Source organism: Streptomyces flaveolus, assembly GCF_000716535.1.
Lineage (GTDB): Bacteria > Actinomycetota > Actinomycetes > Streptomycetales > Streptomycetaceae > Streptomyces > Streptomyces flaveolus_A.
In genome coordinates this window covers 168,465-225,033 of sequence record NZ_JNWV01000005.1, presented here as the reverse complement: position 1 = coordinate 225,033, position 56,569 = coordinate 168,465, and the positions used below count along the sequence as shown (strand labels likewise).

The window sequence follows — 56,569 nt, the reverse complement described above, 5'->3', positions numbered from 1 at the left end:
CGCCTCCACCACGTCCACGTCCGCCGCCGACAACCGGGCGGACGCCAGCGCCTGCCGGATCACCCGCTGCTGCGACGGACCGTTCGGCGCGGTCAGACCGTTGGACGCCCCGTCCTGATTCACCGCGGAGCCACGCACCACCGCCAGCACCGGATGCCCGTTGCGCCGCGCGTCCGACAGCCGTTCCAGGACCAGGACGCCCAGGCCCTCGGAGAAACCGGTACCGGCCGCGTCGTCGGCGAAGGAGCGGCAGCGGCCGTCCGGGGAGAGGGCGCCCTGCCGGCTGAACTCCACGTAGGTGCCCGGCGAGGCCATCACCGTCACTCCCCCGGCCAGCGCCAGGGTGCACTCGCCCTGCCGCAGCGCCTGCGCGGCCAGGTGCAGCGTGACGAGCGACGAGGAGCAGGCGGTGTCCACGCTGAGCGTCGGTCCCTCCAGGCCGAGGGTGTACGCGACCCGGCCGGAGACGATGCTGCCCGAGCCGAAGCTGCCGAAGTAGTCGTGGTACATGACGCCCGCGAACACACCGGTGCGGCTGCCGCGCAGCGTGACGGGGTCGATGCCGGCGTTCTCCAGCGCCTCCCAGGAGCCTTCGAGCAGCAGCCGCTGCTGCGGGTCCATGACGAGGGCCTCGTTCGGGCTGATGCCGAAGAACGCGGCGTCGAAGTCCCCCGCGTCGTGCAGGAACCCGCCCTCCCGGGTGTAGGAGCGGCCCGGCACGCCCGGCGTCGGGTCGTACAGGTCCGGGTCCCAGCCGCGGTCGTCGGGGAACGGGGTGATGCCCTCCGCGCCGTCCGCGACCAGCCGCCACAGGTCCTCCGGGGACCGGACCCCGCCCGGGTAGCGGCAGGCCATGCCGACGATCGCGATCGGTTCCCGGGCCGCCGCGGTCAGCGAGCGGTTGCGTTCCCGCAACCGCTCGATCTCCTTCAGCGAGGCGCGCAGCGCCTCGACCATCCTGGTGTCCGGCTTCTCGGACTCGGCCATGGTCCTCTTCCTTGTCGCGGGCGTCGTCACAGCACGTCGTCTCGGCGCGGCTTCACAGCACGTCGTCTCGGCGCGGCTTCACAGCACGTGGTCACAGCGCGTCGTCGTCGCCGACGAGGTCGTCGAGCGCCATGCTGATGAGGCTCTCGGCGTCCATCGCGTCGATCGACGCGCGGCCGGGGCCGCCGTCCTCCGCCGGTTCCGGCGCGGGCCGCAGCCCGGCGAGTTCGAGCAGGGTGTCCAGCAGGCCGGCCTCGCGCAGCCGTCCCACCGGGATGGCGGCGAGCGCGGCCCGCACGGTGTCCTCCTCGGCGCGCGGCCCGTCGCCGGTGCGAGGGGCCAGCTCGCCGGCCAGGTGGTCGCTGAGCGCGGCCGGCGTGGGGTGGTCGAAGACGAGCGTGGCGGTCAGCCTGAGACCGGTGGCCTCGTTGAGCCGGTTGCGGAATTCGACGGCGGTCAGCGAGTCGAAGCCGAGGTCCTTGAAGGGCAGGCCGGCCTCGAACTCCTCGACGCCCAGCACCGCCCGGGCCTCGTCCCGCACCAGCCGCAGCAGCCGTTCGGTCCGCTCCTCGGGCGCGAGCGCGGCCAGTTCGCGGCGCAGCGCCGACGCGGCGGCCGACGCCCCGGGCCCGGTCCGGCGCGGCGTTCGCACCAGGTCGCGCAGCAGCGGGGCGACCCGGGCTGCCTCGCGCGGGGCGAGGTCCAGGCGGGCCGGCAGCAGCACCGGTTCCGTGCGGCCCACACCCGTGTCGAACAGGGCGAGCCCGGTCTCCGCGTCGAGGGCGAGCACCCCGCCGGAGGCCATGCGGCGGGTGTCGGTGCCGCCGAGCCGGTCGGCCATGCCGCCGCTGCCCGCCCAGGCGCCCCAGGCCAGCGAGACCGCGGGCAGACCGAGCGACCTGCGGTGCGCGGCGAGGGCGTCGAGGAAGGTGTTGCCGGCGGCGTAACCGGCCTGGCCGGGGCTGCCGAGCAGGCCCGCCGCGGAGGAGAACAGCACGAACGCGGTCAGGGGCCGCTCGCGGGTCAGTTCGTGCAGGTGCCAGGCGGCGTCCAGCTTCGGCCGCAGCACCGCGTCCAGCCGCTCGGGGGTGAGCGAGGTCAGGACGGCGTCGGCGAGGACACCCGCGGTGTGCACGACGGCGGAGACCGGGTGCTCGTCCAGGACGCGGGCGAGGGCGGCACGGTCGGCGGCGTCACAGGCGACGACGGTCACCTGGGCGCCGAGCGCGGTGAGTTCGTCCCGCAGACCGGCCGCGCCGGGCGCGTCGGGGCCACCGCGGCTGAGCAGCACCAGCCGCTCGGCGCCGTGGGCGGTGACCAGGTGCCGGGCGACCAGTCCGCCCAGGGCGCCGGTGCCGCCGGTGACGAGGACCCCGCCGGAGAAGCCGGCCGGGGCGGGCTCGGCCAGGCGCGGCGCGCGCACCAGCCGGGGAACACTCAACGCACCGTCGCGCACCGCCAGTTGGGGCTCCCCGGAGGCGACGGCGGAGGGCAGCAGGCGGCGGGAGGCGTCCGTGTCGTCCAGGTCGGCCAGGACCAGCCGGTCGGGGTGCTCGGACTGGGCGGAGCGGATCAGGCCCCACGCGGCGGCGGCACCGGGGTCGGTGACGTCCCCGGGACCGGTCGCCCCGTGCGTCGCCACCACCAGGGTGGTGTCGGCGAACCGGGTGTCTTCCAACCAGTCCTGCACCAGGGTCAGCACCTGCCGGACACCTGCCCGGACCGTGTCCGCCCCGTCGCCGCCGGTGTGGACGACGACCAGGGTGTCGGGGGCCTGGGCGGCGGCCTGGGCGAGGTCGTCGGCGACGGCCACCTCGGCGACCTCGCCGGCCAGGGCGTCGGCCAGCCCCTGGTGTCCGGGGCCTAGGACGGTCCACCGCCCGGCCTGTGGGGCCGCGGGCACCGAGACGGGCACCCAGTGAAGGGCGAAGAGGTCGTCGTGTCCGCCGGCGGCGGCCGCGGCGATCCGCTCCGGGTCCACCTCCCGCAGCGACAGGGACGCCACCCTGAGCACCGGCCGGCCGGTCTCGTCGGCGGCCTCGACGCGCACCGCGCCGGTGCCGGCCGGGGCGATGCGCACCCGCAGGGCGGTGGCGCCCGGCGCGTACAGCTCCACGCCGTTCCAGGCGAAGGGCAGCGTCATGCGCTCCTCGGCTCCGGCGCGCAGCCCGATGGCGTGCAGGGCCGCGTCGAACAGCGCCGGGTGCAGGCCGAACGCGGCACCGCCGGTGGGGACGGCGACCTCGGCGTAGGCCTCGTCGCCGTGCCGCCAGGCCGCGCGCAGGCCCTGGAAGCGGGGCCCGTACTCGGCGCCCAGTTCGGCCAGGCGGTCGTAGACGCCGTCCAGGCCGACCGGTTCGGCACCGGGCGGCGGCCAGGCGGTCGGATCGGCGCCGGGCGCGCCCTCGGCGGGCCCAAGCGTGCCGGTGGCGTGGGTGGTCCACGGGTCGCCGTCGGCCGCGGCGGCGTACACGCGGAAGGCCCGGGCACCGGTCGCGTCGGGGTCGCCGACCGTGCACTGGAGGCGGACGGCGCCGTCCTCGGGCAGCGGCAGCGGTTCGGTGACGGTCAGGTCCTCCACCGCGGCGCAGCCGACGCGCGCGCCGGCGGCGAGGGCCATCTCGACGAAGGCGGTGCCCGGCAGCAGCGGCACCCCGCCGACGCTGTGGTCGGCGAGCCACGGGTGGTCGGCGAGGGAGAGCCGGCCGGTGTACAGGGTGCCGTCGGCGCCGGCGAGTTCGACGGCGGTGCCGAGCAGCGGGTGGTCGTCGGCCGGGCGGGGCAGGCCGACGTCGCCGGTCATCCAGTAACGGCCGCGCTGGAAGGCGTAGGTGGGCAGGTCCGAGCCGTCCCAGTGGGGCAGCAGCGGCGCCCAGTCGACGGCGCGGCCGTGCGCGTGCAGGGCGGCGAGCCCGGTGAGCAGGGCTTCGGTCTCCTCACGGTCCTTGCGCAGCAGCGGTACGACGGCCGTCCCGTCGGGCAGGCACTCGCCGGCCGCGGCGGTCAGCGCGCTGCCCGGCCCGACCTCCGCGAAGTGCCGTGCGCCGGCCGCGTGCAGGGCGGTGACGGCGTCGGCGAAGCGGACGGCCTCACGGGCGTGCCGTACCCAGTACTCGGGCGTGGACAGCTCGTCGGGGGCGGCCGGGGCGCCGGTGAGGGTGGACACCAGCGGGATGCGCGGCGTGCCGTACGACAGGGACGCGGCGACCTCGCGGAACTCGGCCAGCATGGGCTCCATCAGCTCCGAGTGGAAGGCGTGGCTGACGGCCAGTTCCCTGGTGCGCTCGAAGCGGGCGGCCAGGGCGCGGGCGGGGCCGGCGGGGCCGGAGACGACGACGGACGCGGGCCCGTTGACGGCCGCGATCCCCACGCCGTCGCCCAGCAGCGGCGTGATCTCGTCCTCGGTGGCGCGTACGGCGATCATCGCGCCGCCCTCGGGCAGCGCCTGCATGAGGCGGCCCCGGGCGGCGACCAGGGCGCAGGCGTCGTCCAGGTCGAGGACTCCGGCGACGTGGGCGGCGGCGAACTCGCCGACGGAGTGTCCGGCGAGCAGGTCGGGCCGGACGCCGAACGACTCCAGCAGCCGGTACAGGGCGACCTCGACGGCGAACAGAGCGGGCTGGGTGTACTCGGTGCGCTCCAGCAGTTCGGCGAAGTCCAGGACGTCGGCGAGCGGCCGGTCCAGCAGCGGGTCGAGCCGGTCCCGGACCTCCTCCAAGGCGGCGGCGAAGGCGGGGAACGCCGCCGCGAGGCGGGTGCCCATGCCCGGCAGTTGCGAGCCCTGGCCGGAGAAGAGGAAGGCGAGCCGGCCGTCGGTGGCGGTGCCGAGGACCCCGGTCTGCGGGCTGCGGCCCTCCGCCAGGGCCCGGACGCCCGCGGTGAGTTCGTCCCGGGTGCGGCCGAGGACGGCGGCCCGGTGGCCGAGCGGGGTGCGGGTGTGGGCGAGCGCGCCGGCGAGGCGGTGCGGGTCGGCGTCCGGGGCGGCGGCCAGGTGCTCCAGCAGCCGGGCGGCCTGGGCGCGCAGGGCCTGTGGGGTGTGGCCGGACAGCAGCCACGGCACGACGTCGGTCGGCGGCGCCGGGGGCTCCTCGGCCGGTTCCTCTGCGGGCGGTGCGGCTTCGATGATCACGTGGGCGTTGGTGCCGGAGATGCCGAAGGAGGAGACGCCGGCGCGGCGCGGGCGGCCGGGGTCGGGCCAGGGGCGGTTCTCGGTGAGCAGACGGACGTTGCCGCCCTCCCACTCCACGTGCCGGGAGGGCCGGTCGATGCCGAGGCTGGCCGGCAGGGTCTCGGCGCGCAGGGCCTCGACCATCTTGATGACACCGGCGACACCGGCGGCGGCCTGGGTGTGGCCGAGGTTGGACTTGACCGAGCCGAGCCAGAGCGGGCGGTCCTCGGTGTGCTCGGCGCCGTAGGTGGCGATCAGTGCCTGGGCCTCGATGGGGTCACCGAGGGTGGTGCCGGTGCCGTGCGCCTCGACCACGTCGACCTCGGCCGCCGGGACGCCGGCCGCCCGCAGGGCACGGCGGATGACGCGCTGCTGGGCGGGGCCGCTCGGGGCACTGATCCCGTTGGAGGCGCCGTCCTGGTTGACGGCGGTGCCGCGCAGCACGGCGAGGATCTTCCGGCCGTTGCGGCGGGCGTCGGAGAGCCGTTCCAGCAGCAGGACGCCGACGCCCTCGCCGAAGCCGGTGCCGTCGGCGGCGTCCGCGAACGGCTTGCAGCGGCCGTCCCGGGACAGGCCCCGGTGCCGGCTGAACTCCACGAAGGTGCCCGGGGTGGCCATGACGGTCACGCCGCCGGCCAGCGCCAGGGAGCAGTCGCCCTGCCGCAGCGACTGCGCGGCCAGGTGCAGCGCCACCAGCGAGGAGGAGCAGGCCGTGTCGACGGACAGGGTCGGTCCCTCCAGGCCGAGGGTGTAGGCGACGCGGCCGGAGACCACGCTGCCGGAGCCGAAGCTGCCGAAGTAGTCGTGGTACATGACGCCCGCGAACACGCCGGTGTCGGAGCCGCGCAGGGTGGCGGGGTCGATGGAGGCACGCTCCAGCGCTTCCCAGGAGGTCTCCAGCAGCAGCCGTTGCTGGGGGTCGGTGACCAGGGCCTCCTCGTCGTCCATGGCGAAGAACGCCGGGTCGAAGTCGGCGGCGTCGTACAGGAAGGCGCCGTGCCGGGTGTAGCTGGTGCCGGGCCGGTCCAGGGTCGGGTCGTGGAGTTTGTCGACGTCCCAGCCGCGGTCGGCCGGGAACTCGCCGATGGCGTCCCGGCCTTCGGCCACCAGCCGCCACAGCTCCGCCGGGGAGGTGACGCCGCCGGGGAAGCGGCAGGCCATGGCGATGACGGCGATCGGCTCGTCGGCGGCGATGTCCCGGGCGGTGGTGGGGGCTGCGGTCTCGGCGAGGGTGCCGGTGAGTTCGCCGAGCAGATGGCGGGCGAGTTCGCCGGGGGTGGGGTGGTCGAACACGAGGGTGGCGGGCAGCCGGAGGCCGGTGGCCGCGGAGAGCCGGTTGCGCAGTTCGACGGCGGCCAGCGAGTCGAAGCCGAGTTCCCGGAAGGCCAGGGTGCGGCCGACGTCCTGGGCGGAGCGGTAGCCGAGGATGGTCGCGACATGGCTCTGCACGAGCTCGGTGAGGAACGGTTCGCGTTCCGCCTCCAGCAGCCCGGCGAGCCGCTCCCGCAGACCGTCGGCGCCGCCGGTCGCGCCCGGCCCGGTGGCCGCACCGGACCGGCGTACGGGCACCAGGGCGCGGAACAGCGGGGCCAGGCCCTCGCCCTGGGCGCGCAGGGAGGCCATGTCCAGCTTCACCGGCAGCACGGCGGGTTCGGCGCCGCGCAGGGCCGCGTCGAAGAGGGCGACGCCCTCCTCGGTCTCCAGCGGGGCGACACCGCCCCGGGCGATGCGCGTGAGGTCCGTCTCGTCGAGGGTGCCGGTCATGCCGCCGGCCTGCGCCCACAGACCCCAGGCGAGGGAGTGCGCGGGCAGCCCGAGCGCGCGGCGGTGCACGGCGAGGGCGTCGAGGTAGGCGTTGGCGGCGGCGTAGTTCGCCTGGCCCGGCGAGCCCAGCGTGGCGGCGGACGAGGAGAACAGCACGAACGCCGCGAGGTCCAGGCCGGCGGTGAGCTCGTGCAGGTTCCAGGCGGCGTCGGCCTTGGGCCGGAACACCGTGTCGATCCGCTCCGGTGTCAGGGAGGTGAGCACGCCGTCGGCCAGGACGCCGGCCGCGTGGATCACGGCGGTCAGCGGCCGCTCGGCCGGTACGGCGTCCAGCACGGCGGCGAGCGCGGCCCGGTCGGCGACGTCGCAGGCGGCACTCGTCACCTCGGCGCCCAGCGCGGTGAGTTCGGCGACGAGGTCGTCGGGGGCGCCGCCGCGGCTGACGAGCAGCAGGTGCCGTACGCCCCGCTCGCCGACCAGGTGCCGGGCGAGGATCCGGCCGAGGGCACCGGTGGCACCGGTGAGCAGAACGGTGCCCGCGCCCAGGTCGGGGGTGTGACCGGCGTCGGAGACCGGCCCGGAACCCTCCCCGGCGTCGGAGACCGGGTCCGGGCCGTCGAGGGCCGGGCCGGGACCGGCCTGGGCGCCGCCGTCCCCGGCCCGCCCGCCGTCGGCGTCGGCGTCGGCGTCGGCGGTGACGCGGACCAGCCGGGGCACCTGCCAGGCGCCGTCACGGAAGGCGAGGTGCGGCTCACCGGTGGCCACTGCCTCGGCGAGGCGTTCCGCGTCGGGCTCCCCCTCGGCCTCGACGAGCACGATCCGGCCGGGGTTCTCCGACTGGGCGGAGCGGACCAGGCCGCCGGCCGCGGCTCCCGCCGGGTCGGTGCCGGTGACCACGACCAGGGTGGCGTCGTCGGCGGCGAGCCGGGTGCGGAGCCGGTCGAGGACCACGTCCACGGCGGCCCGCGCCTCGGCGGCGCTCGTTCCGGCCGGGGCGCGCACCACCTCCGGTGCCGCGTCGGCGGGCGCGGCCGGCGGGGCCGGTGCCCAGGTGACCCGGTACAGCGCGCCCGCGCGGGCCGAACGGGCCGCGGCGGCCAGGGCCTCAGTCCGCAGGGGCCGCAGGGTGAGCGCGTCGACGGTGGCGACCGGCGCGCCGGTGGGGTCGGCGAGGGTGAGCGAGACGGTGCCCTCGCCGGTGGGCCGGACGTGGACGCGCAGCGCGGTCGCGCCGGTGGCGTGGAGCCGTACCCCGGACCAGGCGAACGGCAGCAGGGCCTCGTCACCGGCGGCGTCGGTGAGGCCGACGGTGTGCAGGGCCGCGTCCGACAGGGCCGGGTGCAGGGCGAAGCCGTCGGGGGCGGCGTCGGTCGCGACCTCGGCGTACAGGCCGTCCGGGGTGCGCCAGGCGGCGCGCAGGCCCTGGAAGAGGGGTCCGTAACCGAGGCCGAGGGCGGCGAGTTCGTCGTACAGGCCGTCGAGCGGTACCGGTTCGGCGCCCCGCGGGGGCCAGACGGTGAGCGGGCCGGGGTCGGCGGGGAGGGTGCCGATGGGGGCGAGCAGGCCGTCGGCGTGCCGGGTCCACGGCAGGTCCTCGTCGGGGTTCTCCGGCCGCGACCAGATGGCGACCGGGCGGGTCTCACCCTCCGGCGGGCCGACGGTGACCTGGAGCTGGACGGCGCCGTGGTCGGGCAGGACCAGCGGTGCGTGCAGGGTGAGTTCGGCGATGTCGCCGCAGCCGACCTGGTCGCCGGCGCGCAGCGCGAGTTCCAGGTGCCCGGTGCCGGGGAAGAGCAGCCGGCCGCCGACCCGGTGGTCCTCCAGCCAGGGCTGGGTGCCCGGGGAGAGCCGGCCGGTGAGGACGACGCCCTCGCTGTCGGCCCGTACCATCGCGGCGCCGAGCAGGGCGTGGTCGGTGGGGGCGAGGCCGGCGGAGGTGACGTCGGCGCCGCTCGCGGTGGAGTCGAGCCAGTACCACTCGCGCTGGAAGGCGTAGCCGGGCAGTGGGACGCGGCGCGGCCGGCGGCCCTCGGCGACGGCGGTCCAGTCGACGCCGGCGCCGTGGGTGAACGCCTCGCCCAGGGCGGTCAGCAGCCGGTCCCGGCCGCCTTCGTCGCGGCGCAGGGAGCCCACGGCGGCCACGGCGTCGTCGGTCTCCTGGATGCCTACGGTGAGCACCGGGTGCGGGCTGGACTCGATGAACAGGTGGTGCCCGTCGGCGACGGCGGCGCGCACGGCCTGTTCGAACAGCACGGTGCCGCGCAGGTTGGTGTACCAGTACCCGGCGCCGAGTCCGGTGGTGTCGAGCGGGCCGCCGGTGACGGTCGAGTAGAAGGGCACCTGGGTGGCGCGTGGTTCGATGCCGTCGAGGACCTCGGCGAGGCGCTCGCGCAGGGTCTCGACGTGCGCGCTGTGGGAGGCGTAGTCCACGGGCAGCCGCTTGGCGCGGATCTTCTCCTCCCTGAGCCGCGCGAGGAGTTCGTCCAGGGCGTCGGCGTCGCCGGACACCACCGTGGAGGCGGTGCCGTTGACGGCGGCGACGGACAGCCGGCCGTTCCAGGCGGCGAGCCGGGCGCGGACCGCGTCGGCGCCCTCGCCGACGGACATCATGCCGCCCGAGCCGGACAGCAGCTCGGCGATGGCCTGGGAGCGCAGGGCGACGACGCGGGCGCCGTCCGCCAGGGACAGCGCGCCGACCGCGCAGGCGGCGGCGATCTCGCCCTGGGAGTGGCCGATGACCGCGGCGGGGGTGACGCCGTAGGCGCTCCAGGTGTGCGCGAGGGACACCATCACGGCCCACAGCAGCGGCTGGACGACGTCCACCCGGTCCAGGTCGCCGCGCAGCTCGGTGGCGAAGTCCCAGTCGGTGTACGGCGCGAGCGCGGCGGCGCACTCGGCCATGCGGGCGGCGAACACCGGTGATTCTTCGAGGAGTTCGGTGGCCATGCCGGACCACTGGGAGCCCTGGCCGGGGAAGACGAACACGGGCCGGGCGCGGCCGGGCGCGGTGCCCTCGGCGAGGGTGCGGGCGGTGCCGCCGTCGGCCAGCGCGGCGAGGGCGCCGCGCAGTTCGGCCGTGTCGGTGCCGGTGATCGAGGCCCGGTACGGGAAGCGGGCGCGGGTGGTGGCGAGGGTCCAGCCGACGTCGGACGGGTCGAGCCCGGGGTGCGTGTCGAGGTGGCCGAGGAGGGCGGCTGCCTGGCCGGCGAGCGCGGCGGGCGTCTTGGCGGTGAGCAGCCACGGCACGGCGAGGCCCTGCGGTCCGGTGCGGTCGGGCTCGGCGGGGGCGGGCGGGGCCTGTTCGAGGATGACGTGGGCGTTGGTGCCGCTGATGCCGAAGGAGGACACACCGGCCCGGCGCGGGCGGCCGTGCCGCGGCCAGTCCCGCGCCTCGGTGAGCAGGCGGACCTGTCCGGCGTCCCAGTCGACCTTCGTGGACGGCCGGTCCACGTGCAGGGTCCTGGGAAGGACGCCGTTGCGCATCGCCATGACCATCTTGATGACACCGGCCACACCGGCCGCGGCCTGGGTGTGCCCGATGTTGGACTTCACCGACCCCAGCCACAGCGGCTCGGCGCGGTCCTGGCCGTAGGTGGCCAGCAGCGCCTGCGCCTCGATCGGGTCGCCCAGCGTCGTACCCGTACCGTGCGCCTCCACCACGTCCACGTCGGCGGTGGTGAGGCGGGCGTTCTCCAGGGCTTCGAGGATGACGCGTTCCTGGGAGGGGCCGTTGGGGGCGGTGAGGCCGTTGGAGGCGCCGTCCTGGTTGACGGCGGTGCCACGGACGACGGCCAGCACCTCGTGGCCGTTGCGGCGGGCGTCGGAGAGGCGTTCGACGACGAGGACGCCGACGCCCTCGCCCCACACGGTCCCGGCCGCCGCGTCGGCGAAGGCGCGGGTGCGGGCGTCGGGGGCGAGCGCGCCCTGCCTGCTGAACTCGACGAAGGTCTCCGGGGTGGCCATGACGGCGACGCCGCCTACCAGGGCGAGTCCGGACTCGCCCTGCCGGAGTGACTGGGCGGCCAGGTGCAGTGCCACCAGCGAGGAGGAGCAGGCGGTGTCGACGGACAGCGACGGGCCCTCCAGGCCGAGGGTGTAGGCGACGCGGCCGGAGATGATGCTGCCGGAGCCGAAGCTGCCGAAGTAGTCGTGGTACTGGACACCGGCGAACACACCGGTGCGGCTGCCCTTGAGGCTGTGCGGGTCGATGCCCGCGCTCTCCAGCGCCTCCCAGGACGCCTCCAGCAGCAGCCGCTGCTGCGGGTCCATGACGAGGGCTTCCTTGGGGCTGATGCCGAAGAACGCGGCGTCGAACGCGCCGGCGTCGTGCAGGAAGCCGCCCTCCGCGACGTAGGAGGTGTCGGGGCGCCGCCGGGTGGGGTCGACGACGCGGTCCACGTCCCAGCCCCGGTTGGCGGGGAACGCGGTGACGGCGTCGGTGCCGTCGGCGACCAGCCGCCACAGGTCCTCCGGGGTGCGGACGTCACCCGGGTAGCGGCAGGCCATGCCCACGATCGCCAGCGGCTCGTCCGCGCGGGCCTTGACGGTACGAAGGCCGCGGCGGGCCCCGGTCCGGGCACCGCCGTCGACCAGGGTGCCGAGGTGGGCGGCGAGCGCTTCGGGTGAGGGGTGGTCGAAGACGAGGGTGGCGGCGAGCCGCCGGTCCAGCTCGGCGGAGAGGGAGTTGCGCAGTTCGATGGCGGCGAGCGAGTCGAAGCCGAGGTCCTTGAAGGCCCGGTCGGTCTCCACGCTCTCCGGGTTCGCGTGCCCGAGCACGGCGGCGACATGGGTGCGGACCGTGTGCAGCAGCGCCTCGGCGCGTTCCTCGTCGCCGAGGGCGGCCATGCGCTCGGCGAAGCCGAGGTCGGTGCCCTGGGCCACGGCTTCCCGGCGCACCGGGCGGCCCGCCAGCGCGCGGAAGACGGGCGCGAGCCCGCTGCCCTGGGCACGCAGCGCGGGCATCCCGAGCCGCACCGGCGCCAGGGCGGGACGGCCGGCGCGCAGTGACCGGTCGAACAGGGCGGTGCCCTCCTCGGCCGACAGGGCCGTCATGCCGCCGCGCGCCATCCGGGCGCGGTCGGCCTCGTCCAGGGAGCTGGTCATGCCGCCCGTCGGGGCCCACGGTCCCCACGCCAGGGACAGCGCGGGCAGGCCCTGGGCGTGGCGGTGCGCGGCGAGGGCGTCCAGGAGGGCGTTGGCGGCGGCGTAGTTGCCCTGGCCGGGGGCGCCGACGGTGCCGGCGACGGACGAGAACAGCACGAACGCCCGGACATCACCGGCGAGTTCGTGGAGGTGGAGGGCGCCGAGCGCCTTCGGCGCGAGGACCGTGTCGATCCGCTCGGGGGTGAGCGAGGAGACGACACCGTCGTCCAGGACGCCGGCGGCGTGGACGACCGCGGTGAGCGGGTGCTCGGCCGGAAGGCCGGCGAGGACGGCGGCGAGGCCGTCGCGGTCGGCGACGTCACAGGCGTGGGCGGTCGCGGTGGCGCCGAGGGCGGCCAGTTCGGCGATCAGGTCGTCGGCGCGGCCCGACCGGCTGAGCAGGGCGAGGTGCCGTACCCCGTGGGCGGTGACCAGGTGGCGGGCGATCACCGGGCCGAGGCCGCCGGTGGCGCCGGTGAGCAGGACGGTGCCCTCGGGGTCGAGGGCCGGACCGGCCGGCTCCGCAGGCGCTTCGGCGCGCACCAGCCGGGCGACGTGGGCCGTGCCGGCACGCACGGTGATCTGCGGTTCGCCGGAGGCGAGGACGGCGGGCAGGACCGCGTCGGCGTCCGCGCCGGGTTCGAGGTCGAGCAGGACGAACCGGTCCGGGTTTTCCGACTGCGCGGACCGCACCAGGCCCCAGACGGCCGCGCCGGCCAGGTCGGGCACGTCCTCGCCCGCGACGCCGACCGCGCCGCGGGTGACGACGGCCAGCGGGCGGGGGTCGTCGTCCTGGAGGGCCGCGAGCGCGGTGTGCAGCGCCTGACGTACGGCGGCGGCGTCCGTGCCGGGCGCGCTGTGCAGCACCCGGTGGGCGGTCTCGGGGGCGTCGGCGTCCAGGGGCAGCGGTTGCCAGTCGAGGGTGAACAGGGCGTCGGCGGCCGTGTCGCGGGCGGCGCGCAGGTTCGTCAGCGGGCGGGAGGCGAGCGAGGTGACCGTGGCGACGGGGGCGCCGGTGGCGTCGGCCAGGTCGACGGCGAAGGCGTGGTTCCCGGTGGGCACCAGCCGGGCCCGCAGCACGGAGGCGCCGACGGCGTGCAGGGTGACACCGGCGAACATGAACGGCAGCCGGGCGGTGTCGTCGGCGGTACCGTCGCCGAGCAGGGCCAGGGCGTGCAGGGCGGCGTCGAAGGCGGCCGGGTGCAGGCCGAAGCGGGGCGCGTCGGCGGCGGGCCGCTCGGGCAGCCGTACCTCGGCGTACAGCTCCTCGCCGCGCCGCCATGCGGCCGTCAGCGCCTGGAAGGCGGGCCCGTACGCGAGTCCTGCGGCGGCGTGCCGCTCGTACAGGCCGTCCGTGTCGAGGGGTTCGGCGTCCTCGGGGGGCCAGACGTCCAGGCGGCTGCCCGGGGTGTTGGTGTCCGCGGCGAGGAGGCCGGAGGCGTGCAGGGTCCACGGCTCGTCGGCGGGCAGGCTCTCGGCGCGGGCGTACACCTGGACCGTGCGGGCGCCGGACGGGTCGGGCGTGCCGACGGCGACCTGGACGCGCACGCCGTCGTCCGGGGGCAGCACCAGCGGTACCTCGAGGGCGAGTTCCTCCAGGCGCCCGCAGCCGACCTGGTCGCCGGCGCGGACGGCGAGTTCGACCATGGCGGTGCCGGGGACGACGACCGAGCCGCCGACGACGTGGTCGGCGAGCCAGGCGTGGGTGCGTACCGACAGCCGGCCGGTGAGCACGGCGCCGTCGGAGTCGGCGAGCACGGTGGCCGCGCCGAGCAGCGGGTGGTCGGCGGGGTCCAGTCCGGCGGAGCCGACGTCGCCGACCGGTGCGGCGGTCTCGGGCCAGAACCGCTCGCGCTGGAAGGCGGTGGTGGGCAGATCGACGGTGCGGGCGCCGGTGAACAGCGCGGTCCAGTCCACGGCGGCCCCGCCGGTGTACAGCTGGGCCACGGCGGTGAGCAGGGTCTCGGTCTCGTCGCGCTCGCGGCGGGTGGCGGCGGCGAGTACGGCGTCGGTGTCCGTGCCGTCGGCGGTCAGGCACTCGCGGGCCATGGCCGTGAGCACGGCGTCGGGACCGAGTTCCAGGAAGCGGGTGACGCCCTCGGCGGCGAGGGCGCGTATCCCGTCGTGGAAGCGGACCACTTCGCGCACGTGCCGCACCCAGTAGTCGGGGCCGGCGATGTCCTGGGTGGCGAGGGCGCCGGTGACGTTGGAGACGACCGGGACGGTGGCCCGGTGGTAGGTCAGGGACTCGGCGACCGCCCGGAACCCGTCCAGCATCGGTTCCATGAGCGGTGAGTGGAAGGCGTGCGAGACCGTCAGCCGGCGGCTCTTGGCGAAACGGGCGGCCACCGCCCCGGCCTCGGCGGCGTCCCCGGAGATCACCACGGAGCCGGGGCCGTTGACGGCGGCGATGCCGACCCGCTCGGTGAGCAGCGGGCGGACCTCCTCCTCGGAGGCGCGTACGGCGATCATGGCGCCGCCCTCGGGCAGCGCCTGCATGAGCCGGCCGCGCGCGGCCACCAGCGTGGTCGCGTCCTTCAGGTCCAGGACGCCGGCCACGTGGGCGGCGGCGATCTCGCCGATGGAGTGCCCGGCCAGGTAGTCCGGTGTGAGCCCCCAGGACTCCAGGAGCCGGTACAGCGCGACCTCGAAGGCGAACAGCGCGGTCTGGGTGCGGGCGGTGCGGTTCAGCGGCTCGGGGTCGTCGCCGAGGACGAGGTCGCGCAGCTCGTCGTCGCCGAAGTGCGCGCAGATCTCGTCGAAGGCGCGGGCGAAGACGGGGAAGTGCGCATGCAGCTCCCGGCCCATGCCGGCGCGCTGGGCGCCCTGACCGGTGAACAGGAAGGCGGTCTGTCCCTTGCGGACCCGGCCCGAGGCGGCACCCGGACCGCCGTCGGCGACCCGGGCCATGCCCGTCAGGAGCGCGTCCCGGTCCGGGCCGAGGACCACGGCCCGGTACGGGTGGGCGGTGCGGGTGGCGGCCAGGGAGTGCGCCACGTCCACCGGGTCCTGCTCACCGGCGCCGGCCACCAGGCGGGCGGCCTGCTCGCGCAGGGCGCGCTCGGTCCGGCCGGAGACCACCCACGGCACCAGCGGCGGCGCCGTACGCGGCTCGGTGTGCGCCGGTTCCTCGGCGGGGGCCTCCTCCAGGATGGTGTGCGCGTTGGTGCCGCTGGCCCCGAAGGAGGAGACGGCGGCGCGGCGCGGGCGGCCCGGGTCGGGCCAGGGCCGGTTCTCCGTCAGCAGCCGGACCTGCCCCTGGCCCCAGTCGACCTTGGTGGACGGCTCGTCGGCGTGCAGCGTCCTCGGCAGGACGCGGTGCCGCATCGCCATGACGGCCTTGATGATGCCGGCGACGCCGGCCGCGGCCTGGGTGTGCCCGATGTTGGACTTCACCGACCCGAGCCACAGCGGGCTGTCGTCGGGCCGGTCCTGTCCGTAGGTGGCGAGCAGCGCCTGGGCCTCGATGGGGTCGCCGAGCGTGGTGCCGGTGCCGTGCGCCTCCAGCAGGTCCACGTCGGCGGCGGTGAGCCGTGCCCCGGCGAGCGCGGCGCGGATGACGCGTTGCTGGGACGGCCCGTTGGGGGCGGTCAGGCCGTTGGAGGCGCCGTCCTGGTTGACGGCGGAGCCGCGGACGACGGCCAGCACCTCGTGGCCGTTGCGGCGGGCGTCGCTGAGCCGTTCCAGCACCAGCATGCCGGCGCCCTCGCTCCAGCCGGTGCCGTCCGCCGCGTCCGCGAAGGACTTGCAGCGGCCGTCGAGTGCGAGGCCGCGCTGCCGGCTGAAGGAGATGAAGTTGCCCGGCGTGGCCATCACGGTGGCGCCGCCCGCGAGGGCGAGGGTGCACTCCTTGCCGCGCAGCGCCTGGACGGCCAGGTGCACGGCGACGAGGGCCGAGGAGCAGGCGGTGTCGATGGTGACGGCCGGGCCCTCCAGGCCCAGGGTGTAGGAGATGCGGCCGGATATGACGGCGGCCAGCACGCCGGTGCCGAGCGCGGCCTCGCTGTCCTCCGGCATCCTCGCCAGCAGGTCCTTGTAGTCCTGGCCGTTGGTGCCGGCGAACACTCCGATCCGGGCGCCGTGCGCGGAGTCGGGGGCGATGCGGGCGCGTTCCAGGGCCTCCCACGACACCTCCAGCAGCAGCCGCTGCTGGGGGTCCATCGCGACCGCCTCACGGGGGCTGATGCCGAAGAAGTCCGGCTCGAACCCGGCCGCGTCGGCGAGGAACCCGCCGCGTGTGACGTAGCTCTTGCCGGTGGCGTCCGGGTCGGGGTCGTACAGGGCGTCGAGGTCCCAGCCCCGGTCGTCGGGGAAGTCGCCGATGGCGTCGGTGCCGTCGTGGACGAGCCGCCAGAACTCCTCCGGGGTGGTCACGCCGCCGGGGAAGCGGCAGCTCATCCCGACGATGGCGATGGGCTCCCGGTCCTGGGTCTCCACCTCGCGCAGCCGCTGCCGGGTCTGGGCCAGGTCGGCGGAGACCCGCTTGAGGTAGGAGAGCAGCTTTTCGTCGTTGGTCATCGGGTGTCGCCACTCCTGTGCGAAGAGGTGGACTGCGGTGGGGCCGGGGTGTCGTGGGAGGGTGGGGTCACGCCGAGCCGAGTTCGTTGTCGATGAAGGCGAAGACGTCGTCGGCGGAGGCCTCCTCCAGCCGTCCGGCGAGGGCGGCGGCGTCCTGGCCGAGGGTCTTGTTCAGGTCGCCCAGCAGCGACTGGAGGCGGGCGGTGATCCGTCCCTGCTCGATGTCCTCGGCAGTGAGGTCGCCGAGCCGGGCCGCGACCCGTTCGAGGTCGGCGAGGACGGAGTCCACGGAGGTGTCGGCGCCCGCGAGTTCGGTGCCCAGGTACTTGGCGAGGGCGGCGGGGGTGGCGTAGTCGAAGATGAGCGTCGCCGGCAGCGGCACCCCGGCGGCGCCGCTGATCCGGTTGCGCAGGTCGACGGAGGTGAGGGAGTCGAAGCCGAGGTCACGGAAGGCGGTGGTGGGCTCGACGGCGTCGGCGCCGCCGTAGCCGAGGACCGCGGCGGCCTGACCGCACACCAGCTCCTGGAGGGCGCGCTCGCGTTCGCCGCCGGTGAGGCCGGCCAGCTTCTCGGCGAAGCCGTCGACCGTGCCCGCGTCGGCGGGGCCGGCCGGGCCGCGCCGCGCCTCGGGCAGCGCGGACAGCAGGGGGCTGGGCCGGGTCGCGGTGAACGCGGGCGCGAACGCCGACCAGTCGACGTCGGCGACGGTGACGGTGGTGTCGCCGCCGTCCAGGGCGCGGCGCAGCGCGGTCAGCGCACGGCCGGGGTCCAGGAGGGACATGCCCATGGCGCGGGCGGCCGAGCGGACGGTGTCGTGCGCGGCCATGCCGTCGCCGCCCCACGGTCCCCAGGCGATCGAGGTGGCGGGCAGTCCGGCGGCGCGCCGGTGCTCGGCGAGCGCGTCGAGGAAGGCGTTGGCGGCGGCGTAGTTGGCCTGCCCCGCGCCGCCGACGGTGGCGGTCAGCGAGGAGAACAGCACGAACGCCGACAGGTCCCGGTCCGCGGTGAGTTCGTGCAGGTGGCGGGCGGCGTCGGCCTTGGGGGCGAGGACACCGGCGAACCGGTCGGGGGTGAGCGCGTCCAGGACGCCGTCGTCGAGGACGCCGGCCAGGTGGAGCACGGCGGTCAGGGGGTGCTCCGCCGGTACGGAGTCCAGCAGCGCGGTCAGCGCCTTCCGGTCGGCGACGTCGCAGGCGGCGAGGGTCACCCGGGTGCCGGCGTCGGTCAGTTCGCGGACGAGGTCGGCCGCGCCGGGCGCGTCCGTGCCGCGGCGGGAGGTCAGCAGCAGGTGGTCGGCGCCCTCGGCGGCGAGCCACCGGGCGACGGCCGCGCCGACGGCGCCGGTGGCCCCGGTGACCAGCACCGTGCCGGACGGCTTCCAGGGGGCGCCGGCGCGGACCGGGGCGTGCTCCAGCCGGCGGCCGTAGGCGCCGGACTCGCGGACGACGACCTGGTCCTCGCCGCCGGCGTCACGGAGCAGCGCGGCCAGCCGGGCCGCGGTCCGCGGGCCGATCTCGGCGGGCAGGTCGACCAGGCCGCCCCAGCGGTCGGGGTGTTCCAGCGCGGCGACCCGGCCGAGGCCCCACACCGGGGCCTGGGCGAAGCCGGTGACGGTGGCGGCCGTGCCGTGGGCGACGGCGTCGCGGGTGACGCACCACAGCGGGGCGGTGATCCCGGCATCGCCGAGGGCCTGCACGAGGGCGGCGGTCGCGGTGAGCGAGGTGGCCGGTGCCAGCAGGGACAGCACGCCGTCGACGCCGCCCCGGCCGGCGAGCAGCCCGGCCAGCTCCGCCCGGCCGGCCGTCTCCGGTGCCGTGAGGGTGTCGACGCGCAGCCCCTGATCGGCGAGCCCGGTCAGGACGGCCGTGGTCCACGGGTCGTCGGCGGCCGGGACGACGGCCAGCCAGTGGCCGCCGAGCGCGGGGGTCGCGGCGGGAGCCAACGGCTCCCAGGCGACGCGGTGACGCCAGCCGTCGGCGGCGGCGTTGGCTTGCCGCTGCTCGTGCCAGGCGGCCAGTGCCGGTACGACGGCGGCGACGGACGTCTCGTCGGCGACGCCGAGAGTGGCGGCGACGGCGGGGACGTCCTGGTCCCGGACCAGCTCCCAGAACGGGTCGGCGGCGTCCCCGCCGGCGCGGGCCGCACCGGCGCGCTCGGCCTGGAGGATGGGGGCGTCCTCCCAGTGCCGGTCGCGGCGGAACGGGTAGGTGGGCAGGTCGACCTTGCGGCCCCCGGCGAACACGGCCCTCCAGTCGGGGCCGGTGCCGGTCAGGTGCAGCCGGCACAGGGCGTCGACGAGGGCGGCGTCCTCGGCGCGGTCGCGGCGCTGGGTGGCGATGACGTGCGGTACGACGTCCTGCGCCATGGTGGAGAGCACCGCGTCGGGGCCGACCTCCAGGAAGCGGGTGGCGCCCTCGGCTGCCAGCGCGGTGACGCCGTCGTGGAAGCGGACGGCCTCGCGGACGTGTCGCACCCAGTAGTCGGGCGAGGTCAGCTCGTCGGCCGGGCGGCCGGTGACGTTGGAGACGACCGGGAGGCGGGGCTCGTGGAAGGTGAGGCCCGTCAGTACCTCGCGGAACGCGTCGAGCATGGGGTCCATGCGGTGGGAGTGGAAGGCGTGCGACACCGTCAGCCGCCTGGTCTTGTCGAAGCGGGCGGCCACGGCGGCCACGGCCTCCTCGTCACCCGAGACCACCACCGCGCGCGGGCCGTTGACGGCCGCGATGTCGACGCCGTCGGTGAGCAGCGGGGTGACCTCGGCCTCGGCGGCCAGCAGGGACACCATCGCGCCGCCGGCCGGGAGTTCCTGCATCAGCCGGCCACGGGCGGCGACCAGGGCGACCGCGTCGGTCAGGTCCAGGACGCCGGCGACGTGCGCGGCGACGACCTCGCCGATGGAGTGCCCGGCGAGCAGGTCCGGGCGGATGCCCCAGTGTTCCAGCAGCCGGTACAGGGCGGTCTCGAAGGTGAACAGGGCGGCCTGCGTGTAGACGGTCTGGTGCAGCGGGGCGGGATCGGTGTCCTGGTCGTACATCACCTCGCGCAGCGGCCGGTCCAGGTGGGTGTCGAAGGCGGCGCAGATCTCGTCGAAGGCGGCGGCGAACACCGGGAAAGCGGCGTACAGGGTGCGGCCCATGCCGGGCCGCTGGGAGCCCTGCCCGGAGAACAGCACGCCGAGCCGGCCGGGTTCGGGGGCCACGACGGCGGCCTGGCCGCCGTCGGCGACGGCGCGCAGACCGGCCAGCAGCTCGTCCCGGTCGCGGCCGGTGACGGCGGCCCGGTGGGTGAACACGGTGCGCGTGGTGGCCAGCGAGTACCCGACGTCGTACGGGTCGAGGTCACCGGCGGCGGAGAGCAGCCGCTCCGCCTGCCGCTGGACGGCGTCGGCGCCCTTGCCGGACAGCACCCACGGCACGACGGGCAGCGCGGCCCGCTCCGCCGGCGCCCCGTCCGCCTCCACGGGCGGCGCCTCCTCCAGGATGGTGTGGGCGTTGGTGCCGGAGATGCCGAAGGAGGAGACACCGGCGCGGCGCGGGCGGCCGTCGGGGGTGTCCCAGGGGCGGGGTTCGGTGAGCAGGCGGACGTCGCCCGCGCTCCAGTCGACGGCGGTGGACGGCTTCTCCACGTGCAGGGTGCGGGGCAGGGTGCCGTGGCGCATCGCCATGACCATCTTGATGACGGCGCCGACACCCGCGGCGGCCTGCGGGTGACCCATGTTGGACTTGATGGAGCCGAGCCAGACCGGCCGGCCCTCCGGCCGGTCCTGCCCGTAGGCGGCGATGACGGCCTGCGCCTCGATGGGGTCGCCGAGCGTGGTGCCGGTGCCGTGCGCCTCGACCGCGTCGATGTGGTGCGGGGCGAGCTGGGCGTCGGCGAGGGCCTGCCGGATGACGCGGATCTGGGCGGGACCGCTGGGCGCGGTCAGGCCGTTGGAGGCGCCGTCCTGGTTGACGGCGGAGCCGCGGACGACGGCCAGCACCTCGTGGCCGTTGCGCAGGGCGTCCGACAGGCGCTCCACGAGCAGCATGCCGGCACCCTCGGCCCAGGCGGCGCCGGCGGCGTCGTCGGAGAAGGAGTGGCAGCGGCCGTCGGGGGACAGCGCGCGGCGCTCGCTGAACTCGATGAACATCTCGGGGCTGGCCATGACGGCGGCGCCGCCGGCCAGCGCCAGGGAGCACTCCCCCTTGCGCAGCGACTGGATCGCCGAGTGCAGCGCGACGAGGGAGGAGGAGCAGGCGGTGTCCATGGTGACCGCGGGCCCCTCCAGGCCGAGGGTGTAGGCGATGCGGCCGGAGACGATGCTGCCGGAGATGGTGCCGCCGATGTAGTCGTGGTGCATCAGGCCGACGAACACGCCGGTCGGGGTGCCCTTCACCGTGGTGGGGTCGATACCGGCCCGCTCGAAGGCCTCCCAGGTGACCTCCAGCAGCAGCCGCTGCTGCGGGTCGGTGCCGGGCGCGTCCTTGGGGCTGATGCCGAAGAAGGCGGGGTCGCACTCGGCGGCGTCGTGCAGGAACCCGCCGTGGCGGACGTAGCTCTTGCCGGGGGCGCCGGGCTCGGGGTCGTAGATCGCCTCGACGTCCCAGCCGCGGTCGGTGGGGAACTCGGTGACGACGTCGATGCCCTCGTCGACGACGCGCCACAGATCCTCGGGGGTGCGCACGCCGCCGGGGTAGCGGCAGCCCATGCCGATGATGGCGACGGGCTCGTGGTCCTGCTCCTCCAGCTCCCGTACGCGGCGGCGGCTGCGCTCCAGCTCGGTCGTGGCCCGCTTGAGGTAGTCGCGGAGCTTGCCGGCCGTGGCCGAGTCTTCCATCACAGGGCTCCCAGTTCGTTGTCGATCCTGGCGAAGAGTTCTTCGTCGCTGGCGTCGCGGACGTCGGCCGGCGACCCGGGCTCGGTGGGGTGCGCGTGGCTGTCCTGCCAGCCCCGCAGCAGCGCTTCGAGGCGCGCGGTGACGCGGGCGTGGCTGCCGTCCTGGTCGGGCAGGGCGTGCAGGGCGGCTTCGAGACGGTCCAGTTCGGCCAGCGCGGAGCGGGCCTGGTCGGCCGGTCCGGGCACGAGCGCGGTCTTGAGGTGGGCGGCGAGGGCGCGGGGCGTGGGCTGGTCGAACACCAGCGTCGCCGGGAGGGTCAGGCCGGTGGCGCCGGCGAGGAGGTTGCGCAGTTCGACGGCGGCGAGCGAGTCGAAGCCCATCTCCTGGAAGGCGCGCCCCGGGTCGACCGACTCCGGCGAGGGGTGCCCGAGGACGCCGGCGACATGGGTGCGGACCAGCTCCAGCAGGGCGCGGTCCCGGTCGGCGTCCGGCAGCGGCGCCAGCCGCTCGCGCCAGGAGCCGGCGGGGGCGCCCGCGGCGGGCTCGGCGCCGCGCCGCCGGGCCGGCCGCACCAGGCCGCGCAGCAGGGCGGGCACGCCGTCCGGCCGGGCACGCACCGCGGCGGCGTCCAGGCGTACGGGCACCACGACGGCGTCCTCACCGCCGAGGCCGGCGTCGAAGGTGCGCAGTCCCTGGGCCGGGGTGAGCGGCGGCAGGCCGAGCCGGCGCAGCCGTTCCAGGTCGGCGGCGTCGATGCCGGCGCTCATGCCGCCGGAGCCGGACCACAGGCCGTAGGCGAGGGAGACGGCGGGCAGGCCGAGCGAACGGCGGTGGGCGGCGAGGCCGTCGAGGAAGGTGTTGGCGGCGGCGTAGTTGGCCTGGCCGCCGCCGACCAGCAGGCCGGCCGTGGAGGACAGCAGGACGAAGGCCGACAGGTCGGTGTCGCGGGTCAGTTCGTGCAGGTTCCAGGCGGCGTCCACCTTGGGCCGCAGCACCCGGTCGACCTTGTCGGCGTCCAGGGTGGCCAGCACGCCGTTGTCGACGACACCGGCGGCGTGCACCACCGCCCGCACCTCGTGCGCGGCGAGCAGCGCGGCCAGGTCGGCGCGGTCGGCGGCGTCACAGCGGGCGAGGGTCACCTCGGCGCCCGATTCGGCCAGTTCGTCGCGGAGTCCGGCCGCGCCGGGGGCGTCCGCCCCGCGCCGTCCGGCCAGCAGCAGGCGCCGTACGCCGTGCTCGGTGACCAGGTGACGGGCGATCAGGGCGCCGAGGCCACCGGTGCCGCCGGTGATCAGGACGGTGCCGTCCGGGTCCCAGGCGAGCGGCTCGCCGGCCTTGGCGCGGGCCAGCCGGGGCACCCGCACCTCGCCGTCCCGCACCGCGACCTCCGGTTCACCGGCCGAGAGCGCGGCGGCGAGGGCGGGCCCCGGGGCGGCGCTGCCGTCACTGTCGACCAGCAGGAACCGGCCGGGGTTCTCGGCCTGGGCGGCGCGTACGAGTCCGTACAGCGGGGCGTGGGTGAGGTCGCCGGTCCGCAGGAGCACCGCCAGCCGGCTGCCGGCCCAGCGGTCGTCGGCCGGCCAGGCGCGGAGGGTGCCCAGGGTGGCGTTGACACGCTCGCGGATCAGGGCGGGCAGGTCCGGCACGGGGGCGGGGGCCGGCGGTACGGCCAGGAGGACCAGGTCGGGGAGGGGGTCGGCGGTGGTGAGGGAGGCCCGGCCGGGGTGGCGGGCGGCGTCCAGGGCGGTGTCGTCGCAGGTGGTGTCCCCGAGGCCGGCGGCGCCGGCACCGATGCCGGCCACCTCGGTACCGCCCGAGCCGGCGCCGCCGAAGCCGCACACGGCCAGGGCGGGGACGTCGGCGGTCGCCGGGACCGGTGCCGGGACGAGGTCGACCCGGTACAGCGGGTCGTCGCCGTCCCCGGCGAGCTGGTCGGCGGAGACGGGGCGGGCCACGAGGCTGCGCACGGTCGCGACGGGCGTTCCGGCGGCGTCGGCGAGGGTGAGGGTGACGGCCTCGGGGCCGGACGGGGCGAGGTGCAGGCGCAGGGTGTCGGTGCCCGCCGCGTGCAGGGTGACACCGCCCCAGGCGAACGGCAGCACCGCCTGGCCGCCGGGCAGGTCCAGCAGGTTGACGTGCAGCACGGCGTCGAGCAGCGCCGGGTGGACGGCGAACGCGGCGGCGGTGGCGCGGGCGCCCTCGGGCAGTGCCGCCTCGGCGAACAGCTCGTCCCCGCGGCGCCACATGGCGCGCAGGCCCTGGAAGACCTCGCCGTAGCCGTAACCGGTGCGCGCCAGGCCCGGGTAGAGGCCGTCCAGGTCGACGGGTTCGGCGTCCCGGGGCGGCCAGTCGGTGAGTTCGGCCGGGGGCGGGGGGTCGGCGGGTGCGGTGGTGAGGACGCCGGCGGCGTTGCGGGTCCACGGGGTGTCGGGGTGGTCGGCGCGGCGGGACCACACGGTCAGCTCCCGCCGCCCGTCCCGCTCGGGGCCGACGGCGGCCTGTACGGCGAGGGCGCCCTGCTCGGGCAGGATCAGCGGGGCGTGCAGGGTGAGTTCCTCGACGGTGTCGCAGCCGGTGCGCTCCGCGGCCTGGAGGGCCATCTCCACGAAGCCGGTGCCGGGCAGCAGCACGGTTCCGTGGACGGCGTGGTCGGCCAGCCAGGGGTGGGAGGCGAGGGAGAGCCGGCCGGTGAGGACCGCTCCCCCGGTGTCGGGCAGGTCGGTCGCGGCGGTCAGCAGCGGGTGCCCGGTGGCGCTCTGCCCGAGGCCGTCGGCGTCGCCGCTGCCGCCGGGGGCGGCCTCGAGCCAGAGGCGTTCGCGCTGGAAGGCGTAGGTGGGCAGCTCGGTGCGGCGGGCGCCGTGCGGGGCGAAGAACGCCGCCCAGTCCACGGTGGTGCCGGCCGCGTGCAGCCGGGCCATGGCCGTGACCAGGTCGCGTTCCTCGTCGCCGTCGCGGCGCAGCCCGGCGACGGTCACGCTGTCCTCGGGCAGGCAGTCCGCGGCCAGGGCGGTGAGGGCCGCGTCGGGGCCGACTTCGAGGAACGCCCGCACGCCCAGCTCGTGCAGGGTGGTCAGGGCGGGGGCGAAGCGGACGGTCCGACGGACGTGGTCCACCCAGTAATCCGGGGTGGTCAGCCGGCCCGGTTCGGCGAGGGCGCCGGTGAGCGTGGAGACGACCGGGATGCGCGGTTCCGAGTAGGAGCATGTGGCGGCGGCCTCGGCGAAGTCGGCGAGCATCGGCTCCATCAGCGGTGAGTGGAACGCGTGCGACACCGTCAGCCGCTTGCTCTTCCCGAAGCGGGCGGCGAGGGCGTCGACGGCCTCCTCGGTGCCCGAGACGACGACGGAGCGGGGGCCGTTGACGGCGGCGAGGCCGACCCGGTCGTCCAGGTGGGGGGCGACCTCGTCCTCACCGGCGCGCAGCGCGGCCATGGCGCCGCCCGCGGGCAGGGCGGCCATCAGGGTGCCCCGCGCGAGCACGAGCCGGACGGCATCGGGCAGGGGCAGCACCCCGGCGACATGGGCGGCGGCGAGTTCGCCGACGGAGTGCCCGGCCACGAGGTCCGGGGTCACGCCCCAGGACTCCAGCAGGCGGTACAGGGCCACTTCGGTGGCGAACAGGGCGGTCTGCGCGTAGTCGGTCCGGGTCAGCAACTCGGCGTCGGTGTCGATCACTTCGGCGAGCGGCCGGTCCAGGCCCGGGTCGGCGAGCGCGCACACCGCGTCGAAGGCCTCGGCGTACACCGGGAAGGCCCGGCGCAGGGCCCCGCCCATGCCGGGCCGCTGCGCCCCCTGACCGGTGAACAGGAACGCCGTCTTGCCGCCGACGGGGGTGAGCGGGGTCGCGGCGGCGAGCCCGGCGAGCAGTTCGCCGGTGTCCCGGCCGACCGCGACGGCGCGGTGCTCGAAGTGGGCGCGGGTGGTGGCCAGGGACAGCCCGAGGTCGGCCGGGCGTACGCCGGGGTGCGCGTCGACGTGGTCCCGCAGGCGCGCGATCTGGTCGGTGAGGGCCTGCCGGGTGCGGCCGGTGAGGATCCAGGGAATCCAACCCCCCTCCCGCGCCGCCGACTTGACCCCGCGCTCGGCAAGAGCCGCATCTCCCGAAGTCTGCTCGCTGGACGCCGCATCGGCGGGTGCCTGCTCCAGCACGACGTGCGCGTTGGTGCCGCTGATGCCGAAGGAGGAGACGGCGGCGCGGCGGGGGCGTCCGGTGGCGGGCCACGGGCGCCGCTCCAGGGCCAGTTCGACGGCGCCGGCGCTCCAGTCCACCTGGTCCGTGGGGGCGTCGACGTGGAGGGTGGGCGGCACCTCGCCGTGCCGCATGGCCAGCACCATCTTGATGACGCCCGCGACACCGGCGGCGGCCTGGGTGTGCCCGAGGTTGGACTTGACCGAGCCGAGCAGCAGCGGCCGGTCGGCGGGGTGTTCGCGGCCGTACGTCGCGAGCAGCGCCTGCGCCTCGATGGGGTCGCCGAGGGAGGTGCCGGTGCCGTGCGCCTCGACCACGTCGACGTCGGCGGCGGTGAGCCCGGCACCGGCCAGCGCCTGCCGGATGACCCGCTGCTGGGACGGGCCGTTGGGCGCGGTCAGCCGGCTGCTGGCGCCGTCGGAGTTGACCGCGCTGCCCCGGATCACGGCGAGCACCGGGTGCCCGTTGCGCTGGGCGTCGGCGAGCCGTTCCAGCAGCAGCATGCCGGCGCCCTCGCCCCAGCCGGTGCCGTCGGCCGCCGCCGCGAACGCCTTGCAGCGGCCGTCCGGCGCGAGTCCGCGCTGCCGGCTGAAGTCGACGAAGGTCTCCGGCGTGGACATCACGGTGACGCCGCCGGCCAGGGCGAGCGAGCACTCCCCCGACCGCAGCGCCCGCACCGCCCAGTGCAGGGCGACCAGGGAGGAGGAGCAGGCGGTGTCGACGGTGACCACCGGGCCTTCGAGACCGAAGGTGTAGGCGACGCGCCCGGAGGCGATGCTGGCGGCGCTTCCGTTGGCGAGGTAACCGTCGAGGTCGTCGGGGACGGAGGTGAGGCGGGTGGCGTAGTCGTTGTACATCACGCCGGCGAACACGCCGGTTCGGCTGCCGCGCAGGGAGGCCGGGACGATGCCGGCCCGCTCGAAGGCCTCGTAGGAGGTCTCCAGCAGCAGCCGCTGCTGCGGGTCCATGGCGAGGGCTTCGCGCGGGCTGATGCCGAAGAAGTCGTGGTCGAAGTCGGCGGCGTCGTACAGGAATCCGCCGGTGCGGGCGTAGGTCCTGCCGGGCCGCGCCGGGTCGGGGTCGTACAGGGCGTCCACGTCCCAGCCGCGGTCGGCGGGGAAGTCCGACACCGCGTCGGTGCCCGTAGCGACCAGCTCCCACAGCTCCTCGGGGGTGGTGACGCCGCCCGGGTAGCGGCAGCCGATGCCGACGACGGCGATGGGGCCGTGTGCGCGTTGCTCGTTCTCGCGCAGCCGTCGCCGCGCCTCCCGCAGGTCCGCGGTCGTCCGCCTGAGATAGTCGAGCAGTTGCTCTTCGTTGTTCACCAGCGCGCCATCCGATCGAGATCGAAGTGAGGGCCTCGGCCGTGCGGATCGCCTCCGGACGGTTTCCGGTCCGCTTCCCCTCCGCTGTCGGAGGCTAGGCAGGCGCCGATGACGCAGGACACCCCTACGGCCCCCAGGGACCCCCACGGTGGTTAAGGGGTCCCACGGGGCCGCTGGGCACGGCGAACGGCGGGTCTCTTCCTCGGATCTCCTACGGCGGGACTGCCCCGGTGCGGTGTTCGGCGCAGGGCGGTGAACGTGATGGCGGCGGCCGCGCACGAACGTGCCCCCCACGCCCGTCCCGAACCCGTTCACGCAGCGGAGCGGGAAGGCCGGCGCCAGTCGGAACGATGAACGGCGGGTCTGCGGGCGATGCCCGAGCGGACGTCGTCGAACTGCTCGGCGGGGTCGTGGTGGTGGTCGCCGTGTTCCTCGTCAACCGTGCCCGGGCCGACCCTCACCGGGCCCGGCCGCGCGGTCTTGCGCCGACGGGACGCTCACCGGCACCGTTGCCCGGTCGGGGGTTCGCGGCTCACCCGGGGACGGTCGTACGGAAGCGGGCCCGGTGGACCGTCGGTGAGACGCCCAGGGTGTTCTGGAAGGCCCGCATGGCCTCCGCCGAGCCGAAGCCGGCGCGTGCCGCGACGGTGTCGACGGGCTCGCCGCTCGCCTCCAGGAGCGGACAGCTGTCCAGACACGGCCGGTCCCCCCGGTCCCGCCCAGCACACCGACCGGCCGGGGCCAACGCTCTCCTGTCATGTTTCAGACAAGGTGTCCCGGCCCCCCTCGGAGGCGCGGACCGCACCGGAGGCGCACCCGTGCGGGTGGCGGAGCGGGGGTGGAGCGGCGGCGGAGGCTCCCCCGGCCCGCGCGCCGATCGCCGTCGCTGCCTGCGGGAACGGCACTCCGCCCGCCCCTTCCGCCCGTCCGGGCCCCGGCGCCGTACGCCGCCCCGCCGCGCGCGGCGAAACATCGTCGCAATGGTTCCTCAAGATCTGTCCGCCGGCTCCGGTGGCAGAATTTCGGCGACCAATGTTCGCGGCTCCCACCACCGGATTGACGTGGCCTGGACCTGGTTTTAGTCTTGCCCCTCGTGCGACCAGCAGGTAGCTGAAGGAACGGTCCTATCGCGCCCGGAGGAGCGGTCAGTATGCCCGCAATATCGTCGCCGTCACCCCCTACTCTCGTGCATATACTTCGGGACAGAGCAGCAGAAAATCCCGACGCCACCGCATACGTATTTCTCGCCGACGGCGAGGACGACGAACGCGGGATCAGCTACCGACGGCTGTACGCGTCGGCCGCCGAGGTGGCCGACGCGCTGGGCGCACGGCACGAGCGGGGCGAGCGGGCGCTGCTCCTGTTCGCTCCGGGCCTCGACTACATCACCGCGTTCTTCGGATGTCTGCTCGCGGGCGTCGTGCCCGTGCCGGCCTATCCGCCGCAGGACGCGCGCGGCCTCGGCCGACTGGACGCCATCATCGCCGACGCGGGCGCGAGCATCGCCCTGACCACGAAGGATCTGCTGCCCATCGCCCGCTCCGCCCTGGACGCCCCGCTGGAGTGGCTCGCCACCGACGCCCTGGACACCGGCGCCCCGGAGGCGGCCGGGCGGCTCGCGGCCGGCGCCCGCCCCGTCGTCGCGACCTCCGAAGACCTCGCCTTCCTGCAGTACACCTCCGGCTCGACCCGGCTTCCGCGTGGCGTCATGCTGACGCACGCGAATCTCATCCACAATCTTGAGGCCATCCACCGGGCCTTTGCCGGGTCCGCGCACGACGTCATGGTGAGCTGGCTTCCCCCGTATCACGACATGGGACTCATCGGGGCCATCCTGGAGCCTTTGTACGGGGGATTCCCAGGCATTCTGATGGCGCCTCTGCATTTCCTTCAGAAGCCCTTTCGGTGGCTGAAAGCGATCTCCGTGCACCGCGGCACGATCAGTCCGTCCCCGAATTTCGGATACGAACTGTGTCTGCGGAAGATCGACGACGAACAGCGGGCGTCCCTCGATCTCACTTCCTGGCGCGCGGCCGTCAACGGTGCCGAACCCGTGCGCGCGGAGACGGTCGAGCGGTTCACCGAACGGTTCGCCCCGGCCGGCTTCGCCCCCGCAACGTTCCGTCCCAGCTACGGCCTGGCGGAGGCCACCCTGCTGGTGACCGCCGACCCGGTCGGCGAGAGCGTGCGCCGCTTCCCGGTCGAGGGGGTGTCCCGGATCGCCTGCGGCACCGCCCGTGGTGATCAGTCCGTCGTCGTGGTGGACACCGCCACGCTCGCCCCGGCCGAGGCGGGACGGGTCGGCGAGATCTGGGTGTCGGGACCGAGCGTCTCGGCGGGCTACTGGGGCCGCCCCACCGAGAGCGCGGCCCTGTTCGGCGCCACCCTGCCGGACGGCCGTGGCCCCTATCTGCGCACCGGCGATCTCGGGGCCCTGGACGAGGAGGGCGCGCTCGCCGTCACGGGCCGGCTGAAGGACCTGCTCATCCTGCGGGGCCGCAATGTGTACCCGCACGACGTCGAGGGCGCCGCCGAGCGGAGCCATCCCGCCCTGCGCCCCGGCTGCGGCGCGGCGTTCACGGTCCCGGTGGACGGCGAGGAGCAGCTCGTCCTGGTGTGCGAGGTCGCGGACGGCGCGGACACGGAGGCCGTCGCGCTCGCCGCCCGCCGCGCGGTGCGCGAGGAGTGCGAGGCCGACGTCCGCGAACTGGTGCTCATCCCGCCCCGCACCATCCCCAAGACCTCCAGCGGCAAGATCCAGCGCCGTGCGACGCGGGAGGCGTATCTGTCCGGTGCCCTGTCGCGGGTCGGCGGCTGGCGGCCGGAGGGTACGGCGGCGGCACCCGGCCGGCAGGCCGCCGTTCCGCCGCGGACGCCACTGGAGGCACTGATCGCGGGCATCTGGGCGGAGTTGCTCGGACAGGACGAGGTCGGGGTCCACGACGACTTCTTCGCCTCGGGGGCGCAGTCCCTCCTGCTGTCCCAACTCGCCGTCCGCATCGAGGCGGAACTGCCGGTGCGGGTCACGGCCGGCGACCTCTTCCAGGCCTCGACCGTCGCGAAGCTGGCCGCGCTGCTGGAGAGCAGACCGCTCACCGTGGACGAAGAACAGGTCGCCGGTCTGATCGCCCGGAGCGACAACGGCTGAACAGCGCGAGCACCGAACTCCTAAACCGAAGGTCCCACCGTTCCTGACGCACGCTGATCCCAGCAGGGGGGCACATGGATACGACGGACGTGGTGGAAACGCTGGACAATCTGGTCGCCGACGCGACCGACCACCACTACAGCCCCTACACACGGTTCGACTGGGTGGACGAACTGGCCGAGGAGCAGTGGTGGATGACACCCGACCTGCTCACCGTGGCCGGCACACGGCACGCACGGGAGCTGGACGAGAAGCAGCTGATGCGGCTGAGCAAGTGGGAGAGCGTCAACTTCTTCAGCCTCAACATCCACGGCATCCGTGAGCTGCTCATCGAGGTGACCCGGCGGATCCACACCCGGGGCTTCGAGCTGCCGTCCGAGTTCTTCCACCGCTTCCTGGGCGAGGAGAACGGGCACATGTGGTTCTTCGCCCAGTTCTGCCTGCGCTACGGCGGCAAGATCTACCCGGACAAGTCGCTTCCGGTGGCCACGCCGGAGGAGGACGCCGCCGTGGCCAACTTCCTCGTCTTCGCCCGCATCCTGATCTTCGAGGAGCTGGTCGACCACTTCAACATCCGGATGGGCCGCGACACCACCCTGCACCCCCTGATCAGGGAGGTGAACCAGGTGCACCACGACGACGAGTGGCGGCACATCATCATGGGCCGCAAGCTCGTGGGCCTGCTGTACGAACCACTGCGGGAGCGCGGCGACCAGGAGCTGCGCGAGCGCCTCGACGTCTACCTCCGGCGCTACATCACGGCGAGCGTGCAGTCGCTCTACAACCCCACGGTGTACCGGGACGCGGGCCTCCCCGAGCCCTTCGCCCTCCGGGAGGAACTGCTGCGGGACCCGGCGCGCGTCGCCCACCACGAGACGTTCTTCAAGCGCATCACCCGGTTCCTGGTGAGCCAGGACATCATCAGCGCTTCTCCGTTCCAGGAGGCCGCGGCCTGATGGGGACGGACGTGATCGAGCAGGTGCGGGCTTGGCTGCTGGCGCGCAATCCGGAGGTCACCGCCGTCGGCTGGGACGAGGACCTCATCGACAGCCGGCTCATCGACTCCCTCGACTTCCCCCAGCTCCTGCTCCTGCTGGAGGAGCTGGCCGGCCACGAGCTGGAGCTGACCGCGGAGAACGTCGTCGGATTCCGGACCCTGCGCGGGATACGCGACACGGTTCTGGCGGACATCACCGGCGCCGGCGCGGTGAGCCATGAGTGATCTCTACACGGAGCGCGACGGTCTCGTCGCCCTCGGCCCGGAACTGGTCCGCCTCATGGACCTGCTGGACGAGCGCTTCCGGGCCTGGGCCCAGGAGTGCGGCGCGACCCCGATGCTCTTCCCGGCGGTCATCAGCACGGCGGACCTGGCGTCCATCGACTACTTCGACAACTTCCCGCAACTCGCCCTGATGACAGCGCCGTTGAGACTGCCGGCGCAGAAGGTGACGGACGACGCCGCGCTGCCTCCCGAGCGTCTCGGCAAGAGCGCGTACGGACTGGTCTCCGCGGCCTGCTACAACGTGTACCTGCACCACCGGTCCGCGACCCTCGCCGGGCCCCGGTACGTCACCACCGTCGCCAAGTGCTTCCGCAACGAGGACCACTACGACGGGCTGCGCCGGCTGCACGGCTTCACCATGCGGGAGATCGTGTGCCTGGGACCGCGCGAGGCCGTCCTGGAGCATCTGGCCGCGTTCCGGCCGAAGGTGGTGGAGTTCGCGGCCCGGCTCGGGCTCGGCCTGGACGTCCAGCCGGCGTCGGACCCGTTCTTCGAGAAGAGCGGCGGGCGGGCGCTGCTGGCGCAACTCTTCCCGGTGAAGGAGGAGTTCGTGCACGGGGGCGCACTGGCCATCGGCTCCCTGAACTTCCACCGCAACTTCTTCGGGGAACGCTGCGGCATCTCCCTCGCCGACGGCGGACCGGCCTACACCGGATGTGTCGCCTTCGGTCTGGAGCGGTGGATCGCGGCCCTCCTGGAGACCCACACGGACATCGACGACATCCTGGAGCGGGTTGCGGAGGCGGCTCCGTGAGCGATCTCCTGGGCCACCTCGCCGGGTTGTCCGGGCCCGAGCGCGCCCGGTTCATGGCCCGGCTGCGCCGGCGCCCGGCCACGCCCGCGGCCCACCCCGAAGACGCCACCGCCGTTTCCGACGCGCAAGCGCGGCTGTGGCTGCTCCAGCGCCTCGACCCCGACAGCCCGGCCCACCACCTCTCCGCCGCGCTGCACCTGGAGGGGCCGCTCGACGCCGAGGCGCTGCGCCGGGCGCTGACCGAGGTCACGGCCCGGCACGAGTCGCTGCGCACGGCGTTCCTCGAGCGGGACGGCCGGCCGGTGCGGCACGTCGTCGCGCCCTGGCCCGTAGAACTCCCCCTGATCGACCTCGGCGCGCTGGAGCCACCGGACCGCGAGCGCGGGGCCCGCCGGGCGCACGCGGAGAACGGCAGGCGTCCCTTCGCGCTGGACCAGGCGCCCCTGGCCCGCTTCACGCTCTACCGGTTCACGGCCGAGCGGCACGTGCTGACCGTCGTCGCGCACCACCTGGTCTGCGACGGCTGGTCGATGGGCGTCTTCACCTCCGAACTGACAGCGCTGTACGAGGCCTTCACCGAGGGCCGCCCGTCCCCCCTGCCCGCTCCCGTCGCCCTCCCGGCCGGCGGGCGGCGGGCTGCCGGCGCGGAGCACGACCGGTCGGTCGCGTACTGGCGCGGCGAACTGTCCGGCGAGCTTCCGGTCCTCGAACTCCCCACCGACCGGCCCCGGCCGGCCCGGGAGGCGATCGTGGGCGCCCGGCACGGCTTCCGGATCCCCGCCGGTCTCCACGAGGAGCTGCGCGCGGCGGCCGCCCGCGACCGGTCCACCGTGTACGGCCTCCTGCTCGCCGCCTACGCCGTCACGCTCCACAGGATCACCGGCGGCCTGGACCTCGTCGTCGGCGCCCCCGTGGACGAGCGTGAGGGAGCCGCCGAACAGGCCCTGATCGGCTTCTTCGTGAACACGCTGCCGCTGCGGTTGCGGCTGCGGCCCGGACAGACGTTCACGGAGACGGCCCGGCACGCCGGCGAGGTGGTCAGGGGCGCGCTGACCCACGGCATCCCGTTCGGCGACATCGTGCGGGAGACGAACCCGCCCCGGCTGCCCGGGCGCCCGGTGCTGCGGCAGACCGCCTTCTCGCTCCAGCCCGCCGTCACCGCGGGCCGGCGCGCGGGGCGGCTGACCGTCACCCCGGCCGCCCCGGACGACTTCGGCCTCGGTGTGTCCCCCCTCGACCTCAGCCTGCACCTGCGCGAGCAGGACGGCGAGCTGCTCGGCTGCTTCGAGTACCGCACCGACCTGTTCGACGCCGCCACCGTCGCCCGCTGGGCCGAGGAGTTCCAGGAGGTGGTCCGGCAGGCCGTGCGCTCACCGCAGGCGCCGGCGGTGACGGACGGACCGCATCCCACGACGAATCTGACGGACAGCCAACTAGCCCTGTGGTTCGGCAAGAAGACCGCCCGGGACGTGCGGTTGTACTACGAGAACGTCACCGCCCTCTACACCCTCCCCGGCCCGCTGGACCACGACCGCTTCCAGCGTGCCTTCCAGAAGCTGGTGGACCACAGCGACGCCCTGCGCAGCACCTTCCACGAGGTGGACGGCGTCCCGCTGCGCCGGGTCGCCGAGTCCGTTCCTGCGCCGGTGGACCTGGTGGACCTCACCGGCGAGCCGGACCCCCACGAGGCCGCCCTGCGCTGGGCCCGGCGGCGCAGCGGGTCCGGGCTCGACCCGGCGCGGTCCGTCTTCGACTCCGCCCTGCTGAGGCTGGGCGACTCGGCGTACGCCTGGTACCTCGACGTGGACCACCTGGTCTGCGACGCGTGGTCGATGTCCCTGTTCCTGCGCACCCTGTCCGCGTACTACGACCTGGACCGGCGCGGGAGCCTCGACGAGGCCGCGCCGCTGCCGCCGTTCCAGGCGTACGTCGACCACGAGCGTTCGCTGCGCGGCTCCGAGCGCCGCGCCCGGGCCGAACGCCACTGGCGCGAGACGCTGGCCGAGCCGGTGGAGCGGCCGGTCTTCTACGGCAGGGAAGACGACGTGGCGGGCACGACCCGTACCGCCCGGCTCACCGTGGACCTCGGCGCCGAACGCAGCACCCGCATCGCCGAGTTCGCCCGGCGGGAGGGGCACGCCTCACCCGCCGTGGCGTTCGCCACCGCGCTCTTCGCCTACCTGCGCCGCGTCGGCGGCGGGGAACTCCTGCGCGTCGGCACGCCGTTCGCGAACCGTCCGGCCGAGTTCCGCGACACGGCCGGCCTGTTCATGAACGTGCTCCCGCTGCAGGTGCGGGCCGGCGGCGACACCACGCTGCGCCACCTCGCCCGGGAGACGCAGCGCGCCTTCCTGCAAGCGGCCCGCTACCAGGAGCACGTGCCCCGGCATCGCGCCGGCGCCCGCCTGTACGACGTGTACCTCAACTACCAGAACGCGGTCTTCGAGGGCTTCGGCGGCACGGTCGGCTTCGAGCTCCTGGACACCGGGCACTCCCCCGACCGGCTCACCCTCCAGGTCAGGGAGCTGCGCCCGGAGCCCACCGCCCCGACGCGCTTCGTGCTCGACTTCGACTTCAACACCGCCTGCTTCGACGAGGTGCAGCGGGAGCGCACCACCGGGCACTACCTCGCCCTGCTCGACGCACTGCTGGCCCGGCCCGACGAGACCGTGTCGGCCGCGCCGATGCTGTCGGACGAGGAGCTGAAGCAGCTCGACGCCTGGAACGACACCGCCCGGTCCTACGACCTCGACGTCCCGCTGCACGCGCACATCGAACGGCAGGCACGCCGCACCCCCGACGCGACCGCGATCGTCTTCGAGGACCGCTCCCTGACCTACGCGGAGCTGGACGCGGCGGCCGGCCGGCTGGCCCGGCGGATCCGGCGCGCCGTCGGGGAGGACCGCTTCACGCCCGGTGCGACGGTGGCCGTGCGCATGGAGCGCTCCCTGGAGCTGGTCGTCAGCCTGCTCGCCGTCCTCAAGGCGGGCGGGGCCTACCTCCCCCTCGATCCGGCCACGCCCGCCGAACGCACGGCGTTCATGCTCGCCGACGCCGGCGCCGAACTGGTCCTCACCACCGGGCCGGCGGACGGGCTCCCGGAGGGCGTACCGGTCCTGCGGGTCGACCTGACCCAGGCGGCGGAGCCGGAGGGCACGGCACCCGACGTGATGGTGGCGCCCGGCCAACCGGCCTACCTCATCTACACGTCGGGGTCCACGGGCACACCCAAGTGCGTCATGCTCACCCACCGGGGCATCTGCAACCGCCTCCTGTGGATGCAGGACGAGTACGGGCTCACGGCGGCCGACACGGTCCTGCAGAAGACGCCCTTCACGTTCGACGTGTCCGTGTGGGAGTTCTTCTGGCCGCTCATGACCGGTGCGCGCCTCGTCGTGGCCCGGCCCGGCGGCCATCGCGACCCGGGCTACCTGGCCGAGGTGATCCGCCGTACGTCGGTGACGACCGTGCACTTCGTCCCGTCCATGCTGCGGATCTTCCTCGCCGACCCGGCGGCCTCCCGCTGCGGTGCGCTGCGCCGTGTGATCGCCAGCGGCGAGGCCCTGCCGCCGGACCTCGTCCGGCGGTTCTTCGAGGTCTTCCCGCCGCCCGCCGTCGAACTGCACAACCTGTACGGGCCCACCGAGGCGTCCGTGGACGTGTCGGCGTGGCGGTGCGGACCGCGGGACGCGGCCGGCTCCGTGCCGATCGGCCGCCCGGTCGCCAACACCACGCTCGACGTGCTGGACGACCGGCTGACCCCGCTGCCCCTCGGCATCGTGGGAGAACTGCACATCGGCGGGGTGCAGCTCGCGGCCGGGTACCGGGGCCGCGACGAACTCACCGCCGAGCGCTTCGTGCCCGATCCGCGCCGGCCCGGCGGGCGGCTGTACCGGACCGGGGATCTGGTGCGGCAACGGCCCGACGGCGCCTTCGAGTTCATCGGCCGTGCCGACGGCCAGGTCAAACTGCGCGGCTACCGGATCGAACTCGGTGAGATCGAGGCACGGCTGGCCGCCCACCCGTCGGTGCGGGCCGCCGCGGTACGGCTGGTGGACGACCGGCTGGTGGGGTACGTCGTACCGGCCGCCGGAGCCGAGCCGCCCGGGCCGCGGGAGCTGCGGGCCTTCCTGGAACGCTCCCTGCCGGACCACATGGTGCCGCCCGTCTTCGTGCCGCTGGCCGCGCTGCCCGTCACCGCCAACGGCAAGCTCGACCGCGCCGCCCTGCCGGCCCCCGCCCCGGCGACCGCCGCCACCGCTGCGGCCCGCGCCGCGCGGACCCCGCTCCAGCGCACGGTCGCCGGGCTGTGGGCCGAACTGCTCGGGCGGGACGCGGACACGATCGGCCTGGACGACGACTTCTTCGAGCTGGGTGGTCACTCGCTGCTCGCGGCGCGCCTGATGGCGGTGGTGGCCCGCCGCTTCGGGGTACGGCTGCCGCTCACCGCGCTGTTCGAGGCGCCCACGGTGGCCCGGTTCGCCGAGCTGGTCTCGGCGGGGTCCGAGCACGCGCTGATCCTGTCGCTCCGGGCCCCCGTCACGCCCGCGCCGCTGTTCCTGCTCCATCCCGCGGGCGGTGACGTGATGGCGTACCGGGAGCTGGTCACGCTGCTGCCGCCGGGACGGGAGGTGCTGGGCGTCCGGTCGCGTGCCCTGTCCGGTGAGGCGGAGGCGGACAGCCTGGCCGCGATGGCGGAACGGTACGTGGACGTCATCCGGGAGCGCCGGCCGACCGGGCCGTACCACCTGGCGGGCTGGTCGATGGGCGGTGCCCTGGCGGTCGAGGTGGCCGCCGGGCTGGAGGCGGCGGGCGAGCGGGTCGCGCTGGTCGCCCTGCTGGACTCCTCCGTGCCCGGGGAGGGCGAACCGGACCCGCTGCTCGCACCGGCCGTCGCCCTGGCGGACTCCCTGCCCGGACTCGACGTCACCGCCGAGGACACCGCGGCACTCCGTGACCGGCTGCGCGGACTGCCGCTGGCGGAACGGCTGAAGCTGCTGATCACCTGGGCCGAGGAGCGCGGCTCCCGGGTGCTGCCGTCCGAAGCCCTGCTCCGCGAGGCGGAACTGGCCGAACGGCACGAGCAGTTGATGCTCACGCACCACCCGTCGGTCGTCGACGCCCCGTTGACCCTCTGGTGGGCCCGTGACCGGCTCCGGGAACACCGCGCCTCCTGGGCGCGGCAGACCCGGGGCGGTGTCCGCGAGGAGGCCACGCTCCCCGGAAACCACTTCACCCTGCTGCGCCCGCCCCACGTCGCCCAGGTCGCGCGGCGGCTGGCGGCGGCCCTGGACACCTCTGAGCGAACCGTCCCCGTAGACCGACAAGGAAGTGAACGTCTGTGACCTCTGCGCAAGCCAATCAGGGGACCGCCTCACCGGATTCACCGCAGACCCCGCCCCCGTCCCCGGGCACACCGCCGCTCGCGGTCGCGGCCGGGCTGCTGACCGTCTTCCTGTGGGCTTCCGCGTTCATCGGCATCCGCGCGGCCGGCAAGGACCTCGATCCGGGGGCGCTGACCCTGGCGCGGCTGTTCATCGGTGCGGTGCTGCTGGGCGCGGTCGTCCTGGTCCGCAGGGTCCCGCTGCCGCCCCGCTCCGACCTGCCGCGCCTGGTGCTGTGCGGTCTGCTGTGGTTCGGCGTGTACAACGTGGCGCTGAACGCCGCCGAGCAGCGGATCGACGCCGGCACCACATCCATGATCATCAGCCTGGGGCCGGTGCTGATCGCCGTACTGGCCGGGTTCCTCCTCAAGGAGGGCTTCCCGCGTCCCCTGGTCGTCGGCGGCGTCGTCGCCCTCGCCGGTGTGCTGCTGATCGGCCTCGCGACCTCCAGCAAGGGCCTGGAGGCCGGGACGGGCAGTGCGCTGGCGCTGCTGGCCGCCGCCGCGTACGCGGGCGGTGTCGTCACCGAGAAGCCGCTGCTCGGCAACAGTTCGGCCCTGGTGATCACCTGGCTGGCGTGTGTCGTCGGCGCCGTGCTCTGCCTGCCGTTCCTGCCCCAGCTCATCGACAACCTCTCGCACGCGAGCGGCGAGGCGATCGGCTGGACGCTGTACCTCGGTGTGTTCCCGACCTCGGTCGCCTTCACCACCTGGGGCTACGCGCTGGCCCGCTCCACCGCGGGGAAGATGGGCGCGCTCACCTACCTGTCCCCGCCGATCGCGGTGACCCTGGCCTGGCTGATCCTCGACGAGACACCGCCGTGGCTCGCGGTGGTGGGCGGCGCGCTGTCGCTCGCCGGCGTCGTCTACAGCCAGCGCAAGAAGTGAGGAGCCGGTGACGCCGGTCCTGACCGTCGCCGTCGCGGAGACGGACCGGCTCCTGGCCCTGCCCGGTGCGGACGCGTCGGTCCTGACCGACGCCGAGCGACGGCGCCTCGCCGCCGCGCGCACCGGGCGGGCCCGGGCGGACTTCCTGGCCGCGCACGTCCTGGCCCGGATGTGCGTCGCACGGCGGACAGGCGGCTCGTTCCGGGACGTCGTGCTGGACCAGCGGTGCCCGCTCTGTGCGGGCCCGCACGGCCGGCCGCGGGTCACGGGCGCGCGGTGCGGGGTCAGCCTGTCGTACGCGGACGGGGTGGTGGCGGCCTCGGCCGCCGATCACCCCGTCGGCATCGACGTCGAGCGGCTGCCCGGGCCGGCCGCCCACGGCGCCGGGCCCGGCCTCCGCGGGTCCGGGTCCTTCCTGACGCGCGGTGAGATCGACCGGATCCGCGGGTCCCCCGCTCCTCACCCCGCGTTCCTGCGGATCTGGGTACGGAAGGAGGCGCTGGTCAAGCTCAGCGGGCGCGGCCTGCCCGCGATGCCGGGCGTGGACCTCTCGCACCTGCCGCTCGCCGCCACGGGCCGGGACCGGCCGTACCGGCTGGGCCGGCGGCTCCTGTACGACCTGCCCGACGTGCCGTCCGACGTGATCGGCGCGGTCGCCGTCAGCGCCCCGGACGCCTCGGCCGGCCGCAGTTCCACCACCGCCTCCGGCATGCAGTCGCTCACCACCGACGACCTGATCGACACCCTCTCATTCCAGGGAGAAGCATCATGACCGAGGTACAGAACCAGCCCGCGAGCGTCGTCCCGGACGCCCTGACCACCGTGCTGCTCGGACACAACGCCTTCCAGTTCACCCGTGCCGGTGTGGAACTCGGCCTCTTCGACCTGCTGGAGCGCAGCCCCGGTACGCCGCGTGAGCGGATCGGCGAGGAACTGGGCCTGGCAGAGCGGTCCTTGGACATCCTGCTGCTCGGTGTCACCTCGCTGCGGCTGGTCGAGCGCACCGCGGAGGGGTACTTCAACTCGCGGTCGATATCGGACCTGTTCACTGGCGGGCACTGGGAACTCGTCAAGGCGGTCGTCGGGTTCGAGGCGTACGTCACCTACCCCGGCCTCGTCGACTTCACCGAGTCCCTACGGGCCAACAGCAACGTCGGCCTGCGCCGCTACCCGGGCGACGGCGCCACGGTCTACCACCGGCTCAGCCAGGACCCCGAACTCCTGAAGGTCTTCTACCACTTCATGGGCACCTGGTCGGCCGTCGCCAGCAGGCACCTGATCAAGTACGGCGACTTCAGCGCCTCCCGGAGGATCCTCGACGTCGGTGGCGGGGACGCGACGATGGCCATGGCGGTGGCCCGGGCCCACCCGGACGTCGAGGTCACGGTCCTGGAGATCCCGAAGGTGGTCGACCTCGCCCGAAAGCGGGTGGCGGAGGCGGGACTCGGCGACCGCGTCAAGGTGGTCGAGGGCGACATCTTCGCGGGTGACTACCCCGAGGGACACGACACCGTGATGTTCGTGCACCAGTTGCAGATCTGGCCGCAGGACCGCATCCGCGTGCTCCTCGGCCACGCCCACGACGTGCTGCCGGACGGCGGCCGGGTGCTGATCCTGAACTCGATGTCCGAGGACGACTACGACGGCCCCCTCATGGCCGCCCTGGCCAGCCCCTTCTTCGCGGCCGTCGCCGGCGAGGGCGGGATGCTCTACTCCTGGGAGGGCTACGAGAAGTCGCTGAAGGAGGTCGGGTTCGACCGGGTGCGGCGCACCCGCTGCACCGAGGCCATCACCCCGCACGGCATCATCACGGCGGTCAAGTGAGCGGCCGCCGGCCCGGCCCCGGCCTGGTGGAGGACCTCGTACGGCTGCGTGAGGACCTCCACCGGGAACCGGAAATCGGTCTCGATCTGCCGCGGACTCAGGCCAAGGTGCTCGCGGCGCTCGACGGACTGCCCCTGGAGATCACGACCGGCGGCGGGTTGTCCTCCGTCACCGCCGTGCTGCGCGGCGGGGGCCCGGACACGGGCGACGGCGACCGTCCCGTCGTGCTCCTGCGTGCCGACATGGACGCGCTGCCCCTGACGGAGAAGAGCGGCGTCCCGTACGCGTCCAAGGTCGAGGGCCGGATGCATGCCTGCGGGCACGACCTGCACACGGCCATGCTGGTCGGTGCGGCCCGGCTGCTCGCCGAGGGGCGGGACGGGCTGCGCGGTGACGTGGTGTTCATGTTCCAGCCGGGAGAGGAGGGGCACCACGGTGCGCGGCTGATGATCGAGGAGGGGGTGCTGGAGGCGGCCGGACGGCGCCCGGTGGCGGCGTACGCGGTGCACGTGGCCTCCTCGATGCTGCCGTCCGGGTGGCTGCTGACCCGTAAGGGCCCGCTGCTGGCCGGAGCCGACGCCCTGCGGGTACTCGTACGGGGCCGGGGCGGGCACGACTCCCAGCCGCAGTTGCTGAAGGACCCGGTGCCGGCCGCGGCCGAGATGATCCTGGCGCTCCAGACGTACGCGAGCCGGGGCTTCGACCCCTTCGACCCGGTGCTGCTCTCGGTCGGCAGCATCCACGCGGGCACGTCGGCCAACATCATCCCGGACGAGGCGGAGCTGAAGATCGGTGTCCGCACCTTCGGGCCGGGTGCCAAGGCCCAGGTCGTGGACGGGGTGACCCGGGTGCTGGAGGGCGTGGCCGCCGCCCACGGGGTCACGGTGACGGTGGAGCACGCCATGGACTACCCGGTCACGGTCGTGGACCCGGACGAGGCGGACTTCGCGGCCGGGACGGTCGAGAAGGTGCTGGGACCGGGCCGGCTCGTCTGGGCGCCGAACACCCTGAGTCCCTCGGAGGACTTCTCCTTCGTCCTGGACCGGGTGCCGGGGGCGATGCTGTTCCTCGGCGCCTGTCCGCCCGACCGCGACCCGGGGAAGGCGAGCTTCAACCACAGCCCTGACGCGGTGTTCGGCAACGAGGTCCTGGGCGACGGCGCCCTGCTCCTGGCCTCCCTGGCCGAGGAGCGGCTGGCCGCGGCCGGCTGACCGGAGCCGGGCGGACGCCGTCGCGGCTCGGGGTGCGGCTCAGGTCCGCGCCCCGAGCCGCGCGCGCAGTTCCCGGTTCTCCTCCTCCAGGCGCACGATGCGCTCGTGCACGTGCTCCAGCGCGTCCGCGAGTTCGGCCTCGGAGAACCGTGGGGTGATGTGCTGGGCGCAGTTCCAGGCGAGCCCCTCGACCCGTACGACCATCAGTGACTCCGCCTGCCCGTCGGTGCGCGTGTCCCCCGCCCGGCCCGGCAGGTCCTGGAATGCGGTGGCGTCCCGGATCTCGGCCCGGCCGAATACTTTCAGCCGGGCGCGGTGGGCGTAATCCATGAAGAACAGTGAGACCCGGTCGTTTCCGCGGATGTTTCCGGCCGTGATGTACTGGCGATTTCCGCGCACGTCGAGGAAGGCCAGCGTCCCCTCGTCCAGGACGTGCACGAATCCGGGCGGCCCGCCGCGGAACTGGATGTACGGCCAGCCGGTCTCGCTCACGGTGCCGAGGTGGAACCCGTCGCGGGCCGCGATGAACTCGGCCTCGCGGGCGCCCAGTCGGTCGGCACGCTCGGGGTCCGAGGCGAGAAGCCGTTCCATGGCGGGGGCGCTTCCCCGCTCTTCCTGGACGCGTCGGACGTTTTCGGTGAAGGCCACGTGGGCGTACCGGCTCATGCGGCGCTGCCTCCCATTCGGGGAATACGACCGGGGCAAGCGGAAAGAGCAGCGAAGAACAGCTTCGTCCAGAGCTTAGTTCAGAAGTCCTGGGAGAACTGCTTCTTCCGCCGCATCTCGCCGCTGCCCTGTCTCATCCCTCCGGGGAGCCGAAGTCAGGGCCGGCCCGGCCTCCCCTCACGCTCGCTGCGACAGGTCGATCGCCCGGTCGACGTCCTCGGGCCGGAGCACGCGCAGGATGCCTTCCAGGAGGTAGTAGTCGGCGTAGGGCAGTGAGACCTCGATGCCGTCCTCAGCCGGCCGGTTGCGGGTGCAGCGGGCCACGACCGCGTCGGCACGGGCCGAGTTCCTCGTCAGGCAGGTGTCCGCCAGCGCGGTGAGCAACCGCAGGGCCACCTCCCGGTAGGTGTGTCTGCCGGTCGCCGCGTACAGGTCGAGCAGGCCGCACGCCATGATGGCACCGGCGGAGGCGTCCTTGATGTCGTGCGGCTGCTGCGGCGCGCGGTAGTCCCACACCGGCACGTGGTCCGGGGTCAGCGCTCCGATGGCGAAGTCGGCGAGTTTGCGCGCGGTGTCCCGGAACTCCTTGTGCCCGGTCCGCCGGTACATCGTGGTGAAGCCGTAGATGCCCCAGGCCTGTCCGCGCGACCAGCAGGAGGCGGGGCTGTAGCCCTGCACCGTGTCGGGGCCGATGGGGGCGCCGGTGTCCGGGTCGAAGTCGAACACGTGCGGGGTGGATCCGTCCGGGCGGGGGAAGACGCGCTGCGCGGTCCTCGCGTGCTCGACGGCGATGTCCAGGTAGGTGTTGTCGCCGGTCTGCCGGCTCGCGAACGCCAGCAGATCGAGGTTCATCATCGTGTCCATGATGACGCGGCCCGCGTTGGCGCGATCCGTCAGCGCGCCCCAGGCCCGGATGAACCTGCCGCGCGGGTTGTACCGCTGGATCAGGGAGTCGGCGGCTCGTATCGCGCCCGTACGCCATTCGTCGTCGCCGGTCAGCCGCCAGGCGGTGACCCAGGAGGGGTAGAAGAGGAACCCGAGGTCATGCGTGCTCGTGTCCGACTGCCGGGGGGCGAGGTTCCGGGCCGACTCGACCGCCCAGGTGCGGAAGGCGTCGTCCTCGCTGTACAGCCAGGCCATCCACAGCGTTCCGGGCCAGAAGCCGCCCACCCAGTCCCCGTTGCGCGAGTACGTCCACTTCTCGAACTTGGTCCCGACCGGGAAGCCCGTCACACCGGGGGCGACGGTACGGACCTTCTCCACGGCGTAGTCCGCCGCCGCGCCGAGTGTCCGCAGGGTCGCCCCTGACGGCTGCCGGTCCGGCGCCGCCGCGGCCGGCACCGCGGAGGTCCCTACGGCCGCCGCACCGGCCGCCGTGGCCAGCAACGCACGCCGGGAAACACTCATGCTCGCCCTCCAACTCCACCGTGGACAAGAGAAGTTGGCTGAGCTTCGCACACCGGCCTTGACCGTGTACACCCATGTGTGTGGAGTTCATCCATGTGAACGTAGTCAGGGGCGGGAGGCGTCGGCGTCGTGCCGGAGCCAGACGTAGCCGACCGGCTGAGCGGTGTTCCAGCTCTCGGCGAGGCCGGGGTCGACCGGACGGAACCCGGCGCCCAGGTAACACCTGAGCGCCCGGTCGTTGTCGGGGTGCACCCGCATGTAAACATCCGCGAACCCGGCCCGCACGGCCCGCGCGAGCAGGCCCCGGACGAGTACGCGGCCCAGCCCCGCCCCGCGGGCCCCGGGCGCCACGATGATCCGCGCCAGTTCGGCCTCGTCCTCCTCGGCGTCGCACCACAACTCGCCGTAGCCGACGACTCTTCGCCCGTCCACGAGCACGTGGGCCTCGACGTCGTCCGCCTGCTGCCACCCGGCCACCGTCTGCTCGGACACGGGGAACTCATGGCTGCCGCACCACATCACGGCCTCCGCCGCCGACGTCGGCCAGCCCGCGACGAGTGCCGCGTGAACGGGAGCGCAGGGAAGCAGGTCCATGTGCGCACACTATGCGGGCCGGGGGCGCACTCCGGAGGCGCGTTCAGGACGGATCGCCGGGGACGATGCCCAGTTGCCGCATCTGCGTGAGGACGTCGACGACACCCCAGATCTCGGCGACGCGGTCGTCCGCGAACCGGACGATGAAGATCTCGTTGTACCGGACGGGCTTCCCGGTGGGCGGAAGGCCCCGGTACTCCCCCTGGTGCGTACCGGTGACCGTGTTCCGGAAGACGACCTTGTCCCCCTGGGCGATCTCGTCCTCGATCTCGACACGCAGGTCGGGGAACGCGCGCAGAAGCACCTCCCACACGCGCCCGAGTGCCTGCACCCCCGTCATCCCCATCGGCACCGGCGCGTGGAACAGCAGGTCCGGCGCGACGATCTCGTCGATCGCCTTCGAGACGGTCTCCAGGTCGCCGGTGTGGACGGCGTCGTGCAGCCGGCGGAACGTCGCCTTGTTGCGTGCTTCCTGGGCTGTCGGCATGGGATGGCTCCTCGGGTCGGCGCGAGTCGTCGGCCTCGTACTCGCTTCCACGCCCCTACGACGGGCCGGCCCTCCGGGATGTGACATGGCCGCCGCCGGCGGACGTTCCCTCCTTCATCCACCCTCGCGTCCGCCCGCCAGCCGGCGCCGCCACCACCGGTGCGCACCCCACTGGCGCTGCCGGGCGAACGGATCGGGCAGGGTGCGGACGGCGTACTCGGCGTCCAGCGCACGCACACGGTCTCTCAGCTCGGCCCGGGGCCGGGGAGGCAACTGCCGCAGGACGCTCTCCAGCACGTCGCGGGCATGCCGTACGTCGTCGAAGGAGCAGCCCCGGCAGCCGCACTCCGAGTCCTGGGGATACCGGTGCCGGCGTCCCGCCGGCCGGAGGAACGCCCGGTACCGGCGCAGGGCGTGGCCGGTGGCGCCGGGATACAGGTGGTAGTCGTCGGACAGCCGCTCCACCCGGTCGATCGCGCGGCTGGTGCGCGCGGAGAGGCCGTGGATCCGCATGACGGGAAGGCCTCGCGGGACACGAGGGACCTGCTGGGCGCGCAGCGCCCCGGACCGCTTACGCGGCATCGGCCTTTCGGTTGCTGGACATGCCGACCATCATGCCAGGCGGACCCGCAGGCCCTTGTCCGGTCGGCGATCCGGTGACCGGCGTCGACGGCACGCCCGGACGGCCCGGTGGGAATTCGGTCGAAGGGCGGGCTGCCCGCTGCTAGTTTGCGCCCGTGGATCTCTTCTCGCGCTCGTGGACGGCCCTGCGTACGGCGGTCGCCGGCCTCCCCGACGAGGACTTCGCGCGGCCGTCCGGCTGCACCGGCTGGCTGGTCCGCGACCTGGCGTGCCATCTGGTCATCGACGCCCAGGACGTGCTGATCACCCTGGTCACGCCCACCACGGCGGAGCCGACCCACGACGCGGTGACGTACTGGAACGTCAGCGACACCCCGCCCGCCGGCGACGATCCGCTGGACGCGCTGACCGTCCGGCTGGCCGCCGCGTACGAGGAGCCACGGCTGCTGAAGTTCCACCTCGACGACGTCGGTTCGGCGGCCGGGCGCGCGGCCGGGCTGGCCGACCCGGAGCAGCGGGTGCGTACGCAGGACATGGTCCTCACCGTGGGCGACTACCTGTCCGCGTACGTCCTGGAGTGGACCTTGCACCACCTGGACCTGATCGCCCACCTCCCGGGCGCGGCGGAACCCCCCGCCGAGTGCCTCGCCCGGTCACGCGCCGTGCTGGAGGCGATCGTAGGGGCGCCCTTCCCCCCGTCGTGGCCCGATCCGGACGCCCTGCGCGTCGGAACGGGGCGCAGGCCACCGACCGCCGCCGAGCGGACCGAGCTGGGCCCACTGGCCGGGAGACTTCCCCTCGTCCTCGGGTGAGCGCAGGGCGCAGGGGTCACCGGGCCCGCGCCTGTGTCCCGCAGGGCGGGTAGAACGGGGTCAGGCCCGCGTGCGGCAGCGGGGACGGGGGGTCGTAGCCCGTGGCCTGGACGTCCGTCGTGTACGTGCGGGTGTCGGGCGACAGGCCCGTGTGCGGATCGCCGAGGCGGGCCTGGATCTCGTAGGTGCCGTCTCCGGAGTACGTGTACGCCGTCAGGTCGGGATACCGGTCGTGGTTGTAGTCGGCCACCGCGATGTCCTTCGTGGCTCGCAGGTCGAGGGGGACGGTCCGCCGGCTGCGGCCGGTGTCGGAGAAGGGCCCCAGCCGCAGTTCGGCCACACGGGGCTGGACCGGGTCGTCGCCGCCCTGCTCCTCCCCCGCCACGACGACCAGGTCGCTCCAGCCGTCCCGGTCGAAGTCCGCCACGACGGCGCTCACGTACTCCTGCCGGCCTGCGGTGCGATCGGCCAACCCCCGTACCCGGACCGTCGTTTCGCGTGCCGAGCCGATCCCGAAGGTGATGGCCAGCAGGGCACCCCGGTGGGACGGATCGGTGATCCGGTCCGGCAGGCCGTCGTTGTTCACGTCGGCGATCAGGTCCCCCGATCGTGTCTGACACGCGGTGACGGCGGACGGTGCCGTCGGGCGCGGTGGGGGCGCGCCCAGACAGTCCTCGCCGCCCGCGAGGAGCGACAGGCCACCCGCCAGCAGGAACGCCGTGCGGGTGAGCCGTCTCGGCCGGGAGGTACCGCTGGGTTCACGCACGGGCATGAGCAGGGATCGTAGTCACTCGGGCCGGTCGTGCCGGGGGCGGGGCCTCGGCGGACGTTCTCTCCGGCTGTGCGACATGCTGTGCGTCGTCGCCGGGCAGTTGTCCAACGGGACCTGCGAGAACTGCAACAGCTACAACATGCTCAAGCTGACCCGGCTGCTGCACTTCGGGGACCCGGACCGCACCGACCTGCTCGACTACTACGAGCGCACCCTGTTCAACCAGATGCTCGGCGAGCAGGACCGGGACTCCGCGCACGGCTTCAACATCTGCTACACCGGCCTCGGACCCGGCTCGTTCAAACAGCAGCCGTCCTTCATGGGCACGGACCCCGACGCCTACTCCACCGACTACGACAACTTCTCCTGTGACCACGGCACCGGCATGGAGACGCACGCCAAGTTCGCGGACACCGTCTACACGCACGACGAACAGCGGCTTCTGGTCAACCTGTTCATCCCCTCCGAGGTCCGCCGGCAGGAGAAGGGCATCACCTGGCGGCAGACCACCCGGCTGCCCGACTCGGCCTCGACCGTCCTCACGGTCGCGTCCGGACACGCAGCTCACCAACTGGTCGTCCGCATTCCCGCCTGGGCGTCCGGAGCGCGCGTCCGGCTCAACGGCCGTGCGCTGCCCGACCGTCCGGCGGCCGGCAGCCGGGTGACCCTCGACCGCGCCTGGCGGACCGGCGACCGGGTCGAGATCAGCCTGCCGATGCGGACGACTCTGGAGGCAACCCCGGACGACCCCGACGTCCAGGCCGTCCTGCACGGCCCGGTGGTGCCGGCCGGGGCGTACGACACGGCCAACCGGTGGCTGGCCCGGCTGGACACCTCCGGTATCCGGCAGGTCTCGGCCGACCCGCTGCGGTTCACGGCGACCGCCGACGGGAAGCCGGTCACGCTGCGGCGCGTCGCCCGCGTCCACCACCAGTACTACGACGTCTACTGGCTGACGGGCCGGCCTCCGTCCCCGCCACCTAAGTTCGCGGCGTGGCACCGCTTCGACGAGACGTCCGGGACCACGGCCGCCGACGCCACCGGCAACGGGAAGACCGCGACGCTCGCCGGGGGAGCCTCCTGGACGCAGGGGCACACCGGCGCGGCCGTGGCGCTGGACGGCGCCGACGGACACGTCGTCCTCGCCGAGGACCTGCTGGCGGGCGCGTCCGCCTACTCGGTGGCGGCCTGGGTGAAACCGGCCGGGCAACCGGTTGCCTGGAGCCGGGTCTTCGACTTCGGCACCGGCATCAGCGCCAACATGTTCCTGACCCCGCTCAGCGACGCGGGCACCCTCCGGTACGCGATCACCGCGGCCAGCGTAGGTGCGGAACAGCGCATCGACGCCGACCCGTTGCCGACGGACCGGTGGGTCCACGTGGCCGTCGCCTACGGCTCCCTCACCGCCGTGCTGTACGTCGACGGCAGGGAAGCGGGCCGGAACACCGAAGTCACCGTCGAGCCCCGCACCTTCGGCAACCACATCCGGGCCGCCTACATCGGCAGGTCCCAGTACCCGGACCCGTATCTGAAGGGGGCCGTGGACGACTTCCGTGTCTACGGCCGCACGCTCCGCCCGGCCGAGGTCACGGCCCTCGCCCAGGGCTGACACCCGCCCACGCCGTGCGGTTCGAGGTGTCGGGTGCCGGGGAGCCCGCAGGAGTCGTCAACGGCAACCCGCACAACGTGGACCGTTTCCGGCAGCCGCGCCGCCACACCCGGCACGGCCGGGCCCCGGCCGTCCTCCGCCCGGCCGAGCCGCCGGTGCACGTCACGCTTGTCGCGCCGGCACCCGGACTGCGGCCGGTCAGGCTCACCCTGCCGGTGGCGTCAGCGTGACGGCCAGCCTGTCCGACCGGACTCACGGCCGCCCTCACCGGCTGTATGCTGGCGCGCCCGGCAGCGGCCCGGAGCGGGTTGTCGGTCAGCCGCTGCCCGCCTCGCCAACGGTGAAAACGGGTTGACCCACCCGTATCATCCAGGTGTCGCACCGTCAGGAGCGGAGGAAATGATGCCGGAAAGCGCCGGGCCCGTCACCGAATTGACCTCTCAGTACGTCAGCCAGGTGACCAACGACCTCGAACACAACCTCAAGGAGCAGGAACGCATCACGGCTGAAATCGCCGTTCTGCAGGAGCAGTTGACCACCCTGCAACAGGACCACGGCGTCCTGCTGAACATGCGGCAGGCACTCGGCCTCGCCGCACCGGCCGGGCGGGCGGTCGTACCCGCCCCGCGCAAGAAGAGCGGCGGCACGCGCCGCGCCGACGACAAGAAGCCCGCGGCGAAGAAGCCGGTGGCCAAGAGGGCCGCGGCGAAGAAGCCGGCGGCCAAGAAGACGGCCACGAAGGAGGCGGTGACGCGGAAGGCGACCGCCGCCGAGCCGGCGGCCAAGAAGGCGTCGCCGTCCGAGCCCGCTCAGCCCACCCTGATCGAACTCGTCCGCCGGCACCTGGCGGAGCAGAAGGAACCGCGTTCCGCCGCGGAGGTCAGCGAGGCCCTGGGCCGGGCGTACCCCGAGCGCGGGATCCAGTCCAAGGTCGTCCGCACCACGCTGGAGAACCTCGTGGCGAAGAACGGCGCCCAGCGCACCAAGCAGGGCACGTCCGTCTTCTACGTCGTGCCGGCCGAATCGACGCAGGAGACGGCGGAGGGCACCGAGACGGGCGCGTGACCGCCCGCCACGCCGAGCGGCGGCCGGCGGCGGCCGAGGGAGGCGACGCGGAGCTCCGCGCCTCGGCCGGCCTCCTCGACCAGGGCCGCCGGCTGCCGGACGGAACCCTGTCGCCCTCCTTCAGCGTGCCCCCGCCGTGCCGGCGCCCGGCCTCGACTCGGTGAGCGGGACGCGCTCGGGCGGCAGCGGCGGCGCGGAGCACACGGGTTCCCTTCAGGCGGAGGGGCCGTCGGCGGAGCCGAAGCTGGCGAAGTACGCCGCGGCCATGTCCTCGTCGGCGTGGCCCTGCGCGGCGGCACGCTCCATGCGCTCGGCGCTCGCGGCGGCCACGTCGAGGCGCGCGCCGTTCTGTTCACCGGCCTGGACGATGAGCCGGGCGTCCTTGGCGGCCGTGGCCACCGCGAACTGGGCCGGGGTCAGCTGGCCGTCGAGGATGAGCTTCGCCTTGGCCCTCAGGTACCCCATGTCCAGCGGGCCGCCCTCGATCGCGTCGAAGAAGTTCTGCGGGTCCACGTCGAGCGCCCGGGCCAGGGCCAGCACCTCGCCGGCCGCGGCGGTGATCGCGAGGACCCAGCTGTTGGCGACGAGCTTCAGGCGGCTCGCGGTGCCGGCCGCGCCGTCCTCGCCGGTCCACACGGTACGGGACCCGACCGCGTCGAACACCGGGGCCACGGCCGCGCGGTGCTCGCTCGGGCCCGCGGCGAGGACGAGGAGCTGGCCCGCCTCGGCGGGCTGGCGGGTGCCCAGCACCGGCGCGTCGAAGAAGACGAGGCCGTGCTCGCGGGCGAAGGCGGCCAGGTCGCCGATGGCCTCGACACCGGCGGTGGTGGACTGCACCCACGCGGCACCGGAGCGCAGCGCGGGGGCGGCCTCGCGCATGACGTCGAGGGTGGCCGGGCCGTCGTAGAGCATGGTCAGGACGACATCGGCGCCCTCGACGGCCTCGGCGGGCGTGCCCGCGACGTGCGCGCCGTCGGCGGCGAGCGGTTCGGCCTTGGCGCGAGTGCGGTTCCAGGCGCGGACGGTGTGCCCGGCCCGTGCGAGGTTGCGGGCCATCGCGGCACCCATGATGCCGGTGCCCAGGACACTCACCGTGAGCTTGTCGGTCATGACGGCAACTCCCTAGCGGATTACGAGGTTTTGGCGGCGCGGACCAGGCCGTCCAGCCATGCCTGATGGCCGTTCGGCATCGGATTCGGCGTCTGCCGGGCCAGTTCGGCGGCGGGTCGGCCGATCTGCGTCCCCTGGGTGAGGATACGGACCCGCCCGCCAGGGAGATCTTCCACCAGCCAGGCGTGCGGCACGTCGAGCCGCTCCTCCGGCGTGCCGTCCTGCCGGGCCGCCCAGGACAGCCGGCCCGGGACGCCCTCGGCCGGGGCCTGGAACTCCACCACCCGGGCGTCCAGGGGCGGGAAGCCCGCCCGACACGCCGGAGTCCACCGCCCGGCGGTGTCCGCGCTTTGCCGTCGGTTTCCTCCGGAGTCGTACAGTCGAGGGCCGCAAGGAACGGCGGAGGGAGCGGGATGGCACAGGGGGCGTCGGTGCGGTTCGCGGTGCTGGGGCCGGTGCGGGTCTGGCGCGGTGCGCACGAGCTGGACGCCGGCGGGCCCCAGGCGAGGGCGCTGCTGGCCCTGCTGCTGCTCCGGGCCGGTCAGCCCGTCCCCGTGCCCGAGATCGTCGACGTGCTGTGGGGGCCGGGTCCCCCGCCCACCGCCGTCAACGTGGTCCGCCGGCACGTCGGCTCGCTGCGGCGGCTGCTGGAACCGGGGCTGCCGGCGCGGGCGCCGGGACGCCGGCTGGTGCGGGGCGCGGGCGGCTACCGGCTGGTCACCGACGGGGACGACGTGGACCTCGTACGGTTCCGGGGGCTGCGCGAGGACGCCCGGCGCGCCGTCGCCGGGAGTGCGCAGGGGCGGGCCGTGGAACTGCTCGGCCAGGCGCTGACGCTGTGGGCCGGTCCCGTGGCCTCCGGAATCGCCCCGGAGGTGCGCGAACGGCTCGGGGCCGACGGGCTGGAACGCGAGCGGCTCGCCGCGCTGCGGGAGGCGGCCGACGCTGCCTTGCGCGCGGGCGTGCCCGGCATGCCGCTGGCCCGGCTGCGGGAGGCCGCCGCAGCGCATCCGCTGGACGAGCCCCTGCTGGCCCGGCTCGTCCTGGCCCTCGCGGCCACCGGCCGGCGGGCCGAGGCGCTCGCCACCTACCGGAACACCTGCCGCCGGCTCGCCGAGGAGCTGGGCATCGACCCCGGGCCCGAACTGCACCAGGCCCACCGGACGGCACTGCGGGAGACCCGGGACGGGGACCCCGCGGAGCCGCCGCCCGCACAAGCCGTCGCCGCGCGTCCCGTCGTACCCGCCCAGCTACCGCACGACCTGCCCGCGTTCACCGGCCGGCACACCGAACTGGCCGAGCTGCTCGACCCGCTCGCCCGGACCGGGGAGCCCGCCGGGACGGTGCTGATCTCCGCGCTCGGCGGGATGGCCGGGGTGGGCAAGACCACGCTGGCGGTCCACTGGGCCCACCGGGTCGCCGACCGGTACCCGGACGGGCAGCTCTACGTCGACCTGCGCGGCTTCGCACCCTCCGGAGCGGTCGCCGACCCCGGTGAGGCGGTCCGCGGGTTCCTGCACGCGCTCGGGGTGCCGCCCGAACAGGTCCCCCAGAGCCTGGCCGCCCAGGCCGCCCTGTACCGCAGTGTGCTGGCGGGGCGCCGGGTGCTCGTGCTGCTGGACAACGCCCGGGACGCCGAGCAGGTACGGCCGTTGCTGCCCGGCACGCCCGGCTGCCTCGCCATCGTCACCAGCCGGGACGACCTGACCGGACTGGTGGCCGCGCACGGCGCCCGCTCGCTGATCCTGCGGCCGTTCGACGCAGGCCAGGCGCGGGACTTCCTCGCCGGCCGGCTGGGCGCCGGACGGACCGCCGCCGAGCCGCGGGCCGTGGACGAGATCGTCGCCCGGTGTGCCGGGCTGCCCCTCGCCCTGGCCTGCGTGGCCGCCCGCGCAGCCCTGCGCCCGGACTTCCCGCTGGCGGCCGTGGCCGCCGAACTGCGCGAGGCCCGGGGCAGCCTCGACGCGTTCACCCGGCCCGGCACTCCCGTGGACGTCGCCACCGTCTTCTCCTGGTCCACCCGGGCCGTGTCGCCGGCCGCCGCCCGGTTGCTCCGGCTGCTCGCCCTGCATCCCGGCCCGGACGTGTCCGCGGCCACCGCCGCCGCGCTCGCCGGGCTGCCGCCGCGCCGGGCGCGCTCGCTGCTCGGCGAACTCGCCGCCGTCCACCTCGTCACCGAACCGGCGCCCGGCCGCTACGGCTTGCACGACCTGCTCCGCGCGCACGCCGATGACCTCCTCGCCGAGCACCACACCGAGGCCGAGCGGCGGGAGGCCCGCGACCGGCTGTTCCGGCACTACGTGGAGCGCGCCCACGCCGCCGGCGCGCTGCTCGACCCCGGCGGGGACGTCCCGCCGCTGCCGCCCGCGCCGCCGGACCCGCGGGCCGTGCCGTTCGCCGACGACGGGGCGGCCCTGGCCTGGCTCACCGCGGAGCAGCCGGCGCTGCCGGCCGTCGTCCAGGCGGCGGCCTCGTCCGGCCACGACCGCTGCGCGTGCCTGCTGGCCTGGTCCCTGGAGCCGTACTTCGAACGGCGCGGCCACTGGCACGACGGACTGGCCGCCCAGCGCACCGCGCTCGGCGCCGCACTGCGGCTCGCCGACCCGGCCATGGAGGCGCGCGCCCTGCGCGGCCTCGCCCGGGCGGAGGGCAGGCTGGGCCTGCTCGACGAGAGCCGGGCCCACCTCGACCGGGCGCTCACGCTGTTCACCCTCGCCGGCGACACCGCCGGCCGGGCGGGCACCCACCGCAGTCTGGGCTGGACGTGCGAGCAGGAGGGCGACCTCGCGGGGGCCCTGCGCCACAACCAGCTCGCCCTGGAGCTGTTCCGCACCACCGGATCCGGGCCGGCGCAGGCCAGCGTCCTCAACTCCGTCGGCTGGTACCACGCGCTGCGCGGCGAGTACCGGCCGGCGCTCGCGCGCTGCTTCGAGGCGCTGGCCCTGCTCCAGGACCTGGGCGACCGGTACGGCCAGGCGGCGACCTGGGACAGCATCGCCTACGCCTACCACCGCCTCGGCAGGCATCCGCATGCCCTGCTCGGCTACCGCAACGCGCTGGCGCTGTACCGGGCGCTCGGCGTGCCGTACCCGGAGGCCGACACGCTGACCCGCATGGGCGACACATACCTGGCCACCGGTGACCGGGAGGGCGCGCGGGCCGCCTGGGAGCAAGCCCTCGCCCTGCTCGACCGGCTCGGTCATCCGGACGCGGAACGGGTCCGGGAACGGCTCGCCGGGCGGCAGGAACGGACCGGTGCCGGATGACGGCTCCCGGGGTCCGGGACGCCGAATACGTTGTCCGCCTGACCGGACGGCTCTTTAGGGTGGCACGGTGACGACTCAGATGATCCTTCTCAACGGTGGTTCCAGCGCGGGGAAGTCCGGGATCGCGCGCTGCCTGCAGGCCGTACTGCCCGACCCCTGGCTGGTGTTCGGCATCGACTCGCTGGTCGACGCGCTGCCCCCGAACCTCCAGGGGTCGGACGGTGGCATCGAGTTCGCCGATGACGGCGGCGTGCGGATCGGTGCGGATTTCCGGGCGTTGGAGGCGGCCTGGATGGAGGGGGTCGCGGCGACGGCCCGCGCGGGCGCCAGGATCGTCGTTGACGACGTCTTCCTCGGCGGAGCGGCCTCCCAGCAGCGGTGGCGGAAGGCCCTCGCCGGGCTGGACGTCCTGTGGGTGGGCGTGCGCTGCGACGCCGAGGTCGCGGCGGCACGGGAGATCGCCCGGGGGGACCGGACCCCCGGCATGGCGGCGGCCCAGGCCGACGTGGTGCACGACGGGGTGTCGTACGACCTGGAGGTGGACACCACCCGTACCGAGTCCCTGATGTGCGCGCGAACCATCGCGGCCCGCGTCGGCTGACCGGAGGGCAGGATCGAGGTGCCGGGGATCGAGGTGCTGCGGTTCGAGGTGCTCGGCCCGCTGCGGGTGCTGCGCGCGGAGAGCGAGCTGGACCTCGGGTACCCGCAGGCACGGGCCCTGCTCGGTGTGCTCCTGGTGCGGCCGGGCCGGCCCGTGCGGATGAGCACGATCGTCGACGTCCTCTGGCCGGGCCGGCCGCCCGCCAGCGCGCCGAACGCGGTACGCCGCCACGTCGGCGCGCTGCGCAAGCTGCTGGAACCCGGACTGCCCCCGCGCGCGCCCGGACGGCGCCTGCTGGGCCGTACCGGCGGCTACCTGCTGGAGGCGAGCGCCGACGAGGCCGACCTGCTGCGCTTCCGCGCCCTCAGCCGGCGGGGCATGCGGGCCGCCGCCACCGCGCGCTCCGAACAGGCGGTACGGCACTTCGCCGGGGCCCTGCGGCTGTGGCGCGGCCCGGTGGCGGCCGGCCTGCCGGGACCGGTGCGCGCGCATCCGCACTTCGCGGCCGTGGACCGGGAGGTCCTCCGCACGGCGCGGATGGCCGCGGACGCCGCGCTGCTGTGCGGGCGCGCGGACCAGGTGCTGCCGAGCGTGCGCCGGGCGGCCGTGCTGAACCCGTTCGACGAGCCGCTGCTGGCCCGCCTGATCCTGTCACTGGCGGCGTGCGGCCTGCAGGCGGAGGCGCTCGCCACCTACGAGGACGCACGCCGTGACCTCGCCGCACAGTCGGGGATCGCTCCCGGCGCCGAGCTGGCGGCGGCCCACGCCCGCGTTCTGCGCCAGCAGATACGCCCCGCCCGGCACCGGCTCCCGACCGGCCCACCGGACCCCGCACGCCCCTTCGTCCGCCCGGCCCAGCTCCCCCCGGACCTGGCCGTCTTCACCGGCCGTGAGCGGGAACTGGCCGCGCTGGACGCGGTGTGGGGCGGGGAACCCGTGGGGGCGGCGCCGGACACCTCGCCCTGCGGGGAGCCCCTGCGGGCTGACGGGGACGCCCTCACCGGCGGAAAACCGCTGCGGGCAGAGGGCCTCACCGGCGTGGCCCCCGAACCAACCGCGCCGAACACGTGGACCGGCGCGAAGGCGATGCGACAAGCACCGGATGCCGTCACGGGCGCGGGCACCGTGCCGACCGCGGTGGACACCTGGGCCGACGGGGAGCCGGCGCCGCTGGGGCCGGACGCCCTCGCCGGCGCGGAAACCGTGCCGACCGCAGTGGACACCTGGGCCGGAGGGGAGCCCCTGCGGGCAGACGGGAACGCCCTCACCGGCGGAGAACCGCTGCGGGCAGAGCCGGGCGCCCCCACCGGTGCGGACCCCGAACCAGCCGCGCCGAACACGTGGACCGGCGCGGAGCCGGTGCGGCTAGCGCCGGACGCCCTCGCCGGTACGGAAGCCGTACCGACCGCGCTAGACGCCGTTACCGGCGCGGAAGCCCTGCCGACCGCGCTGGACACCTGGAGCGGAGGGGAGCCCCTGCGGGCCGCGCTGACCCCCTTGGCCGGCGCCTACCCGGTGTCGGCGGTGCTGATCAGCGGGCCGGCCGGGATCGGCAAGACCGCCCTGGCGATCCACTGGGCGCACCGCATCGCCGACCGGTTTCCGGACGGCCAGCTGCACCTGGACCTGGGCGGATCGGCTCCCCACCAGGCCGCCCTGGAGCCGGCCGAGGCCCTGAGCCGGCTGCTCGCGGCCCTCGGCGTGCCCGCGCGAAGCATGCCCGTGGGTGTGGCCGCCCTCGCCGCGCAGTATCGCGATGTGCTGGCGGGACGCCGACTGCTCGTCCTGCTGGACGACGCCGCCTGCCTCGGCCGGCTCCGTCCGCTGCTGCCCCGGGTGCCGGGCTGCCTGACGCTGGTCACGGGCCGAGGCGGGTTGGTCGGACCGACCGCGGTGACCGGATCCGCCGGGGCCACCGGAAACGGCGGGCCGACCGAACCTGCCAGGGGGGCCGGGTCAGCCGCGCTTGCCGGACGCGCCACCGCGACCGGACCCCTCGGACTGACCGAATCCGCCGGGGCGACCGCTGCCACCGGACTGACGACGCCCACCGCAGCCACCCAACCCGCCAAGCTGATCAAGTCCGTTGGACGGGTCGAGACCGCCGCGCCGAGCGGTTCCCTCCGGCTGACCGAGACCCAGGCGCGGGCCGCCGCAGGCGTCCGTGTGCTGGAGTTGGATCTGCCGTCCGAGGCGGATG

General features: G+C 74.8%; 29 protein-coding genes (1 of these 29 running past the window's edge). 16 read left to right on the top strand and 13 right to left on the bottom strand.

The window, feature by feature from the left end; translation table 11 throughout:
• From OO52_RS06550 to OO52_RS06530, 5 genes are all read right to left on the bottom strand, one after another.
• Positions 1 to 1,017: beta-ketoacyl synthase N-terminal-like domain-containing protein (locus OO52_RS06550; RefSeq protein ID WP_432422515.1), on the bottom strand; the 1,017-nt coding region annotated here is incomplete at its 3' end.
• 61 nt (positions 1,018 to 1,078) lie between these two features.
• Positions 1,079 to 16,561 carry an SDR family NAD(P)-dependent oxidoreductase gene (locus OO52_RS06545; protein ID WP_432422516.1) on the bottom strand — a complete coding sequence of 5,161 codons (15,483 nt, stop codon included), beginning with the start codon at positions 16,559 to 16,561 and terminating at the stop codon, positions 1,079 to 1,081.
• Between the two features lie 85 nt (positions 16,562 to 16,646).
• Positions 16,647 to 21,395, bottom strand: coding sequence for a type I polyketide synthase (locus OO52_RS06540; protein ID WP_030641888.1), 4,749 nt, complete (start codon positions 21,393 to 21,395; stop codon positions 16,647 to 16,649).
• A complete protein-coding gene (locus OO52_RS06535) occupies positions 21,395 to 26,908 on the bottom strand; it encodes a type I polyketide synthase (RefSeq protein WP_030641886.1) in 5,514 nt (1,837 codons plus the stop codon). Before OO52_RS06535 ends, OO52_RS06540 begins: the two co-directional genes overlap by 1 nt.
• A 532-nt stretch (positions 26,909 to 27,440) precedes the next feature.
• Positions 27,441 to 27,653: a hypothetical protein gene (locus OO52_RS06530; protein ID WP_030641885.1), complete on the bottom strand. Its 213-nt coding sequence runs from the start codon at positions 27,651 to 27,653 to the stop codon at positions 27,441 to 27,443.
• A gap of 441 nt (positions 27,654 to 28,094) precedes the next feature.
• Between OO52_RS06530 and OO52_RS06525 the strand changes: the two genes are divergently transcribed.
• From OO52_RS06525 to OO52_RS06485, 9 genes are all read left to right on the top strand, one after another.
• Positions 28,095 to 30,056: an AMP-binding protein gene (locus OO52_RS06525; RefSeq protein WP_158712476.1), complete on the top strand. Its 1,962-nt coding sequence runs from the start codon at positions 28,095 to 28,097 to the stop codon at positions 30,054 to 30,056.
• 74 nt (positions 30,057 to 30,130) lie between these two features.
• Positions 30,131 to 31,012, top strand: a complete 882-nt coding sequence (locus OO52_RS06520; protein ID WP_051818256.1) for a diiron oxygenase — start codon at positions 30,131 to 30,133, stop codon at positions 31,010 to 31,012.
• Positions 31,012 to 31,278, top strand: coding sequence for a hypothetical protein (locus OO52_RS06515; RefSeq protein WP_048910265.1), 267 nt, complete (start codon positions 31,012 to 31,014; stop codon positions 31,276 to 31,278). Before OO52_RS06520 ends, OO52_RS06515 begins: the two co-directional genes overlap by 1 nt.
• On the top strand, positions 31,271 to 32,092 hold the full coding sequence (locus OO52_RS49480; RefSeq protein ID WP_030641877.1) for a hypothetical protein: 822 nt from the start codon (positions 31,271 to 31,273) through the stop codon (positions 32,090 to 32,092). The genes OO52_RS06515 and OO52_RS49480 overlap by 8 nt, the downstream gene beginning before the upstream one ends.
• Positions 32,089 to 37,437: a non-ribosomal peptide synthetase gene (locus OO52_RS46000; protein ID WP_051818252.1), complete on the top strand. Its 5,349-nt coding sequence runs from the start codon at positions 32,089 to 32,091 to the stop codon at positions 37,435 to 37,437. The genes OO52_RS49480 and OO52_RS46000 overlap by 4 nt, the downstream gene beginning before the upstream one ends.
• Complete coding sequence (locus OO52_RS06500) at positions 37,434 to 38,363, top strand: DMT family transporter (RefSeq protein ID WP_078864657.1); 930 nt, start codon at positions 37,434 to 37,436, stop codon at positions 38,361 to 38,363. Before OO52_RS46000 ends, OO52_RS06500 begins: the two co-directional genes overlap by 4 nt.
• A 7-nt stretch (positions 38,364 to 38,370) precedes the next feature.
• Positions 38,371 to 39,135: a 4'-phosphopantetheinyl transferase family protein gene (locus OO52_RS45995; RefSeq protein WP_051818249.1), complete on the top strand. Its 765-nt coding sequence runs from the start codon at positions 38,371 to 38,373 to the stop codon at positions 39,133 to 39,135.
• Positions 39,132 to 40,187 carry a methyltransferase gene (locus OO52_RS06490; RefSeq protein ID WP_030641870.1) on the top strand — a complete coding sequence of 352 codons (1,056 nt, stop codon included), beginning with the start codon at positions 39,132 to 39,134 and terminating at the stop codon, positions 40,185 to 40,187. The genes OO52_RS45995 and OO52_RS06490 overlap by 4 nt, the downstream gene beginning before the upstream one ends.
• On the top strand, positions 40,184 to 41,398 hold the full coding sequence (locus OO52_RS06485) for a M20 metallopeptidase family protein (RefSeq protein WP_030641869.1): 1,215 nt from the start codon (positions 40,184 to 40,186) through the stop codon (positions 41,396 to 41,398). The genes OO52_RS06490 and OO52_RS06485 overlap by 4 nt, the downstream gene beginning before the upstream one ends.
• A 39-nt stretch (positions 41,399 to 41,437) precedes the next feature.
• Here the strand turns inward: OO52_RS06485 and OO52_RS06480 are convergent, their stop codons facing one another.
• The 5 genes from OO52_RS06480 to OO52_RS06460 form a co-directional block, all read right to left on the bottom strand.
• Positions 41,438 to 42,064: a pyridoxamine 5'-phosphate oxidase family protein gene (locus OO52_RS06480; protein WP_030641868.1), complete on the bottom strand. Its 627-nt coding sequence runs from the start codon at positions 42,062 to 42,064 to the stop codon at positions 41,438 to 41,440.
• Between the two features lie 177 nt (positions 42,065 to 42,241).
• Complete coding sequence (locus tag OO52_RS06475) at positions 42,242 to 43,471, bottom strand: glycoside hydrolase family 88 protein (protein ID WP_030641866.1); 1,230 nt, start codon at positions 43,469 to 43,471, stop codon at positions 42,242 to 42,244.
• A 105-nt stretch (positions 43,472 to 43,576) separates the two neighbouring features.
• Positions 43,577 to 44,065: a GNAT family N-acetyltransferase gene (locus tag OO52_RS06470; RefSeq protein ID WP_030641865.1), complete on the bottom strand. Its 489-nt coding sequence runs from the start codon at positions 44,063 to 44,065 to the stop codon at positions 43,577 to 43,579.
• Between the two features lie 43 nt (positions 44,066 to 44,108).
• Positions 44,109 to 44,552: an ester cyclase gene (locus OO52_RS06465; RefSeq protein WP_030641863.1), complete on the bottom strand. Its 444-nt coding sequence runs from the start codon at positions 44,550 to 44,552 to the stop codon at positions 44,109 to 44,111.
• A 114-nt stretch (positions 44,553 to 44,666) separates the two neighbouring features.
• Positions 44,667 to 45,065, bottom strand: coding sequence for a hypothetical protein (locus OO52_RS06460; RefSeq protein WP_231406276.1), 399 nt, complete (start codon positions 45,063 to 45,065; stop codon positions 44,667 to 44,669).
• Between the two features lie 224 nt (positions 45,066 to 45,289).
• Here OO52_RS06460 and OO52_RS06455 point away from each other — a divergent pair, with 224 nt between their 5' ends.
• On the top strand, positions 45,290 to 45,946 hold the full coding sequence (locus tag OO52_RS06455; RefSeq protein ID WP_030641859.1) for a maleylpyruvate isomerase N-terminal domain-containing protein: 657 nt from the start codon (positions 45,290 to 45,292) through the stop codon (positions 45,944 to 45,946).
• 16 nt (positions 45,947 to 45,962) lie between these two features.
• Here the strand turns inward: OO52_RS06455 and OO52_RS06450 are convergent, their stop codons facing one another.
• Positions 45,963 to 46,718, bottom strand: a complete 756-nt coding sequence (locus OO52_RS06450; protein ID WP_030641858.1) for an FG-GAP repeat domain-containing protein — start codon at positions 46,716 to 46,718, stop codon at positions 45,963 to 45,965.
• A 76-nt stretch (positions 46,719 to 46,794) separates the two neighbouring features.
• Here OO52_RS06450 and OO52_RS06445 point away from each other — a divergent pair, with 76 nt between their 5' ends.
• The 3 genes from OO52_RS06445 (at position 46,795) to OO52_RS06435 (ending at position 49,392) form a co-directional block, all read left to right on the top strand.
• The gene (locus tag OO52_RS06445; RefSeq protein WP_324608272.1) at positions 46,795 to 48,327 is read left to right on the top strand and encodes a LamG-like jellyroll fold domain-containing protein; all 1,533 of its coding nucleotides are present in this window, start codon (positions 46,795 to 46,797) and stop codon (positions 48,325 to 48,327) included.
• A 14-nt stretch (positions 48,328 to 48,341) separates the two neighbouring features.
• A complete protein-coding gene (locus OO52_RS06440; protein WP_030641853.1) occupies positions 48,342 to 48,557 on the top strand; it encodes a hypothetical protein in 216 nt (71 codons plus the stop codon).
• Positions 48,558 to 48,726: 169 nt separating this feature from the next.
• Positions 48,727 to 49,392, top strand: coding sequence for a hypothetical protein (locus OO52_RS06435; RefSeq protein WP_030641851.1), 666 nt, complete (start codon positions 48,727 to 48,729; stop codon positions 49,390 to 49,392).
• Between the two features lie 213 nt (positions 49,393 to 49,605).
• Here OO52_RS06435 and OO52_RS06430 read toward each other — a convergent pair whose 3' ends face one another.
• Together OO52_RS06430 and OO52_RS06425 are read right to left on the bottom strand one after the other, a co-directional pair.
• Positions 49,606 to 50,502, bottom strand: coding sequence for an NAD(P)-dependent oxidoreductase (locus tag OO52_RS06430; RefSeq protein ID WP_030641849.1), 897 nt, complete (start codon positions 50,500 to 50,502; stop codon positions 49,606 to 49,608).
• A gap of 20 nt (positions 50,503 to 50,522) precedes the next feature.
• On the bottom strand, positions 50,523 to 50,786 hold the full coding sequence (locus OO52_RS06425; RefSeq protein ID WP_199819900.1) for a hypothetical protein: 264 nt from the start codon (positions 50,784 to 50,786) through the stop codon (positions 50,523 to 50,525).
• A gap of 129 nt (positions 50,787 to 50,915) precedes the next feature.
• Here OO52_RS06425 and OO52_RS06420 point away from each other — a divergent pair, with 129 nt between their 5' ends.
• From OO52_RS06420 to OO52_RS52515, 3 genes are all read left to right on the top strand, one after another.
• Complete coding sequence (locus tag OO52_RS06420) at positions 50,916 to 53,768, top strand: AfsR/SARP family transcriptional regulator (protein ID WP_030641847.1); 2,853 nt, start codon at positions 50,916 to 50,918, stop codon at positions 53,766 to 53,768.
• A gap of 79 nt (positions 53,769 to 53,847) precedes the next feature.
• Positions 53,848 to 54,369 (top strand): chloramphenicol phosphotransferase CPT, encoded by a 522-nt coding sequence (gene cpt / locus OO52_RS06415; RefSeq protein ID WP_030641845.1) that lies wholly within the window; start codon positions 53,848 to 53,850, stop codon positions 54,367 to 54,369.
• 18 nt (positions 54,370 to 54,387) lie between these two features.
• On the top strand, positions 54,388 to 56,569 hold the 5' portion of the coding sequence (locus tag OO52_RS52515) for an AfsR/SARP family transcriptional regulator (RefSeq protein WP_234339367.1). Its footprint extends 191 nt past the window's final position; the window shows 2,182 of its 2,373 coding nt (coding positions 1-2,182); its start codon is at positions 54,388 to 54,390; its stop codon lies beyond the right edge, outside the window.

Excerpts from the sequence above, each read along its gene's own strand:
- OO52_RS06540 (WP_030641888.1), bottom strand. The coding sequence starts at position 21,395 with ATGGAAGACTCGGCCACGGCCGGCAAGCTCCGCGACTACCTCAAGCGG.
- OO52_RS06520 (WP_051818256.1), top strand. The coding sequence starts at position 30,131 with ATGGATACGACGGACGTGGTGGAAACGCTGGACAATCTGGTCGCCGAC.
- OO52_RS06515 (WP_048910265.1), top strand. The coding sequence starts at position 31,012 with ATGGGGACGGACGTGATCGAGCAGGTGCGGGCTTGGCTGCTGGCGCGC.
- OO52_RS49480 (WP_030641877.1), top strand. The coding sequence starts at position 31,271 with ATGAGTGATCTCTACACGGAGCGCGACGGTCTCGTCGCCCTCGGCCCG.
- OO52_RS06490 (WP_030641870.1), top strand. The coding sequence starts at position 39,132 with ATGACCGAGGTACAGAACCAGCCCGCGAGCGTCGTCCCGGACGCCCTG.
- OO52_RS06480 (WP_030641868.1), bottom strand. The coding sequence starts at position 42,064 with ATGAGCCGGTACGCCCACGTGGCCTTCACCGAAAACGTCCGACGCGTC.
- OO52_RS06475 (WP_030641866.1), bottom strand. The coding sequence starts at position 43,471 with ATGAGTGTTTCCCGGCGTGCGTTGCTGGCCACGGCGGCCGGTGCGGCG.
- OO52_RS06470 (WP_030641865.1), bottom strand. The coding sequence starts at position 44,065 with ATGGACCTGCTTCCCTGCGCTCCCGTTCACGCGGCACTCGTCGCGGGC.
- OO52_RS06465 (WP_030641863.1), bottom strand. The coding sequence starts at position 44,552 with ATGCCGACAGCCCAGGAAGCACGCAACAAGGCGACGTTCCGCCGGCTG.
- OO52_RS06460 (WP_231406276.1), bottom strand. The coding sequence starts at position 45,065 with ATGCGGATCCACGGCCTCTCCGCGCGCACCAGCCGCGCGATCGACCGG.
- OO52_RS06450 (WP_030641858.1), bottom strand. The coding sequence starts at position 46,718 with ATGCCCGTGCGTGAACCCAGCGGTACCTCCCGGCCGAGACGGCTCACC.
- OO52_RS06445 (WP_324608272.1), top strand. The coding sequence starts at position 46,795 with ATGCTGTGCGTCGTCGCCGGGCAGTTGTCCAACGGGACCTGCGAGAAC.
- OO52_RS06435 (WP_030641851.1), top strand. The coding sequence starts at position 48,727 with ATGATGCCGGAAAGCGCCGGGCCCGTCACCGAATTGACCTCTCAGTAC.
- OO52_RS06430 (WP_030641849.1), bottom strand. The coding sequence starts at position 50,502 with ATGACCGACAAGCTCACGGTGAGTGTCCTGGGCACCGGCATCATGGGT.
- OO52_RS06420 (WP_030641847.1), top strand. The coding sequence starts at position 50,916 with ATGGCACAGGGGGCGTCGGTGCGGTTCGCGGTGCTGGGGCCGGTGCGG.
- cpt (WP_030641845.1), top strand. The coding sequence starts at position 53,848 with ATGATCCTTCTCAACGGTGGTTCCAGCGCGGGGAAGTCCGGGATCGCG.